At 37.0% G+C, this 57,671-nt stretch carries 51 protein-coding genes and 2 riboswitches (2 of these 53 running past the window's edge); of the genes, 35 read left to right on the top strand and 16 right to left on the bottom strand.

Annotated features, from left to right (window positions below):
- From mobB to JFU50_RS07070, 3 genes are all read right to left on the bottom strand, one after another.
- Window positions 1–208, bottom strand: the 5' end (the start) of a protein-coding gene (gene mobB / locus JFU50_RS07080) for a molybdopterin-guanine dinucleotide biosynthesis protein B (protein ID WP_201183024.1). 308 nt of this gene lie to the left of the window's left edge; 208 of the gene's 516 nt are visible here — the first part of the coding sequence; it begins with the start codon at window positions 206–208; the stop codon falls past the left edge of the window.
- Window positions 196–1,461 carry a molybdopterin molybdotransferase MoeA gene (locus JFU50_RS07075; protein WP_201222256.1) on the bottom strand — a complete coding sequence of 422 codons (1,266 nt, stop codon included), beginning with the start codon at window positions 1,459–1,461 and terminating at the stop codon, window positions 196–198. Before JFU50_RS07075 ends, mobB begins: the two co-directional genes overlap by 13 nt.
- Before the next feature lie 103 nt (window positions 1,462–1,564).
- A complete protein-coding gene (locus tag JFU50_RS07070) occupies window positions 1,565–1,789 on the bottom strand; it encodes a DUF1128 domain-containing protein (protein ID WP_053344366.1) in 225 nt (74 codons plus the stop codon).
- A 230-nt stretch (window positions 1,790–2,019) separates the two neighbouring features.
- On the opposite strand from JFU50_RS07070, the gene JFU50_RS07065 reads away from it, so the two are divergent.
- Together JFU50_RS07065 and JFU50_RS07060 are read left to right on the top strand one after the other, a co-directional pair.
- Window positions 2,020–2,421 carry a YtxH domain-containing protein gene (locus JFU50_RS07065; protein WP_201222254.1) on the top strand — a complete coding sequence of 134 codons (402 nt, stop codon included), beginning with the start codon at window positions 2,020–2,022 and terminating at the stop codon, window positions 2,419–2,421.
- Window positions 2,422–2,437: 16 nt separating this feature from the next.
- Window positions 2,438–3,277 carry a YihY/virulence factor BrkB family protein gene (locus tag JFU50_RS07060; RefSeq protein WP_201222252.1) on the top strand — a complete coding sequence of 280 codons (840 nt, stop codon included), beginning with the start codon at window positions 2,438–2,440 and terminating at the stop codon, window positions 3,275–3,277.
- Between the two features lie 223 nt (window positions 3,278–3,500).
- Here JFU50_RS07060 and JFU50_RS07055 read toward each other — a convergent pair whose 3' ends face one another.
- A complete protein-coding gene (locus tag JFU50_RS07055; RefSeq protein ID WP_201222250.1) occupies window positions 3,501–5,420 on the bottom strand; it encodes a heavy metal translocating P-type ATPase in 1,920 nt (639 codons plus the stop codon).
- Between the two features lie 335 nt (window positions 5,421–5,755).
- Complete coding sequence (locus JFU50_RS07050; RefSeq protein WP_056522482.1) at window positions 5,756–6,922, bottom strand: MFS transporter; 1,167 nt, start codon at window positions 6,920–6,922, stop codon at window positions 5,756–5,758.
- A 190-nt stretch (window positions 6,923–7,112) separates the two neighbouring features.
- Here JFU50_RS07050 and cax point away from each other — a divergent pair, with 190 nt between their 5' ends.
- Window positions 7,113–8,180: a calcium/proton exchanger gene (cax, locus tag JFU50_RS07045; protein ID WP_053347939.1), complete on the top strand. Its 1,068-nt coding sequence runs from the start codon at window positions 7,113–7,115 to the stop codon at window positions 8,178–8,180.
- A 468-nt stretch (window positions 8,181–8,648) separates the two neighbouring features.
- Window positions 8,649–9,464, top strand: coding sequence for a YfkD famly protein (locus tag JFU50_RS07040; protein WP_053344371.1), 816 nt, complete (start codon window positions 8,649–8,651; stop codon window positions 9,462–9,464).
- Window positions 9,465–9,508: 44 nt separating this feature from the next.
- On the opposite strand, the gene yfkAB is transcribed toward JFU50_RS07040, so the two are convergent.
- The gene (gene yfkAB / locus JFU50_RS07035; RefSeq protein ID WP_201225032.1) at window positions 9,509–10,630 is read right to left on the bottom strand and encodes a radical SAM/CxCxxxxC motif protein YfkAB; all 1,122 of its coding nucleotides are present in this window, start codon (window positions 10,628–10,630) and stop codon (window positions 9,509–9,511) included.
- Between the two features lie 155 nt (window positions 10,631–10,785).
- Here yfkAB and JFU50_RS07030 point away from each other — a divergent pair, with 155 nt between their 5' ends.
- Both JFU50_RS07030 and JFU50_RS07025 read left to right on the top strand, forming a co-directional pair.
- Window positions 10,786–10,974: an SE1561 family protein gene (locus JFU50_RS07030; RefSeq protein WP_053344373.1), complete on the top strand. Its 189-nt coding sequence runs from the start codon at window positions 10,786–10,788 to the stop codon at window positions 10,972–10,974.
- A gap of 318 nt (window positions 10,975–11,292) precedes the next feature.
- A complete protein-coding gene (locus tag JFU50_RS07025) occupies window positions 11,293–12,861 on the top strand; it encodes a fumarate hydratase (protein WP_274606919.1) in 1,569 nt (522 codons plus the stop codon).
- A 47-nt stretch (window positions 12,862–12,908) separates the two neighbouring features.
- On the opposite strand, the gene JFU50_RS07020 is transcribed toward JFU50_RS07025, so the two are convergent.
- Window positions 12,909–13,046, bottom strand: a complete 138-nt coding sequence (locus JFU50_RS07020) for a hypothetical protein (RefSeq protein WP_162878737.1) — start codon at window positions 13,044–13,046, stop codon at window positions 12,909–12,911.
- Window positions 13,047–13,157: 111 nt separating this feature from the next.
- On the opposite strand from JFU50_RS07020, the gene JFU50_RS07015 reads away from it, so the two are divergent.
- The 8 genes from JFU50_RS07015 to JFU50_RS06980 all read left to right on the top strand — a co-directional run bounded on the left by JFU50_RS07015 (window position 13,158) and on the right by JFU50_RS06980 (window position 20,361).
- Window positions 13,158–13,343 (top strand): hypothetical protein, encoded by a 186-nt coding sequence (locus tag JFU50_RS07015; protein WP_201183013.1) that lies wholly within the window; start codon window positions 13,158–13,160, stop codon window positions 13,341–13,343.
- 373 nt (window positions 13,344–13,716) lie between these two features.
- Window positions 13,717–14,502: a delta-lactam-biosynthetic de-N-acetylase gene (pdaA, locus tag JFU50_RS07010; protein WP_201222249.1), complete on the top strand. Its 786-nt coding sequence runs from the start codon at window positions 13,717–13,719 to the stop codon at window positions 14,500–14,502.
- A gap of 122 nt (window positions 14,503–14,624) precedes the next feature.
- Window positions 14,625–15,509 (top strand): DNA-3-methyladenine glycosylase, encoded by an 885-nt coding sequence (locus tag JFU50_RS07005; protein ID WP_201222247.1) that lies wholly within the window; start codon window positions 14,625–14,627, stop codon window positions 15,507–15,509.
- Entirely contained in the window at window positions 15,506–16,888 is a 1,383-nt protein-coding gene (gene rlmD / locus JFU50_RS07000) for a 23S rRNA (uracil(1939)-C(5))-methyltransferase RlmD (RefSeq protein ID WP_201183007.1), read from the top strand. Before JFU50_RS07005 ends, rlmD begins: the two co-directional genes overlap by 4 nt.
- A 117-nt stretch (window positions 16,889–17,005) precedes the next feature.
- Window positions 17,006–17,524 carry a DUF1456 family protein gene (locus JFU50_RS06995; RefSeq protein ID WP_053344379.1) on the top strand — a complete coding sequence of 173 codons (519 nt, stop codon included), beginning with the start codon at window positions 17,006–17,008 and terminating at the stop codon, window positions 17,522–17,524.
- Between the two features lie 627 nt (window positions 17,525–18,151).
- Window positions 18,152–18,928 (top strand): transporter substrate-binding domain-containing protein, encoded by a 777-nt coding sequence (locus JFU50_RS06990; RefSeq protein ID WP_053344380.1) that lies wholly within the window; start codon window positions 18,152–18,154, stop codon window positions 18,926–18,928.
- A 57-nt stretch (window positions 18,929–18,985) separates the two neighbouring features.
- Window positions 18,986–19,630, top strand: a complete 645-nt coding sequence (locus JFU50_RS06985; RefSeq protein ID WP_053344381.1) for an amino acid ABC transporter permease — start codon at window positions 18,986–18,988, stop codon at window positions 19,628–19,630.
- A complete protein-coding gene (locus JFU50_RS06980) occupies window positions 19,627–20,361 on the top strand; it encodes an amino acid ABC transporter ATP-binding protein (RefSeq protein WP_053344382.1) in 735 nt (244 codons plus the stop codon). Before JFU50_RS06985 ends, JFU50_RS06980 begins: the two co-directional genes overlap by 4 nt.
- Before the next feature lie 297 nt (window positions 20,362–20,658).
- On the opposite strand, the gene JFU50_RS06975 is transcribed toward JFU50_RS06980, so the two are convergent.
- Entirely contained in the window at window positions 20,659–23,166 is a 2,508-nt protein-coding gene (locus JFU50_RS06975; RefSeq protein ID WP_201222245.1) for an NEW3 domain-containing protein, read from the bottom strand.
- A 271-nt stretch (window positions 23,167–23,437) separates the two neighbouring features.
- Between JFU50_RS06975 and JFU50_RS06970 the strand changes: the two genes are divergently transcribed.
- From JFU50_RS06970 to tnpB, 7 genes are all read left to right on the top strand, one after another.
- On the top strand, window positions 23,438–24,664 hold the full coding sequence (locus tag JFU50_RS06970) for an ROK family transcriptional regulator (protein WP_201222243.1): 1,227 nt from the start codon (window positions 23,438–23,440) through the stop codon (window positions 24,662–24,664).
- On the top strand, window positions 24,664–25,755 hold the full coding sequence (locus JFU50_RS06965; protein WP_056522461.1) for an extracellular solute-binding protein: 1,092 nt from the start codon (window positions 24,664–24,666) through the stop codon (window positions 25,753–25,755). Before JFU50_RS06970 ends, JFU50_RS06965 begins: the two co-directional genes overlap by 1 nt.
- Before the next feature lie 15 nt (window positions 25,756–25,770).
- On the top strand, window positions 25,771–26,883 hold the full coding sequence (locus JFU50_RS06960; RefSeq protein ID WP_201183001.1) for an ABC transporter ATP-binding protein: 1,113 nt from the start codon (window positions 25,771–25,773) through the stop codon (window positions 26,881–26,883).
- On the top strand, window positions 26,880–28,568 hold the full coding sequence (locus tag JFU50_RS06955) for an ABC transporter permease (RefSeq protein ID WP_201222241.1): 1,689 nt from the start codon (window positions 26,880–26,882) through the stop codon (window positions 28,566–28,568). Before JFU50_RS06960 ends, JFU50_RS06955 begins: the two co-directional genes overlap by 4 nt.
- A gap of 15 nt (window positions 28,569–28,583) precedes the next feature.
- Window positions 28,584–30,068 (top strand): argininosuccinate lyase, encoded by a 1,485-nt coding sequence (gene argH, locus JFU50_RS06950; protein WP_201222239.1) that lies wholly within the window; start codon window positions 28,584–28,586, stop codon window positions 30,066–30,068.
- Window positions 30,069–30,357: 289 nt separating this feature from the next.
- On the top strand, window positions 30,358–30,951 hold the full coding sequence (locus tag JFU50_RS06945) for a MepB family protein (protein ID WP_201222237.1): 594 nt from the start codon (window positions 30,358–30,360) through the stop codon (window positions 30,949–30,951).
- A 257-nt stretch (window positions 30,952–31,208) separates the two neighbouring features.
- Window positions 31,209–32,414, top strand: a complete 1,206-nt coding sequence (tnpB, locus tag JFU50_RS06940; RefSeq protein ID WP_201222235.1) for an IS200/IS605 family element RNA-guided endonuclease TnpB — start codon at window positions 31,209–31,211, stop codon at window positions 32,412–32,414.
- Between the two features lie 476 nt (window positions 32,415–32,890).
- On the opposite strand, the gene JFU50_RS06935 is transcribed toward tnpB, so the two are convergent.
- The 3 genes from JFU50_RS06935 to JFU50_RS06925 form a co-directional block, all read right to left on the bottom strand.
- Entirely contained in the window at window positions 32,891–34,357 is a 1,467-nt protein-coding gene (locus JFU50_RS06935) for a sodium:solute symporter family protein (RefSeq protein WP_201222233.1), read from the bottom strand.
- The gene (locus tag JFU50_RS06930) at window positions 34,354–34,554 is read right to left on the bottom strand and encodes a DUF3311 domain-containing protein (protein WP_053344391.1); all 201 of its coding nucleotides are present in this window, start codon (window positions 34,552–34,554) and stop codon (window positions 34,354–34,356) included. Before JFU50_RS06930 ends, JFU50_RS06935 begins: the two co-directional genes overlap by 4 nt.
- Before the next feature lie 188 nt (window positions 34,555–34,742).
- A complete protein-coding gene (locus JFU50_RS06925; protein WP_201222231.1) occupies window positions 34,743–36,083 on the bottom strand; it encodes an amino acid permease in 1,341 nt (446 codons plus the stop codon).
- A gap of 179 nt (window positions 36,084–36,262) precedes the next feature.
- Window positions 36,263–36,341: riboswitch (glycine riboswitch) on the bottom strand.
- A gap of 555 nt (window positions 36,342–36,896) precedes the next feature.
- Here JFU50_RS06925 and JFU50_RS06920 point away from each other — a divergent pair.
- The 3 genes from JFU50_RS06920 to JFU50_RS06910 all read left to right on the top strand — a co-directional run bounded on the left by JFU50_RS06920 (window position 36,897) and on the right by JFU50_RS06910 (window position 42,068).
- Window positions 36,897–37,823: a ketopantoate reductase family protein gene (locus JFU50_RS06920; RefSeq protein WP_201182990.1), complete on the top strand. Its 927-nt coding sequence runs from the start codon at window positions 36,897–36,899 to the stop codon at window positions 37,821–37,823.
- Window positions 37,824–38,260: 437 nt separating this feature from the next.
- Window positions 38,261–39,649: an amino acid permease gene (locus JFU50_RS06915; protein WP_116821393.1), complete on the top strand. Its 1,389-nt coding sequence runs from the start codon at window positions 38,261–38,263 to the stop codon at window positions 39,647–39,649.
- Between the two features lie 693 nt (window positions 39,650–40,342).
- A riboswitch (ZMP/ZTP riboswitch) is annotated at window positions 40,343–40,421 on the top strand.
- Between the two features lie 54 nt (window positions 40,422–40,475).
- Complete coding sequence (locus JFU50_RS06910; RefSeq protein ID WP_201222229.1) at window positions 40,476–42,068, top strand: APC family permease; 1,593 nt, start codon at window positions 40,476–40,478, stop codon at window positions 42,066–42,068.
- A 354-nt stretch (window positions 42,069–42,422) separates the two neighbouring features.
- On the opposite strand, the gene JFU50_RS06905 is transcribed toward JFU50_RS06910, so the two are convergent.
- Complete coding sequence (locus JFU50_RS06905; RefSeq protein WP_201222227.1) at window positions 42,423–43,106, bottom strand: Dph6-related ATP pyrophosphatase; 684 nt, start codon at window positions 43,104–43,106, stop codon at window positions 42,423–42,425.
- Window positions 43,075–43,272, bottom strand: a complete 198-nt coding sequence (locus JFU50_RS30410) for a hypothetical protein (protein ID WP_207198784.1) — start codon at window positions 43,270–43,272, stop codon at window positions 43,075–43,077. The genes JFU50_RS06905 and JFU50_RS30410 overlap by 32 nt, the downstream gene beginning before the upstream one ends.
- Window positions 43,273–43,476: 204 nt before the next feature.
- Between JFU50_RS30410 and JFU50_RS06900 the strand changes: the two genes are divergently transcribed.
- Entirely contained in the window at window positions 43,477–44,853 is a 1,377-nt protein-coding gene (locus tag JFU50_RS06900) for an FAD-binding oxidoreductase (RefSeq protein WP_201222225.1), read from the top strand.
- A gap of 94 nt (window positions 44,854–44,947) precedes the next feature.
- Here JFU50_RS06900 and JFU50_RS06895 read toward each other — a convergent pair whose 3' ends face one another.
- Both JFU50_RS06895 and JFU50_RS06890 read right to left on the bottom strand, forming a co-directional pair.
- A complete protein-coding gene (locus JFU50_RS06895; RefSeq protein ID WP_053344397.1) occupies window positions 44,948–45,160 on the bottom strand; it encodes a hypothetical protein in 213 nt (70 codons plus the stop codon).
- A 448-nt stretch (window positions 45,161–45,608) separates the two neighbouring features.
- Complete coding sequence (locus JFU50_RS06890; RefSeq protein ID WP_201222223.1) at window positions 45,609–46,667, bottom strand: GH25 family lysozyme; 1,059 nt, start codon at window positions 46,665–46,667, stop codon at window positions 45,609–45,611.
- Window positions 46,668–46,937: 270 nt separating this feature from the next.
- Between JFU50_RS06890 and JFU50_RS06885 the strand changes: the two genes are divergently transcribed.
- Window positions 46,938–47,498 (top strand): thioredoxin family protein, encoded by a 561-nt coding sequence (locus tag JFU50_RS06885; protein WP_201182955.1) that lies wholly within the window; start codon window positions 46,938–46,940, stop codon window positions 47,496–47,498.
- A gap of 229 nt (window positions 47,499–47,727) precedes the next feature.
- Here JFU50_RS06885 and JFU50_RS06880 read toward each other — a convergent pair whose 3' ends face one another.
- Window positions 47,728–48,273 (bottom strand): helix-turn-helix domain-containing protein, encoded by a 546-nt coding sequence (locus tag JFU50_RS06880; protein ID WP_201182953.1) that lies wholly within the window; start codon window positions 48,271–48,273, stop codon window positions 47,728–47,730.
- A 489-nt stretch (window positions 48,274–48,762) separates the two neighbouring features.
- Here JFU50_RS06880 and JFU50_RS06875 point away from each other — a divergent pair, with 489 nt between their 5' ends.
- From JFU50_RS06875 to JFU50_RS06835, 9 genes are all read left to right on the top strand, one after another.
- A complete protein-coding gene (locus JFU50_RS06875) occupies window positions 48,763–49,002 on the top strand; it encodes a PLD nuclease N-terminal domain-containing protein (protein WP_201182951.1) in 240 nt (79 codons plus the stop codon).
- Window positions 48,999–49,904, top strand: coding sequence for an ABC transporter ATP-binding protein (locus JFU50_RS06870; RefSeq protein WP_201182949.1), 906 nt, complete (start codon window positions 48,999–49,001; stop codon window positions 49,902–49,904). The genes JFU50_RS06875 and JFU50_RS06870 overlap by 4 nt, the downstream gene beginning before the upstream one ends.
- The gene (locus JFU50_RS06865) at window positions 49,901–50,689 is read left to right on the top strand and encodes an ABC transporter permease (protein WP_201182947.1); all 789 of its coding nucleotides are present in this window, start codon (window positions 49,901–49,903) and stop codon (window positions 50,687–50,689) included. The genes JFU50_RS06870 and JFU50_RS06865 overlap by 4 nt, the downstream gene beginning before the upstream one ends.
- Before the next feature lie 49 nt (window positions 50,690–50,738).
- Entirely contained in the window at window positions 50,739–51,455 is a 717-nt protein-coding gene (locus JFU50_RS06860) for an ABC transporter ATP-binding protein (protein ID WP_201182945.1), read from the top strand.
- Window positions 51,430–53,022 (top strand): hypothetical protein, encoded by a 1,593-nt coding sequence (locus tag JFU50_RS06855; protein WP_201222221.1) that lies wholly within the window; start codon window positions 51,430–51,432, stop codon window positions 53,020–53,022. The genes JFU50_RS06860 and JFU50_RS06855 overlap by 26 nt, the downstream gene beginning before the upstream one ends.
- Before the next feature lie 93 nt (window positions 53,023–53,115).
- Complete coding sequence (locus JFU50_RS06850) at window positions 53,116–53,403, top strand: transposase (RefSeq protein WP_201222219.1); 288 nt, start codon at window positions 53,116–53,118, stop codon at window positions 53,401–53,403.
- 481 nt (window positions 53,404–53,884) lie between these two features.
- Entirely contained in the window at window positions 53,885–54,574 is a 690-nt protein-coding gene (locus JFU50_RS06845; RefSeq protein WP_201182939.1) for a 4'-phosphopantetheinyl transferase family protein, read from the top strand.
- 14 nt (window positions 54,575–54,588) lie between these two features.
- Complete coding sequence (locus tag JFU50_RS06840) at window positions 54,589–55,248, top strand: hypothetical protein (RefSeq protein WP_201182930.1); 660 nt, start codon at window positions 54,589–54,591, stop codon at window positions 55,246–55,248.
- Between the two features lie 18 nt (window positions 55,249–55,266).
- Window positions 55,267–57,671: the start of a non-ribosomal peptide synthetase gene (locus JFU50_RS06835; protein ID WP_242489123.1), read on the top strand. Its footprint extends 5,134 nt past the window's final position; the window shows 2,405 of its 7,539 coding nt (coding positions 1–2,405); its start codon is at window positions 55,267–55,269; its stop codon lies beyond the right edge, outside the window.

Below are 57,671 nucleotides of genomic sequence, written 5' to 3'. Positions count from 1 at the left end.
CAAGTGATGCAGCTGCCCCAGCCTGAAAGTGTTTGGTCGAATCCTTTATACTTGTATGATCGGGTTTTCCGCCATGCCCATGATGCTTTAATACGGCTGTTTCCAAGTTTACTGCGCGAAGCTTCTCAATTATATTCGTAATGAAAGTCGTTTTTCCTCTATTTTGGTAGCCGACCACTTGAAATATAAATGGTTTCACCAAGGCCATACGCATCCTTCTTGGTCATCAAGAAGAAGGACGTCCACGATATCGCCAGTTTTGAATCCACGAGTGCCTCCAGGTAATACGGTTAGTGAATTTGCTCCTGCAAGGCTTGTTGTTATATTGGATTTATCTACACCACTAGGGATAACCTTCAGTTGGCCAGATTCGAAAAATAAACGAGTTCGCAAAAGCCGTGAGAAGGGATTGGGCTTTAAGAAATCCTTAGCCAATTGCGCTTTTTCTTTTCGTAAATGAGGCTGCTCAGAAAACAGCATGGTTCGAATAATCGGTCTTGCAAATAACTCAAAGCCGACATAACTGGCAGATGGATTACCAGATAAGCCGAATAGAAATTTATTATTAAATACAGCAACTGTTGTTACACTGCCAGGGCGCATGGCTACTTTATTGAATAAAACATTAGCTCCTATTTTCTGGTAAATGTCAGGGAGAAGGTCGAAATCACCGACGGAGACGCCCCCCGTTGTAATGAGAAGGTCGACTTCCTCCAAGGCTGAGGAAATCGCCTCATAGCTTAAGTCAAATTCATCCTTAAGTTTTCCATAAAAACGAACTTCTCCTCCTGCTCTCTGAATTTGGGCGGAGATGGCATGAGAGTTGCTATTGCGAATTTTTCCCGGTTGCAATGGTTCACTGACATCTAGAAGTTCTGACCCTGTAGCAAATAAGCCGACGACAGGCTTTTTGGCAACTGGAACTTCAGCGTAACCGAATGTAGCAAGCAAGCCGATGATGCCTGGATTAATCATTGTGCCTTTTTTGACAAGAATATCACCTTTTTTTGCATCCTCTCCTTTGAAAGACACATTTTCGCCTGCGTTAAGAGAGCGTTTAAAGGATATGTATTTCTTCCCGTCCTTTTCAAATTCCTTGGTGAGCTCGAGCATAATAACTGCATCACATTCATCTGGCATCTGGGCTCCAGTCATGATTCTTGCTACCTGGCTTTGTTGCACAGGAAGAGTAGAAACCATCCCTGCAGCCAACTCTTCTATCACTTCGAATTCGAGCGGATTATTAAGGGAACCTTCAGCCGTATCTTCAGACCTGAGGGCAAAACCATCATACGGTGAACGGTTGAAATGTGGAACATCATTTGTGGCTATAATATCTTGAGCTAAAAAACGATAATGACTTTCCTCAAGAGCAACTATTTCCACCTGTCCTTCTAATTTATGTTTCATCACTTTTTCTACTGCATCTGCGAGACTAATGGGCGTTCTTCTTTCTACCATACCTACAACTCCTGTCTGATTGTCCAATAATATTCACTATAACAAATTTAGCAGAATTCTTTAATAAATAAAAAACCCTCACCATTATGGGAGGATTTGGATGTTATTTATTACGGAGTCTTCCAAGTTCTTCAGCGATTGCTTCCATTTCACGGACACTAAAGTTTGTTTTTTTCATCACCATTTTATAAATATCATGAAGTTCTTCATACATTTCGATATCGAAATGGGTGGATTTGATTGCTCCGAAGTTCATTACTTTTAGTTTATCCTTGATTGCTTCTACCATAAACTCGACACTTTCGGCTGTATTTTGTGTTAAATCCATTTCCCTCATCCTTTCACACGTTTCTAAATTATTTTCATCTTTGCATGATTACCCCTATAAGTCAATGAATATTCAGTAGGAAAACGACGCATTATCTCCGATTTACTTGATTGTCTCGCGTTTTAATGTGAGCATGTTTGGGAAAAGATAGGAAAAAACTTTTTTAAACACTGTATAATGGAGATAACCACCATTACCCATCAACTAATATATGACGAGGAGGAGAATATATGAGCAACATTCGTGAAGAATATAAGTGTGCAAAGAAAAGTAAATTTATGCAAGCGGTTTTTATAGGGGCTCTAGCTGGGGCTGCTGTTAGTCTTTTTGATAAAAACACGCGAAGTTCCGTATTGGCAAACAGCAAAAGTTGCATGAATAATATGAAAGAACTAGTGAAAAACCCCAATGGAATCCTAACTCAAGTACGTGAAACATCTTCAAAAGTTCGTGCCACAGTTGAAAAAATTTCCGATGATGTATCCTTCATTTCCCAAAGAGTAGAGGAGATGAAAGATATTCCATCGCAAGTTGCGCATGTTGTGATGGAGACGAAAGAGGTCTTCTCTGCGGAAGGACAGCAAGAATCGTCTTCAAACCATGATTTAGAAGAGCGTATTCCCTTAAATTAGATAATGAGGTGGAGGTATGGCCGATAAAAAAGAATGGTTGAAATGGTCATTCTTCAAAACTTTCATAAAACGGTTACAAGTGGATGATGTGTCGGGACTTGCCGCCCAGCTGTCCTATTTCTTTTTACTTTCCCTGTTTCCGTTACTTATTTTCCTATTTACTTTATTGGCCTACCTGCCATTTTCACAGGAAGATATTTTACGTATAGTCCGTTCATATGCACCAGATGGTTCTATGGCAATCATTGAGGGAAATCTAGCAGAAGTTATGGAAGGGAATAGTACCTTATTGTCGTTTGGTGTCATCGGAACAATATGGTCAGCATCTAATGGAATGAATGCAATTATTAAAGCCTTTAATCACGCATATGGTGTAAAAGAAAGTCGAACTTACTTTATTTCCCGGGGAATGTCGATTATTCTCACATTAGCGATGATTTTTGTTTTTATTGTCGCTTTGTTGCTTCCTGTATTCGGAAAGCAGATAGGTATATTTTTATTTGCCGAATTTGGGCTATCTGACGAATTTTTGTCGATTTGGAATCATATGCGCTGGGTGATTAGCACAATTGTATTATTTATCGTGTTTACGATCCTCTATTTGATAGCGCCCAACAAAAAGTTGAAATGCCTGACAGTGCTTCCGGGTGCTATTTTTGCCACGGCTGGCTGGAGTCTCGTTTCCTTTTTATTTTCTTTTTATGTAGCGTACTTCGCAAATTATTCTGCAACTTATGGGAGCCTTGGTGGGATAATCGTGTTAATGGTCTGGTTTTACTTATCAGGGCTAATCATAATTCTAGGCGGGGAAATTAATGCACTCATAAGTAATAAAGAACAACCAAAATGTGAATGAGCTTCCTAAAGTTCCCGTAATAGCTATAAGTCCTGCAGCTAATGCTAATCAAGAAATGACGACTTAGTAGTAGGGAGGAATTCTTTCATGGGTAAAAGCAACAAAAAGCAAAAAGGAAAAAAAGGTTCGAACCATAAAACGTCAGGTTCTGCTAATGGGAAAAACGGCTATCACTAAGTAGAATGAACACAAAAAAAGGGGCCTTATAGGCTCCCTTTTTTGTTTAGTTTTTCAATAATCTTAAACTGTTCAGAATAACTAGAATGGTGCTTCCTTCATGGCCAATTACGCCATATGGAAGGTCGAGGAATTGAAGGAAGTTGGATGCAATCAGAACCATAATGACAGAAATCGAGAAAACGACGTTTTGTTTAATGATTCGGTTCATTTTCTTAGATAACCTTACTGCTTCGGCAATACGCGGTAGGTCATTCTTCATTAGGACAACATCCGCTGTTTCCAACGCAACATCTGTGCCTTCGCCCATTGCAATCCCGACAGAAGCAGTTGCAAGTGCAGGTGCATCATTAATTCCATCTCCAACCATTGCTACAGTACCGTATTGTTCTTTCAACTTTTTCACTTCAGTAACCTTAGTTTCAGGTAAGCATTCAGCAATATATGCATCGATATGGCTCTCAGATGCAATCGCTTTAGCGGTCTTTTCACCATCGCCTGTCAGCATAACGGTATGAATGCCTTCATTTTTCAATGCTTCGATAGCAGTAACCGTTTCTTCACGCACCACGTCTTTCAATGTAAGAATGCCGGCAATACCTTGATTGTCTCTTGCATAAACTATCGTCTTTCCTTGTTCAGCTAGTGTTAGTGCAATACCGTTTTGAAATTGTTCGGCTTCACTTCTTCCGACGAAATCAGCTTTTCCTACTTGCCAAAGCACTCCGTTGAAATATGCTTGAACCCCATTACCTGAGATATCTTCCATATTATCCGGTTTAATGATGTCTTTAACTAATTTAGTTTTAGCGTAGCGCACAATTGATGTTGCCAAAGGATGGTTCGAATAATTTTCAACAGATGCAATATGGAATAGGAAATCTTCTTCGTTTAAATCTTCACGGATAATTACATCCGTTACCTCTGGTTTTCCTTTTGTTAATGTTCCGGTTTTATCTAAGGCAATTGCTCTCAAGTTGCCAAGATTCTCAAGATGGATACCGCCTTTAAATAGAATTCCATGACGAGCACCATTAGAGATGGCAGATAGCGTAGCTGGCATAATAGAAGCTACGAGGGCACAAGGTGAAGCAACAACAAGCAAAATCATTGCCCGGTAAAATGTTTCGGTCCAACTCCACCCTAATACAAAATGCGGTACGAACAACATCAAAGCGACAACGGTTAAAACAATTTTTACATAGGTTCCTTCAAAACGTTCAATGAACAGTTGAGAAGGAGACTTTTCACTTTGTGCAGATTGAACGAGAGTAATTATTTTTTGAAATAATGTTTCATTTGCTGGTTTTGTAATTTCTACGGTAATCGTTCCACGCAGATTCACTGTTCCCGCAAATACTTCATCATCCAATGACTTACTAACTGGAATAGATTCGCCAGTGATCGCCGCTTCATCAATATTGGTACGTCCGTCCGTGATTTTTCCATCAGAGGGTATTCTTTCACCTGGTTTTACCAAAATTAGGTCCCCGACTTGTAGCAGGGAAACGGATACGGTTTCTTCATATCCATTTGTGATTCGCAGCGCTTCTTCCGGCTGTAAATCCATAAGTGCTGAAATTTCTTTATGACTTTTATTCATTGTGTATGTTTCAAGCGCCCCGCTCAAAGCAAAGATGAAAATTAAAATCGCGCCTTCCGTCCAGTATCCGATAATCGCAGAACCGATGGCCGCGAAAATCATTAGCATCTCAACATTCAATTCCTTATCGGCAAACGTATCTTCAATTCCCTCTTTTGCTTTAGCATAACCGCCGATTAGGAAGGAAGCTAAATATATAACGATAGAAGGAGTTTCAAGTCCATTCTTAGAAAGCACCCAGCCTAATAATATTAATACACCGCTAAACAATGCGGCAATAAGTTCTAGATGGGGTTTTACTTTTTCCAACCAAGAGGTTTCGCATGCAGTCGGTTGTGTTAATTGTTTAGTATCAGTGGTCATAAGATTCCCTCCCATATTCTTTTCTATTTTTGTGTAAATGATATAGATTATCATTTGTATAATATCTAATTGAGAAAGATAATCAACGTCATTTCTCTGAGTAAAATATGAAAGCTGTCACCAAAATTGCGATGACAGCAACGATTTCAAAGGTTTATTAACGTGATGTTCTTTTTATTAATATTATATTAACACATATCCTATTCAAAAATAAAGAAGAATGATTCTAATGTAGGAAAAAATATAAAGAACCATAAATTATATCATTTGACCACTATATGATAAAAACAATACAAATTGAATAATAAATGGAGTAGTTCAGATAATAAACTATACTACAAGCTTGGAGCAGGCATTTTTTCCTTAAATAGCACCAGTGAAATAAAGACAAGAAGAAGCATTATACTAATTAGATAGAAAAAATTACCTCCTTGTAAGTATTCGATGACTAAACCACCGAAAAACGGACCACCAATGCTGCCGAGACTGTAGAAGATGCTGCATAACAGATTTCCTGCAGGTAATAGGTTGCGAGGCAAAAGGTCTGCCATATAACTGATTCCTAAAGAGAAAGTCGAACCCACCATCATCCCGCCAAGCAGGAAGCAAATGAACAGACCGATTACGGAATATGAAACAATTCCAGCTAGAGTAAATACGGTAAAGCCTGAAAAAAGAATGATCAGCAAGATTTTTCGTCGGCCAAATCGGTCACTGAGCATTCCAAGCGGAATCTGTGAAAGCAAAGTACCACCTGAAAATGCTGGAATGATAAGCGATACTGCGGTTAAATCAATTCCAGAGCGCAATGCGAATACTGGAAAGTTACTATTCAATGAGGATTCAAGTACACCAAAGGTGAATGGAAGTAAAAAGGCGACCCATGCGATGCGACTCACTTTCGTAAACCGTTTAAGTGTACCGAAGAATGATGTGCTTTCTGATTCATCTTGTTCAGGAAGCTCGTTTTTAATCAGGAATACAGTCATCCACGTAAGCAGGCTTAGTATGGATGTAATGATGAATGGCAAAGACTGATTAATCTCCAGAAGCTTCGTCATTAGCGGACCAACCATGAAACCAAGACTGAAAAATAGTCCATAAATAGCGATATTCCTTCCGCGCTTTGCTGAAGGGGAAATAGCGGTAATCCATGTCTGGGTAGCAAAGTGAAGGGTATGATCACCGATTCCGATGAAAAAACGCAGAGCAAACCAAAACCAGAATGATTTCCAGACCGGAAATAAGGCAAGTGAAAGAATTACAGTTATTCCGCCAAACAATATTAATGGCTTATAGCCATATTTGCGGAGAGGTGCTTCCATAAAAGGAGAAATTAAAAGAATCCCAATATAAAGTGACGCAGCATGAAATCCATTTAAGGAAGAGCTAATTCCGTCATTTTCGAAAATAATTGCGATAATTGGCAGAAGCATTCCTTGAGAAAATCCAGATATGCCGACCATACAAATTAGAACACTAATAAGCAGCTTTTGATTCATAAGTTTTCGTCTCCTAAGATATGTATACCTTGTTGATGTTACATCCAGGGGAGAGGGTTAAGCAATAAAAATTTGGGTAAATGTTGACAAGAAGAGAATATCGTTAATAAATCCCTTTTTCATTTCGGGAAAATTATGTATGATAATTTTTGTTACATATTAAATTGCATATAGGATTGTGAGGAGAAATATCGTGGATAAAATATTTTTGGGGCTCGTTCTCTTAGGTGTCCCTTTATCAGTTATAGGTTCTTTGATGCATTGGCCGAGTGTAATCATGTTTATCGTGTATTGTTTAACAATTATAGCGCTCGCAGGTTTTATGGGCCGGGCAACGGAAAGTCTAGCGATTGTGATGGGCCCAAGGATTGGTGGACTGTTGAACGCAACCTTTGGTAATGCAGTGGAACTGATTATTTCCATTTTTTCATTAAAGGCAGGGCTAGTGGGTGTCGTATTAGCCTCCTTAACTGGATCGGTATTAGGAAACTTATTGTTGGTGGCAGGACTTTCCTTTTTTATTGGGGGGACGAGGTACAAACGGCAGAAATTTAATGTGTTCGATGCAAGGCATAACGCTGGTCTGCTAATCTTCGCCGTTATTGTTGCTTTCGTGATACCGGAAGTGTTCACTCAAAACATGAGCGAATCAAGTACAATGTCGTTAAGTGTCGGAATTTCCATTATTTTAATCTTATTATACTTAGCGGCATTATTCTTTAAATTAGTTACTCATCGCGGGGTTTATCAGCATGCGGAAAAAAGAGAAGCCCATGAGGAACATGAAGAGGAAATACCGGAATGGAGCAAGAAAAAGGCCATTACAATTCTTGCAGTTGCTACATTGGCTGTTGCTTACGTATCGGAAAAACTTGTTCATACTTTCAGTGAAGTCGGGGAGACGTTCGGGTGGACAGAGTTATTTATCGGGGTCATTATCGTTGCCATCGTAGGTAACGCGGCTGAACATGCATCAGCCGTTATTATGGCATATAAAAATAAAATGGATGTCGCTGTTGAGATTGCAGTCGGTTCTACGCTGCAAGTAGCGATGTTCGTTGCTCCTGTCCTAGTGTTGATATCATTAATGTATCCAACACATATGCCGCTTGTTTTCACATTGCCTGAGTTGATTTCTATGGTTACGGCTGTCTTTCTGATGATTATGATTTCGAATGACGGGGAAACGAACTGGTTTGAAGGGCTTACCCTGTTGGCTGCTTACTTTATTATGGGGATTGGATTTTACTTATTATAAGAGTGTCAGGCCTTCCAAATCGGGAGGTCTTTCTTTATGAGAAATGCGGATACATAAAAATGACTCTGCCCAGGTTATTTAGCAGAGTCATTTCTATATTAGTAAATTACCATTCATAAATTAATCCAAAATTTTTCATCATGCTTCTGTTAAAGTTGAGAAATAATTCTAGAGTGTTACACCATCCTTTTACATCAAATTTAAGTAAGTGGCGAATTCGTTTTTCTGTCATCCTTGAAAAGGGTGTTTTAGATCGATAAGCATACCTCCTGAACGTTTATTAGGTATGAACGATTTCGCCTCCTTTTTATAATGTAAGTTAAGTATAACCGATTTATATAAAAAAGTAAATATTCTGAACTTTACAAATTTATTACAAAATCAACATGTTATTGAAATGTATAGAATGTTGAGGAAAAACAAAATCTATAAACAAAATGATTGAACCTTTTAAAGGAGTGCTACAGCATGAGACGACTTATTCTTATTACAGTGTTTGCCCTAACTGCCTTTATTCAGGCGAATGTAAGTTTTGCAGCCCCTATATCAGCCGGAGATAAAACAACTCCGAACAAGGTGAATATCCCACCTTCCGTATTAAATATTGCGAAGGAGAATACGTATCCGAACTCGACTCAGGATCTTCCAATGCTGCAGCCGAGTGAGTTTGCTAAACAGTTGATTGATTCATCGGATATTAAGATTGAAAATCCAGAACTCATTCATATGTTGAATGAATCAGCAATTGCAAAAGCACCGCTTGCTTTTGGTTACAGGGCGACCATTTACCTTGGCCATTGGGCGTTGAATTACGAGTCTTCCGAGACGGCCCCCAATTGGGAATATCAAAAGATCAATATGAATTACTATGATAATCGCGGCGGTGATGTTCCATACAGAATCCGTTATGTCCAAGAAAACCAAAAGGCAGTGAGTGGTGGACTAACAGCGAAAATTCCTAAGGCCGAGGATGTTAAAAAGATGATGCTATTAAAAGCTACGGAAAAGACCCATTTGCCACTCGCTTTTGAAACGATTGTTGGAGCTGGTACGAAAAAAGATGAAGTATACAATGTTGCTTCAAATCGGATTGGTTATTTATCTAGCTATGCTTCTGCCGTCAATGAAAAAGGTAAGGTCACCTATGGAGAAGTATATTTGAACCTTAAAGGAAATAAACGCTCGATTACGATTAAAAATATTACCTCGCAAGGCATAGGAGCTTGGATACCAGTTCAGGACCATGTTTCCTTCAGCTTTACTGTTTCGCAACAGCCACGGTAATGAAGGTGAAGTAAAAAAACTCGCCTGATTGGCGAGTTTTTTTCTCATATATTAGACTTTCTTACGCTGAAGTCTTCTTTAGGGTAATATGCATTTTTGACAAGAACATTCGGACCGAGACATTTAACCGACGAACAGTGGCAGTTTAATTCATTGGCCAGCTTCGAATTCATCCATGTTTCATAGGATTCGGCTAACGGCTGATCAATGATATTTCCCAAAGTGGGTGCATCCCCAAAATCGGTAACAATGACTTCTCCGGTAAAAATATTGACATTCAAACGAGAGCGTCCATCAGGGTCATTCCGAACTGTCACTTTTTTAGCACTGTAAAGCCGCTGAAGCAGCTCTAATTCTTCTTTGTTGTTGTTACATGGATAGAATGGGAGCGTTCCGAAAAGCATCCATACATTTTCATCCCGAATATCAAGTAGATGATGAATCGCCTCGCGCATGTTCTCCAATGATAACGTTTCAAGTGCTGAGGCGAAATCACTTGGGTACATCGGATGTATTTCATGGCGCTGACATCCCATTTCATCGACAATCTGTCTGTGGATATGCTCAAGATGCGGCAAGGTGCGTTTATTAAGCATCGTTTCTGCAGAAACTAGTACACCTGCTTTTGTCAGGGCACGGGAATTTTTAATCATTTTATCAAATAATTTTTTTCGTTGCTCGCGCGAAGGTTTGCGGTCCATCATGGCAAAACCGATATCGATGAATTCATCGATCGTTCCCCAGTTATGGGAAATATGAAGAACATCCAAATAGGGTATGATTTCCTCATACCGTTCCAAGTCAAGGGTCAAGTTAGAATTGATTTGGGTACGAACTCCACGGTTACGAGCATATTTTAATAAAGGTAAAACATAATTTTTCACTTGTTTTTTAGAAAGCATTGGTTCACCGCCAGTTATACTTAGCGAGCGAAGCAATGGTATCTCATCGAGGCGCTGAATTATTAATTCTAAAGGAAGAGCATCCGGGTCTTTTGGCTGAAGTGTGTAACCGACAGCACAATGTTCGCAACGCATATTGCAAAGGGTAGTGGTTGTGAATTCGACATTGGTAAGACTGAGCTTTCCGTATTGTTCAACGTCCATATATGCTTCCCAAGGATCATACTTGGGTGTGATTGGTGTTAAAAGATCTTGCTTGATCATAGACATGTTTAAAACTCCTTACGTAATAATGCACTAACCCATTATGAACAATGGGCACAAAAATTGTCAAATGGCGGAGAGCTTCATTTTAGCTTGCCATTGCACTTTCAAGAGGATTTCGTTACGATGGAAGAAGAACGGAAGGAGAGTGCCTCATGGGAAAAACCATTACAGGTAAAAACGAACAATTAACATACTTAAAAGAACGCCTCACGATGTTCATGGAGGTTCTTGACCATATTGAACCAGAAAATACAGAATTAGAAGATATTGATCGCTTAATCGGTATGCTTGATGATTTGGAAGTTAAAGTAGAACAATTTAAAACGCGCAAAGAAGGATAATATCTGTACGATAGTATGATTTTTTTATAATTAATATTCGTAAAGGGATGACGCTATTTACTCGTCATCCCTTTATATATGTAATGAAGAAAAATGGTTATTCAGTATTAGGTAATGATTGGGAATATTTTTTTTGCTTTATGCTAATCTTAGCGCCCCTGATTATTTCTCTTTACACCGATTTCCATTAAGAAAATTAATTACTTGTTTTCGAAAGATTATGTTAGATGTATAATAAAACGGGTGTTGTATCATTCGCTCTTAATAGAGAAGCGGTGAATGATTAAATCTAGGGGAAATAAGAGGGGGAAGAGAAATTTGGATATTCAAAAATTCCAAGAAAGTATGTACAGTCTTATCGTTGAAACTTCAACGAATCTTCCAAAGGATGTTCGTCGTGCGGTCAAAAGTGCGAAACAACGTGAAAATGCAGGTACGCGTTCAGCGTTGAGCCTAACAACAATCACGAATAATATTACAATGGCTGACGACAATGTATCACCGATTTGTCAGGATACAGGTCTGCCGACATTTAAAATTAAAACTCCAGTTGGTGTGAACCAACTTGAAATAAAAGAAGCAATTCGAAATGCAATCATTTTAGCAACAAAAGGCGGAAAGCTTCGTCCAAACGCAGTTGACTCTTTGTCAGGTGAAAACAGTGGGGATAACCTTGGGGAAGGTCTTCCTGTCATGAAATTCGATCAATGGGAAAAAGATTACATTGATGTGCGTCTTATATTAAAAGGCGGCGGCTGTGAAAATAAAAATATTCAATACAGTCTTCCGATGGAGATTGAAGGATTAGGTAAAGCCGGCCGTGATTTAGACGGAATCCGTAAATGTGTTCTTCATTCCGTATACCAAGCGCAAGGACAAGGCTGTAGCGCAGGGTTCATCGGCGTTGGTATCGGGGGAGACCGTTCATCCGGATATGATTTGGCTAAGGCTCAACTTTTCCGCAGTAACGAAGATGTAAATCCGAATGAGGATCTTCGTAAACTAGAAGAGTATATCATGGAGACGGCAAATGAATTGGGAATTGGCACAATGGGCTTTGGCGGCGAAACAACACTGCTTGGCTGTAAAATTGGTGTCATGCACCGTATTCCGGCAAGCTTTTTCGTATCGGTTGCTTATAACTGTTGGGCTTTCCGTCGCTTAGGTGTGAAAGTGAGCCCAGAAACAGGAGAAATCAATGAATGGCTATATCAAGATGGCGAGAAAATTGACTTTGCTCTAGAAGCAGAAAAAGCAGCGAAAGAAGAAGTAGCCGCAGCAATAGAAGCTGAAGTTGAAGCACCGCGTGAAATCATCCTTCAGGCACCAATTACGGAAGAACAAATCCGTGAGCTGAAAGTTGGTGACGTAGTCCGGATTAACGGAAGAATGTATACTGGCCGTGACGCGATACACAAGCACTTGTCTGAAAACCCTGCACCAATTGACCTTGATGGACAGATTATCTATCATTGTGGGCCGGTTATGCTTAAGGACGAAGAAGGTAAATGGCACGTGAAAGCTGCAGGTCCGACAACTAGTATTCGTGAAGAACCATACCAAGGCGATATCATGAAAAGATTTGGCATTCGCGCTGTTATCGGTAAAGGCGGAATGGGTCCAAAAACACTAGAAGCACTAAGCGAACACGGTGGTGTTTATTTAAACGCGATCGGTGGCGCAGCTCAATATTATGCAGACTGCATTAAATCAGTCGAAGGTGTGAACTTCACTGAATTTGGTATTCCTGAAGCAATGTGGCACCTGAAAGTTGAAGGATTTACCGCAGTTGTTACCATGGATTCACATGGAAACAGCCTGCATAAAGACGTACAGCAATCTTCATTAGAAAAACTGTCACAATTCAAAGAACCTGTATTTAAATAAGATGTATGCAAAAGACGCTCACCAATTCGGTTGAGCGTCTTTTTACCTTACTCTTCTATTTTCGGCAATGGATCAATCCTTTTTGAATCCCCTAAATTCAATCCACTTTTCACAAAATAAACAAACAGCCCCGCACCTAATCCCAGACAACCAATAAAGCCTAACGTAATCACCCATTCCAGCATTGTATACGCCCCCTTGCTAATGTATATGAAAAAAAAGGCTATTATTGCCTTAAAAAAGTACAATCTTTTTGCACCTTTGCTCATACATTAGAAGAGAAAGGGGGGAGTAAAATGCAAAATAGCATCTTATTGTTCTTTGTCGCAATGTTAACAGGTTTTGCTTTCATCCATCTTCCTGTGGCAGGCACGATTTTCTCCGGACTTGAACCAACTTTAGACGTAATTGGAATTGTAACCGTTATCGTTTTTGCCATCGTCATCATTTGGAAGGCGGTACAGGCGTTATTTAAAGGGTAAATAGATAGGGGGCCAATCCTTTTAGGAGGATAGGCCTTTTTTGCGTGGAATTCGTCCGTAACCGGGGACAATTTGGCCTATAGAACAAAAATTCGGCCGTCATCGGCAAAAATTCGTCCTACAGTAAGAGAAATCGTCCGTAACCGTCAATAATTCGACCTACAGAAAGATAATTCGACCGTCACCGGCAAAAATTCGACCTACAGAACAATAATTCGACCTACAGAAAGATAATTCGTCCGTCACCGCAAAAATTCGACCTACAGAACAAAAATTCGACCGTCACCACGAAAAATTCGACCTACGACAATATCATGCATATAAATCTTCATGTTCCAAACACTAAGAAAAAAAGAACATGGGGGATAATCCAATGAAAAAAATGGCGATTCTATCCGTTTTTATATGCTTAATCTGCTCTTTAGCAAGTCCGGCTTTTGCGGAGTCCTATAATTGGGGCTTCAATAAAGGGAAAAACGGAACTCCTGCCGATGCAGGAAAAAACTTCAATGAAATGCTGCCTAAATATGAAGCAATTTATAAAGGTGACACAACGAAAAAAAACATATATTTAACGTTTGATAATGGTTATGAAAATGGATATACGGCACATATCTTAGATGTGTTAAAAAAACATAAGGCCCCAGGAACTTTTTTCGTCACTGGTCATTATTTAAAAACCGCACCGGAGCTTGTTGTCCGTATGGCGAATGAAGGTCATATCGTCGGAAACCATTCCTGGAATCACCCTGATATGACCAGTGTGACGGATGAAGTCATTCGCACGGAACTGCAACGGGTTAAAAAAGCAACTGAAAAATTAACGGGCCAACAGGGGATGAACTACCTAAGGCCGCCGCGTGGTGTATTCAATGAGAGAACAATGAAAGTCGCACAAAAAGAAGGATATTACCACATTTTCTGGTCGCTTGCTTATAAAGACTGGGTCGTTGACCAACAAAAGGGTGCAGCTTACGCTCATGATGAAGTGCTTAAACAGATTCATCCAGGGGCGATTTTATTACTGCATACTGTTTCAAAAGATAATGCAGAGGCGCTTGACTCGATTTTGACTGATCTTGAAAAACAAGGATACAAATTCAGCAGTCTGGATGAATTAATGATTGAAAAACACCTGCCAAATCGAATGCTTTATTAAAATAAAAAGCGGAACCTGAAGTGAGATTACAGGTCCCGCTTTTTTCCATTCTCCTCATTTTTAAGTAATATTTCAGGAAACATGCTATAATACGTGGAAAACTGCTAAAGGATGGATCGCTTGTGTGGACGGAAAAATTACAGGTCCAGGGACCATATAATTTCGACCTTGTTCTCGAACGATTATCGTTAGACCCACTTCAAGTAGTTGATTTTACTAACAGAACGGTAAAAGTTCCGCTTTATATAGAAAAAGAACCAGTCGTTTTGCATGTTCAGGCAATAGGAAACATCGAAGAACCGACCTTTATCATTAAAGGTCAATCAGAGGAATACAAGTCTAAAGCAATCGAACTGTTAAAAAAGGTTTTTCATTGGCATCAGCCATTAGAAGGCGTTTCCCAGCATTTCCGAGAATCTGATTTGAGGGGAATCTTTGAAGAGCACCGCGGTACAGCCATAGTCTTGGACTTCGATTATTACAGTTGCCTCGTCAAATGCATCATACATCAGCAATTAAACTTGTCTTTTGCGCATATACTCACGGAGCGGTTCGTGAAAACATTTGGCTACCAGATAGATGGTGTGTGGTTTTATCCAACACCAGAAACGACCTCACAACTTCAGGTGGAACAGTTAAGAGCCATTCAATTCAGTGGCCGAAAAGCTGAATACGTCATCGGACTATCCCAGCAAATCACTCATGGCCATCTTAATCTTGATCTGTTGTCAGAGCTATCCGATCAAGAGGTTATGGATATACTAATAAAAATACGCGGAATCGGTAGATGGACGGCTGAAAACTTCCTGCTTTTTGGACTCGGAAGGCCGAACCTTTTTCCAAAAGCCGATATTGGCATTCAAAACGCCATAAAACTTTTATACGGCTTACCGCAGAAGCCAACCCAAGAAGAAATGGAATCCTACAGTGCAAAATGGTCTCCATATCTAAGCTACGCTTCCCTCTATTTGTGGAGAAGCATCGAAAAACGGAGTGAAAAGAAATGACAAACATGCAAGATACAACACTAGAAGTAAATCAAACCCTTCCATTAACCATTAAACGGCTTGGCATAAACGGAGAGGGAGTCGGCTACTTTAAAAAGAAAGTCGTATTCGTCCCAGGAGCATTACCAGGTGAAGAAATTGTAGCTTTAATAACAAAAGTGCAGCCAAACTTTTCTGAAGCAAAAATAAAAACCATCCGGAAAGAATCGCCACACCGCATTGCCGCACCATGCCCAATCTACGCAGAATGCGGTGGCTGTCAACTACAGCATTTAAGCTATAGTCAACAGCTTATTGAAAAACGCGATATCGTCATTCAAGCGATGGAACGTCATACGAAATTCCCGATTTCTTCATTAAATATACAAGAAACAATCGGCATGGAAGATCCATGGAACTATCGCAACAAAAGTCAGTACCAAGTCGGTCAGAAAGATGGCAAATTGATTGCCGGTCTTTACGGTTTGAACTCCCATAACTTGATCGATATTCCCAACTGTCTTGTCCAACACAAGGCTACTAATAAAGTAACCCGTACGGTGAAGAAGATACTAAAGAACCTGAATATCTCGATCTATAATGAAAGAAAGAGAAAAGGTGTGATCCGAACAGTCATTACAAGAGTTGGCTTTGAAACAGGCGAAGTACAGGTGGTCTTAGTTACAGGAGCGGAAGAAATTCCACAAAAAGATCAATTGCTTAAGCAAATTCGTGACCAACTGCCGGAAGTGAAATCGGTCGTTCAAAATATTAATAACCAAAACACATCACTTATTTTTGGCGAAAAGACGATCCATCTGGCTGGCGAAAAAGTCATCAACGAAACATTGGGTGATCTATCGTACGAACTATCGGCCCGTACTTTTTTCCAACTTAATCCAGTTCAAACAGTCCGCATGTATGACGAAGTGAAAAAAGCGGCAGCCCTAACCGGTACCGAAAAAGTCGTTGACGCGTATTGCGGCGTAGGAACCATCGGACTTTGGTTATCGGAAGATGCAAAAGAGGTTCGCGGAATGGACGTCATCAAAGAATCCATTGAAGACGCCAAGAAAAACGCCATAAAACACAAACGTACCAACATGCACTACGAAACAGGAAAAGCCGAAAACATCCTGCCGCGCTGGAACAAAGAAGGATGGAAACCGGACGTATTAGTCGCCGACCCACCAAGAACTGGCCTGGACCAATCCTTACTGCAAACTATCCTAAAGGTCAAACCAAAAACCATTGTGTATGTATCATGTAACCCATCCACATTGGCAAAAGACCTACAAGAATTGAGCGCTTTATATAACGTAGAATCCATGCAGCCTGTGGACATGTTCCCGCAGACGAGTCATGTTGAAGTTGTGACGAAGTTGAAAAGGAAAGAATAAGCAGAAGGATCCGAGAATCTGTAAAAGGTTCTCGGATTTTCATCTGCGTTTATTTCAATCCATTTGTGAAATAATGAAGGTACTGTAAAAAATAAGAAATATACAGGAGGTTTATGGATGCATAATCATGATATTTTAATTCGATTAAGATATGCGCTGGATATAAAAAATAAAGATATGGTAGAGATATTTAAACTTGGGGATATTGAAGTAACAAGAGAAGAAGTCATGCAGATGCTCACAAAACCAAAAGACGGTTTCTATGATGAATACGACGACGATGATATGGATGATGAAGGTATAAAATGTAACAATACGATGTTGGAATCTTTTTTAAATGGCTTGATCATTTTTAAAAGAGGGAAACAAGAACCAAAACCCGGCCAGCCAGAAAACCCGGCACCTACTGCAAAGAATAAGGAAAGCATGAATAATATTCTGCTAAAGAAATTGAAAATTGCGCTGACATTAACAAGCGAGGATATGATTGATATCCTGGATGAAGCAGGAGTCATGATAACTAAAGGAGAATTAAGCGCCATCTTAAGAAAAGTTGGTCATAGAAATTATAAAGAGTGCGGGGATAAATTCGCCAGGAATTTCTTAAAAGGGTTAGCTTATAAATATAGGGGATAAGGGAGCAGTAAAGTAGTTGAACTAAAACTACTATATGAATGAGATGCTCATACCAATGCTCAATTTTTTTGGAAAGTTACTTAACCGTTAATAAGAAATAAAAGAATCCTAATTTCTCATTTATGACCCTGAGAAAATTAGGATTTTTTGCAAACTTCACCAAAATCCAATGTTCCGCCACATACGCTCTACACATGTTGAAGTAGTAACAAAATTAGTTTTAAAATAAAATAGTAGACACTAATTAAAGTTGTGCATAAAGTGTGGACAAAGGAAGGAGAGAAGAAGGAGAAATCCCAATCCCTCAAGCCTTTCTCCTATCCTTGTGCATAACTTTTTTTAGAGGGGAGAAAGAACGACCTTATATATTATGGAGAAAAATGAAGAACAGCAATGAGGGTGTTTCATTGTAAAAAGCCCATTCTATTGAAACTTTTTTTAGTATACGTTTCAATACCAGTTTCTAATTACCATCAGATAGACAAGATTAGGAAAAACATCCATTAATATTATTTAAAGAAAATAATATATATTCAAAAAATTCATATTATAATACTTTATACTTATGCTATATTATAGGGAGAATTATTAATTATCACGTATAATTTAAGAATTGGAGTGATTTGAATGAAGAAACTTGGTTTATTTAGTATGTTTTTGATTCTTACTATCATTATCTCAGCTTGTGGAAGCAATGATGAAAAAAATGCAGGTGAGAAAGAGAAAAGTCAAAAGGTATATAAAGTTGGTGTGGATACGACATATCCTCCCTTTGAATTTAAAGAGGGAAACGACTATAAAGGTATTGATATTGAATTAATCAATGCAATAGCAAAAGACCAGGATTTTAAAATCAAATTTTCTCCAATGGATTTCGGTGGAATTATTCCAGCGATGCAAGCCAATCAGCTTGATGTCGCTATTGCAGGAATGAGCATTACAGAGGAAAGAAAAAAGGTAGTAGATTTCTCAACGCCGTATTTTGATGCAGGATTAACAGTGGTTGTTAAAAAAGATAATACAAGTACTAAATCAGTCGATGACCTTAAAGGAAAGACCATAGCAGTGAAAAAAGGGACAACCGGTGCTAAATATGCACAGGATAATTCCAAGAAACTAGGAATTAAAGTTGTTCAATTTAATGATAGTCCAGCTATGTTCCAGGAAGTAGCAAACGGTAATGCCGAAGCACTTATAGAAGATTATCCTGTTATCTCCTATGCAATTGCTCAAAAAGACCTTGGGTTAAAAATCGTAGGTGATCGTTTGAATGGAGATCAGTATGGAATTGCTGTATTGAAAGGGCAAAACCAGGATTTATTGAAAAAAATAAATGACGGTCTTGCTAATCTTAAAAAAGATGGAACATACGATGAAATATTAAAAACTTATCTTGGTGAATAGATTTATGCTTATTAGGCGCGCTTAAAGCGCGCTTTCTTTTTCTAAGGGGTGAATAGAATGGATATAATTGTTGCGGCATTGCCTATTTTATTAAAAGGACTTCAGGTGACACTTTATATCTTTGTAATTGCCATTATCCTAGGTTTTTTGATTGGTTTAGTGGTGGCCTTGCTGCGACTTGCTCCTATCAAGATCTTGAACTGGATTGCAAAGGTTTATGTAGATGCGATACGAGGAACGCCGTTTATTGTGCAATTGTTTTTTATATATTTCGGTGTGAATTCACTGAATTTGATTTCTTTAAACAGTACTACAGCTGGAATAATTACCGTTGCCATCAATGCAGGGGCCTATTTTGCTGAGATAATAAGAGCGGGAATTCAATCCATCGATAAAGGACAAACAGAAGCGGCAAGATCAATCGGATTCACTGGTACTCAAACAATGCGATATGTAGTACTGCCACAAGCCTTTAGAAGGATGCTTCCTACCATTACGAACCAATCGATCATTAGTCTAAAAGATACATCTCTATTATCCGTTATCGGTATAGCGGATTTAACACAGCAAGGGCAGATTCAGGCTTCGGCAACCTTTGAAGCGTTCAAGATTTGGCTTGTTGTTGGTGTAATTTACTTTATCATCATCTATTTGTTAACCCTTATTGCTAACTTCATAGAAAGGAGGGTACAAGTTCGATGAGCATCATTACTGTAAAAAACCTGAGAAAATCATTTGGAACTGTCGAGGTTTTAAAAGATATTAATGCAGAAATAAAAGAAAAGGAAGTAATTTGTGTAATAGGACCTTCTGGATCTGGAAAGAGTACATTTCTGCGCTGCCTGAATCTTCTTGAGGAAGTTACGGGCGGTGAGGTGGTCATTAACGGACATGATATTACTGACCCTAAAGCGAAAATCAATATCAACAAAGTTAGACAAGAGGTTGGAATGGTTTTTCAACATTTCAATCTATTCCCTCATAAAACCGTGTTGGAAAACATAACGTTGGGGCCTATTAAAATTCGTGCCACCGATAAAGCTGAAGCGGGAAGATTAGCGCTTGAGTTACTGGATAAGGTTGGGTTAAGGGAAAAAGCAAATAGCTATCCAGGAGAACTATCCGGAGGACAAAAACAACGGGTTGCCATCGCAAGGGCATTGGCCATGAATCCGAAGATTATGCTATTTGACGAGCCGACTTCTGCACTTGACCCTGAAATGGTCGGAGATGTTTTAGAGGTAATGAAACAACTTGCTAAAGAAGGTATGACAATGGTCGTTGTTACCCATGAAATGGGCTTTGCCCGGGAAGTTGGAGATCGTGTCATATTCATGGACGGAGGGTATATTGTAGAAGAAAATGAACCGAATGAATTATTCGGTAACCCTCAGCATGTTCGAACCAAAGCCTTCTTAAGTAAGGTGCTTTAGGAAGGTAGAGTGTGGGAATGAATGGCTAAAAGAGTGAATGCTTATCACTTAAGAGGCTTATAAAACTCACCGACGTAGAAGTTAAAATAAATTAAAGTTGTGCATAACGTGTGGACAAAGGAAAGAGAGAAAAAGGAGAAATCCTAATCCCTCAAGCCTATCTCCTATCCTTGTGCATAACTTTTTTTGTTTTAGAGGTAAAGGTTAATCGTGTTCCGCACCAAGCTTCAATCAGGCTAAACATTCATACAAAAAAGTAACCTATGCATTCAACACCTGCACAGGTTACTTCTCTAGTTACTGGGCCCCGTAACTAATCAAGTTCGTCATGATTCGATATCCTCCTGGTACCTGGCTTTGAATTTGCCGGTAGAGGACAAGGTTGGTGTAGAGATAGGTTCCTTTACCGTAATTGGCCATTAGGATTCCACCATCAAATGGTTCTTCATTTGGATCAGCCATGGAAATGAAAGTTTCAAATCGTTCGTCCCATTTCATTGGGAAGTACAATCCTCTTTCTTGAACCCAATTGTTCCAATCGTCCGTTGTTATTTTGTTTGGATAGTTGAAAAGCGCTGATTCTGGTTTCAATACGTTTACTGTGGCTTTTTCATCGGTTACTCTCCAGCGAATGGAGGGATTTCCGATTGTAAGTGGATATGGAGCAGTCGTCAGGGCATCCCATCCATCACCAGGTTTGTGGTATTGAACGACAAGGTGACCGCCGTTTTCTACGTATTGAAGTAAGCGCGCGTTATTTGTCTTTAGATCTTCTCGAGATAGATAAGCGCGTATACCTGTAACAATCGTGTCGTATTGGCTCAAATCACCTAATGCTAAATCATCAGCTGTTAGCTTTGTAATATTAAGACCTGCGTTGCTTAAGTAATCGGCTACTTTGTCAAATCCACTCTCAATGTAACCTACTTTTAGTGAAGCTGGCATTAAAAGCTCAAATGCAACGGTGTTGATTGCTGCTGGGTACTGGTAATAGAATGTTCCGATATGGTCATAGGTAATTTCTTGAATAGTAGAATCAAAGGTTTTTCCATTGACAGTAGCTTCTGCTTTTAGCTGATATTCACCATTTTGAATCGTCTTCGGTGGTATAAGGGTGAATTTTACTTGTTTTTCTTCTGATTTTTCATTAAATGATACGGTTGCTTTTGTAGGTAACACTTTCCAATTTTTAGGTATTTTTAAAGCGACGTTTGCTGATGTTTTTCCTTCTGTATAATTTTTTACAGTTACGGTTACTGGTATTTCTTCCTGTACATCTGCTGTGTTTACCACGATGTCTTCAGGTGAAAGGGTAAGACCCACATCAGGTAGGACAGCGATTGTTCCTTCCAATTCTTCTGTGATGGTAGTCTTGGTTTTACCGGATTCATATGAAATGTTGGTTGTAATGGCTGATTTGTCATAAGCATGGTAATAGGAAGCATCTTTTGGAACGTTAACCTGGTAGGTGATGGTCTCTGATTTATTTGGTGCTAGATTGATTGCTTTAGATTTTGTTTTAGCTTTCCATCCTTTAGGCACGTTCAATTTGGCAGAGAATTTTTTCAATGTTTGTTTTCCGGTATTCTTCACTGTTACGGTTACGTTCGTATTTTGACCTTTTGTAAGGATCGGAGAGGCTGATTTTGCTTGAACATATAGTCCTGAAGAGACATAACTAACGTTTTGTAATTGCTCTTCTTTTAATGAGAGCTTATGAAGCAAGTCGTTCTTCAACTCAGAGTTTAGCTTTGCCTTTTTAATTTGCGAAGTAAGTGAACGTACATGAGAAAGAGCTGTTTGGGATGTTGTGAAAACACGTTGATCATTCGGATAGGCCGCAACAACTGTGTTCAAATCCCGTTGTACATTTTTAAAATCAGATTTTAACTTTGAAGCTGAAACTGGGAGTTTATCAGCCCATTCGGTAAAATTATAAGGTACTCCTGCAAAAAGGTCTGACTGGCCTTTCGTATCAACGGCGCTTTGTTTCAAATCTAGATGAACCAGGCGAGGCGCTGCAGGGATATCAGAGCCCATTCCTTGGCTTTTATGCAGATAGCGGGATTGTTCTCCAAGCTGTGGATAAGTCATACCGTATATTGGATCATAGGTACCGATTTCAATGGATGTGGTGGCTTTATCTGCGGAGGAAACAGGTAAATATAATTTTTTCACTTGCCATACTGATAGACCTTGTTTCAATTGTTGTGGAAAAACAGATGGATCAGCCGCATCCTTAAAAGCACGTTCACTTAAGATTGTCATTGTACGATGATGTCCATGCTGGGTATCATCATTTTGGAAGGATGGCATCAATATATCAGGCTGATATGTTCGGATAAACCGGATAAGCCGTTCATACGTGAGTTCCTCGCCCCATTTTTCTAATGTTTCTTCTGGTGTTTTCGAGAAGCCAAAATCATAGATAGGATCAGAGGTTGTTTCACTGAGATGATAGGCTTTAACCCCGGTAATTTTTGCAGCTTCTATCATTTCTCTTGAACGGATAATTCCAAGAGCATTGTCCAGTTCATCCCCAATTTCATTTTGTCCGCCTTCACCACGGTTCGCAATTAGGCTGGAGGTCTTCACACCTAACCCTCTCGATAAATAGGCGAGAAAGTCGCTGCGCTCATCATCTGGATGGGCACCGCTGTTTAAGAATGTAACGGTTGTCTCGAGTGGCTTGACCGCATTCCATAACTCAACATTAGGTTTTTCCTTTTTTGCTGCGTTACCTGCGAGCGGCAATAGTGAAAAAACTAACAAAAGTGAAAGCAAAGGTACCAAAATTTTTTTCATGCCTTCCTTTAACCCCTTTCAAATTTAATAAAAATCCTAAGCTTTTTTGAAGACTATGAAAAGTATGTTAGTAATATTACCTAACTAACTTGATGAAAAAGCTTATCTAATAAATAACATAATAGGTTATAATTGTAAATGAACCGAAATAACTATTAAAAACAGAGTATTTGAAATAATCAAAAAATAACTTGTGCACTTTCTTGATTTAAGTTATATTTTTACTTAATTAGTAAGATTTACTAACTAAATAATGTAAGGCCGTGATGTGATGAGTTTTAAGCGAACACCCAATCATCAAAAATACGTAAATAAAAAAAGAATCATTCAATGCATCCAAGAATGTTCATCTATTTCAAGGGCTGAAATCGCTGTTAAGCTTCAGCTTAGTAAACCGACAGTTTCTCTTGTTGTAGATGAACTTATACAGGAGAAATGGGTATTTGAGAAAGGAATAGGAGAGTCCTCTTCTCAAGGAGGGAGGCGGCCAATCCAGCTCTTTTTCAATGAGCGAGCGGCATATATCATAGGAACCGATATTGGCGGAACAAAAGTGAAAATCGTTTTATGTGATTTAAGTGGCAACATCCTTGCTGATACTAGTTTTTCAACAAATATTTATCTACAATCAGGTCTTCTTAAACAAATGGCTATTGAAACAGATCGGTTAATTGCAAAGAATCAGATCGCGAAAGATAGGATTTTAGGGATGGGAGTTGGGATTCCTGGTATTACGCAAACAGCAAGTGGACTAGTAATTGAGGCACCGAGTTTAGGGTGGATTCAGTATCCATTTATAGCCGAAGCGAAACGGTATTTCGATTTCCCTATCTTTGTCGACAATGATGTGAATGCTGCTGCTCTAGGTGAACAGTGGCTAGGGAACGCACAGAATAAGCGAAATGTACTGTTTATTGCAGTTGGCACAGGGATAGGAAGCGGCATTATCTTGAATAACCAGTTATACAGAGGGGCATCGAGTGCAGCTGGAGAGATGGGATATATGGTAACTAATAAAGAGGATATGAAGCGTGAATTTAAGCCGATTTTCCACAGATATGGCTATTTAGAAAGTGTTGCAGGAGGAAAGTCCATTGGTGCTCATTTTACTAGAGCAGTTCTCAAGGATCCTCATCATTCTTTTTTTGAACGGGCCCAGTCTTCTGAACTATCAGGTGAAGATGCTTTTTTGTTCGCAAAAAAAGGAGATTCGACAGCTATAGCTGTCATTAATGACGCCATCGAACATTTAGCCTACGGAATTGTCAATGCAGCTAGCTTGCTAAATCCAGAGGTCATTATTTTAGGAGGTGGTGTATTAAATTCATCTGAATACATTTTACCTAGAATTCGGGAGATTGTTGATCGATATCTTCCAAGTTTAGTAGAAATGAATACTTCACAACTGGGAGAAAACGCAGGAGTTTTGGGAGCGGTTTCCCTATTTTTAAGAGAACATGATAGCATTTTGAATTTTCATAATGAGGGGGATTATTAATGAAAAATAAGAAAAAGTCGTTTGTTTCAGTGCTAACTTTATCGGCAGCTTTATTGATTTCTGGATGTAGCAGTACAGATACAAAAACGAATTCGAATGCAGGCGGTGCCAAAGAAGAAAAAAGTGAATTAGAAGATAAGATTGTTGTTTATTCGCCGCATGGAAAAGATATTTTATCAAAATTCGAGACTCAGTTTGAAGAAAAATATAGCATTGATGTTGAGTGGCTTGACATGGGGTCCCAGGAAATCCTTGATCGTGTTCGATCAGAGAAAACTAATCCGCAGGCAGATGTTTGGTGGGGAGCACCTTCCACGAACTTTAACCAAGCAAAGGATGATGGACTGCTAGCTGCTTACCAACCTACCTATTCTGATAGTCTTGATGAAGGGTTCCACGATCCAGAATGGTATTGGACGGGAACGAGCCAGACTCCAGAAGTCATCATGTATAACAGCAAGGAACTATCAAAAGACGAAGTCCCAAAAGATTGGGATGAGCTGCTTGACCCGAAATGGAAAGATGAAATTATCATTCGCTATCCGCTAGCATCTGGAACGATGAGGACGATTTTTTCTTCGATGATTTATCGCACGTATAAGGATACAAATGATCCTCAAGAGGGCTATGATTGGTTAACGAAGCTCGACCAAAATACAAAAGAATATTCAGCCAACCCGGAAATGATGTATAACAAAGTAGCCAAAGGAGAGGGTTCACTATCTGTTTGGGCAATGCCGGACGTTGTCATGCTGAAAGAAAATAAAAACTATCCGTTTGAGTTTGTTATTCCAGAAAGCGGAACACCGGTGTTGACAGAAGGAATTGCCATTGTTGAAGGTGCCAAGCATCCAAAAGCAGCTGAAGCGTTTTATGAGTTTGTGAACTCACCAGAAGCTGCGAAAATTTTAGCTGAAGAATTTTACCGGATTCCGACAAGAAGTGATGTGACAGATTTACCTGAATGGATCACGGAAACAGATATTAAAACGATGGATATTGATTGGGATGTTTTCCAAGAAAAAGGTGACGAGTGGATGAAATATTGGGACGAAAATATTAAAAGTGGAGATAAAGAAATTAAAGAATAAGGAAGTGTCGTTGGGATGGCGTCAATAAAAATAGAGAATGTCCAAAAAGCCTTCGGAAAAACGATAGCTATCGATCATTTAAATCTGGAAATCAAAGACGGTGAGTTTTTTACCTTTTTAGGTCCAAGTGGCTGCGGTAAAACGACAACCCTTCGGATGATTGCTGGGTTTTATTATCCAACAAAGGGTGTCGTCCGATTTGGCGACAAAGATATGACGCGAGTACCTCCGGAGAAAAGAAATACTGGCATGGTTTTTCAAAACTATGCCCTTTTTCCTCACATGACGGTTTTTGAAAATGTAGCCTTTGGATTGCGCGTGAGAAAAGTTTCTTCAAGCGATTTAAAGGGGAAAGTGCTGGATGCACTTCGCAAAGTCAGGCTGGAGAACTACTCGGATCGTCAAGTGAGCCAGTTAAGCGGAGGACAGCAGCAGCGTGTAGCCCTTGCGAGAGCACTTGTTATTGAACCGGAAATATTACTGTTGGATGAACCATTAAGCAATTTGGATGCCAAGCTTCGTGATGAAATGAGAGCAGAAATCTTAAGACTGCAGCGTGATTATAAGATTACCACCATTTATGTCACACATGATCAGGCAGAGGCATTATCGATGAGTGATCGGATCGCCGTGTTCAATTTTGGGGTATGTCACCAGGTCGGGACTCCAGCAGAAATTTATAATCAGCCCGCTAATGATTTCGTGGCGAGTTTTATTGGTGAGATTAATCTATTGTCCGTTCAAGTGAAGAACGTTCAACAAGAGAATATAGTGGTTACCCTAGAAAACGGTGAAGAACCGGTAAAATTACTTGTACATAATCACACTAATGAAGGAGAGTTAATTCAACAGAATGAAAAGAACCTTGCAGTTTCGATTCGTCCTGAAGCAATCCGTATTCTTGATAAGGTCAAAGAAGGAACAAATATCTTAAAAGGAAAAATAGAATCTGTCCAATTCTTTGGATCTGTTGTGAATGTAATGGTGGGTGTTCATAACGTGTTACTGAGGGTGGACGTGTTAAACACGCATGAATTCGGATACTTTTATCAAGGGAAGGAAGTGTATGTACAACTTCCGGAGAAACAGCTGCGCCTCATCCCGGTCATAAGCGGTGATGCTCCATGATTAAAAATCGTGATACAAGGTTGACGATTTGGCTTCTTATACCAGTTGTATTAGTGCTCGTAGCGTATGTTCTCTATCCATCATTGAGAACCTTTTTTGAAAGTTTGCAAAAAGACGGATCGATAACTTTCGGAAATTATCAGGATTTTTTCGTGCAGGAATCGAAAACGAACTTAGAGGCTCTATGGAACTCTGTTTATATATCAATTTTAAGTGTATTGGCTAGTGCCTTGATTGGTATTCCGCTTGCCATTATTTTTAACCGTTACGATTTTCCAGGCAGAAGCTTCTTTTCAACTGCAGCGATTTTGCCGATTGTTCTTCCATCATTAGTAGGGGTTATGGCCTTTATGTTTTTATATGGAGAATCAGGATTAATTCCAAATGCTATTAAGGATTTGTTTGGTCTTGATAAAGTTCCTTTTAAAATTGGCGGGGTTTCGGGAATCCTGATCGTGCATGCCTATACGATGTATGTATATTTTTATATGACCGTATCCGCTGCGATCAATAAAATTGATCCGTCTCTAGAAGAAGCTGCTTATAACTTAGGAGCGAATAAATTCAAGGTATTTTGGAATGTGACATTTCCATTATTAACACCTGCCATCGTTGCCGCTTCTTTACTTGTATTCATGATTTCAATGGCTTCATTCAGTGCCCCGTTTTTATTAGCTGGTGGGTACCGAGTGTTGAGCTTGCAAATATATTTTTCGAAAATTAATGGTGATATGGAAATTGCTGCTACTCAATCTGTAATTCTTTCCATTGTTTCGATTTCATTTCTATTATTCATGCGTTGGTATCAGAATAGGAAAGATTACCGCATGGCTTCAAAAGGAATCGGGGCACACAGGAGTGAAGTGAAAAATCCGCTTATGAAGTGGGTGATGGTGGTAACGGGTATCATCGGCGTACTTATTCTGCTTTTACCGCACTTTACGATTCTATTGCTTTCACTTGTACCGGATGGAACCTGGACGTTTCAAACGTATCCAACAGTATTTAATGTGGAAAATTACCGGCTTTTGTTTGAAGACCCTAATATTTTTAAACCGTTACGAAATAGTTTACTAATGGCTGTTATTGCCACACTAGCAAATTTGGTGTTTGGGGTCATAGCGTCCTATGTTCTTGTCAAACGGAAATTCATTGGGAAAAGCTTTATTGATATTCTAGTCATGATTCCATGGGCCTTGCCTGCAACGGTTATTGGGATGAACTTGATATTTGCATTTAATGAACCTAGCGTTTTTTCTTTCGGTCAGATATTAGTAGGAACATTTTGGATTCTGCCCCTTGCCTATTTCGTTAGACATATTCCGCTTGTTGTCCGCTCAACTAACGCCGTTCTAGAGCAGCTTGATGACTCGATTGAGGAAGCAGCAAGAAACTTGGGGGCAAAGTGGTTTTATACCTTCAGAAAGGTCATTTTACCGATTATTATGCCTGGCGTTTTATCAGGGACATTATTAGCCTTTATCGAGTCTGTAGGAGAATTCCCAACCTCAGTCCTATTGTATACGATTTCTAACAGACCTATATCTATTGAAATTATGAATCAGCTTCGGATGTTCAATATGGGGCAGGCAGCTGCTTATGGGATGATTCAAATCACGCTGATTGTTATTGTTCTTTTTATTTCGAATAAGTTTTTTGGAATCAAAGCAGAAAAAGCCTTATAAATCGGGGGTAAAAAGATGAGTAAGCTGGATGAATTTATCAAAAATGAAGGTAGTGTTTTTCCAGGAAAAACATATGTAGAAGAGCTTCTAATGCCAGTTTTTAATGATCAAAGAGATTACTTATTTCATGTGATGTTCGATATTCATCGAGCACATGTGATCATGCTTTCAGAACAAAAGATTATTAAAGAAGAAGAAGCAAAAATTATGCTGGATGGGATTCGGAAAGTGGCTCAAACAGATCTCACCCTCCTGACCTATCAACCTCAATTCGAAGACTTATTTTTCATGATGGAGGCAAAGATTGGCGAAGAAATCGGTCATGAGCTTGCAGGAAAGATTCATATCGGTCGCAGTCGTAATGATATGGGAGTTGCAATGTATCGGCTTGTTTTGAGGGGCCATCTTCTTCAATTAATTGGCTATGCAGACCAATTGAGTGAGTCATTCTTGGTGCAAGCTGAAAAGCATATAGAAACCTATATTACGGGTTACACGCATACTCAGCCAGCTCAGCCGACTACATTGGGCCACTACTTTCTAGCCATTTATGATGTTCTTCAAAGAGATATTGGACGGTTATGGGCAGCCTATGAAACGGTGAACCTATCCCCTCTGGGAGCGGCCGCATTAACCACAACTGGTTTTCCAATCAGCCGGAATCGTACCGCTGAATTGCTTGGCTTTGAGGCGGTTGTTGAAAATTCCTATGACTCGATTGGCGGGGCCGATTATTTATTAGAAACTGCAACTGCAATTATGACGTGCATGGTCAATACTGGAAGATGGATTCAAGATTTTTTGCAGCATGTGACAAGGGAGTTTGGTACATTTTATGTGGCAGATCCTTATGTTCAAGTAAGCAGTATCATGCCGCAAAAAAGAAATCCAGTATCAATTGAACATTCCCGATCAATTGCCAGCAGTGCGTATGGTGATGCGCTTGCTGCAATGAATATGATCCACAATACTCCATTTGGTGATATCGTCGATACGGAAGATGATTTACAGCCGCATTTATATCGAGCATTTTCGAATGCAGGCCGTGTCATGAAACTAATGTATGCAGTCATATCAACCTTGAAAGTAAATGAAGAACATACAAAAAAAATGGCCGCAAAATCTAGTATCACGGTTACTGAATTAGCAGATACTCTATCAAGAGATTACGAGATATCATTTAGGAAAGCTCATTCCATAGCTAGTCATATTGCAAAACGGTCGATAAGTGAAGGTAAAGAGTTATATGACTGGGACACACAAGACATTAACAAGATTATTAATGAATTCGTTTCAGTGAATATAGCAGAAGACGAATGGAAAAAAATCATCTCTCCCGAATATTTTGTGGAGATTAGAAGCATTCAAGGTGGGCCTAGCCCGAAAGAAGTTTCGAGGATGATTGTGAATAGAAAACAAAAACTAGAACAACAGGTGCAGGAATATAAGGAAATTGTTAAGGATTTGAATGATAGAAGGAAAGCTTTAGTAGAATATTGAGGTTGCAGCTTTGGAAAGTCCCGTAAGCAGAACAAGTGGAAAAGTCAGCATAATGATTAAAGACCCGGGAGGAAGTTGCCTGGGTTTTTTTAGGTTCATTCCATTTTATTTAAATGTCATCTAACTATTTACAGGGCTAGGGATCTGATAAATAATGCTGTTGATAATTGAATATAACGAACAAATGTTCTAAAATGAAGGGGCAGAACGGGAGTGATGTGTATCGAATGGCTTTGTAAGAGAATATAGTAAAATGACTAGAAAGCTTTAAAATGGAGGATTAGAACAGATGGATGAGAAAAATCAAGACTTATTAGAATCAGATCTCAGCGTTCAAAATTCCGGGGCTTCCTCTGACACAATTCATAGTGACCTTCTTGCAACAAAGGAACTTGTTTATAGCCCGTGCAGGTTTGAGTTCTCACAACCACTAATAGAAGCACAAAACGCTGAATATGGAGCCTATATATTCAAGTTGAATACCCTTTCCATTAGATTTCGTGTGGCTAAAATCACACCTACAAAGGTTGGACAATTTGTGACTTTGTGGGAGAGAATTGGGGATGGAGCGATTCAACCATATGACATATCAGATCCAGCTGATTTGTTTGTTATTAGTACTCGCAAAGGTAATAACTTTGGTCAGTTTGTATTTCCAAAAGCTGTTTTATGTGATCAGAATATAATATCTAATAAAGGTAAAGGTGGTAAACGAGCAATACGCGTTTACCCACCTTGGGACAAGCCTACTAGCCGTCAGGCACAAAAGACTCAGATATGGCAGCTGAAATATTTCATAGAGATACCTATAAATAAACCAATAGACTGTGCTCGTGTTCAGATGCTCTACAGTCCAGATCAGGCAAGTCAATTAGAAATATAATTATGATCTCTATGAATTTAGAAATATGGTACAAAAGAGTTGTTAGCATTTGATGAATTATTATCAGTATCGTTAAACATAGGCATGAATAAAAGAATCTTTTTATCATTTCCCGCCAGAAGACTCCCTCTTCAAGCGTGTGAAGGGCGAGAGCCCTACGATAAAGGGGAGATGAATGGCCGGTTGGCATAAGCCAAAGTAATCTTTTGACAAACATACGTTCGATGATTAATAATAACTATAAGGGGGTGAAACCAATGGTCGTAAACAAAGCTTATAAATTTCGAATCTATCCAACTAAAGAACAACTAGTTCTAATCAATAAAACGATCGGCTGCTCCCGTTTTGTCTATAACTTCTTTTTAGGCAAACAAAAGGAGAAAGATGCCTACTGGTATATCTGTGAAGAAATGAAGCAGAACGGCCAATTACCCTCTAATGAATGGAAAGGTTCTTTTCTGAATAAATACGCAACAATCAAAGAACTTCCAGCTTTAAAGAAAGAGTATTCTTTCCTGAAAGAAGTAGACAGTATTGCCTTACAGAAATCGGTGGAAAATTTAGCAGATTCCTATAGTCGATATTATAAAAAGCAAAACAAGTCACCACGCTTCAAATCGAAAAAGAATCCTATCCAGTCCTACACGACTAAACATACGAATGGAAATATCGGAATAATTGGAAACAAAATCAAATTACCAAAACTCGGTCTAGTTCGTTTTGCTAAAAGCCGCGAAGTCGAAGGGCGAATCATCAATGCCACAATCAGGCGGAACCCTTCGGGTAAATATTTCATTTCCGTTTTAGCGGAAACCAATGTACAAGTACTTCCTAAAACGAATCGTTCGTGCGGTGTAGATGTTGGTTTGAAGAATTTTGCTATTCTTTCAGATGGTACGATCTATCAAAACCCAAAATTCTTCCGGACGGTCGAAAAGAAATTGGCCAAAGCACAACGGATTCTTTCAAGGCGACAAGAAATAGCCTTGAATCAAAATAAACCATTGGCTGAAGCAAAAAACTATCAAAAACAAAAACGAAAAGTGGCTATTCTACACGAAAAAATTTCAAATGCCCGAATGGATTACTTACATAAAGTTTCTACCGAAATCATCAAAAACCACGATGTTATTGGAATGGAAGACTTGCAAGTGTCGAGTATGATGAAAAATCACAAACTAGCTAAAGCTATTAGTGAAGTATCTTGGTACCAATTCAAAAAAATGTTGGAATACAAAGCAAAATGGTATGCTAAACAAATCGTGACCGTATCTAAAACGTTTGCTTCTAGCCAATTGTGTTCTAGCTGCGGTTACCAAAATAAAGACGTTAAACATCTGAATCTTCGTGAATGGGATTGTCCTTTTTGTTCTACTCACCACGATCGAGATATTAACGCAGGACTCAATCTAATGAATGAAGCCATAAGGCTTCTAACCGTAGGAACTACGGGAGTAGCCTAATTAAAAATTGGCCGATAGGCTAATGTTCTTAGGAATCCCCCACTTCAATCAGACCGTAAGGTCGATAAGTGGTGGGTAGTTCAACGTATACTTACACGAATTCCTGGAGTTTTATTTTTCAGGGATTTTGATTTCTTGAATCTGAAAGAAGTGTACTGCTGACTGACCCGTAAATTATATCTTGTACTTTTCATCAGTATGATCTTTTGAAAAACATTTTATCTGCTGATTGCCAAGGCTCTTGCTGTCTTTCATTACTCATGTATTAAGAGAAAAATCAATGGAATTTTTCGTGCGAATTTTTTTGTTTTAGAGGGAGAAAAAGAAGTGTGTATCCTTTATGGGGTATGGGATACATAACATGATAAAGGCTCAGTCTTTTGACTGAGCCTTTCGATTATATAATTTACGGTGCACTTTTAATCCCCAAAAACCACAGTCAAAGAAGTACTTCATATATCTTTAAGAGATTTAGATTATTTTGCGGGATCTAACTGAACCGAGAGCTTTCTAAAAGCGAGACTTACAGTAATCATAACAAAGAAATTGACCGCCAAGGCAATGATTCCAACATTCAAATCTTTCGCTGCCTGTGGTAAGGATGGAAACATGGTACCTATGGTTGAATGACTAAGCGTAATGTAGGTTACGATGGCCAATCCGCAGATGATCCCGGCGATTGCTCCAAATTTGTTGATAGGATTAGTTTTTTTCAGGCTAAAGAGAAGAGACGGAAATAATTGTGTGATAAGACTGTATCCCATGAGAATTAATGCTGACATCGTTTCGCCGCCGTTTAAGGTAAAGTAGACTGCTATTAATGCAATAACAGGAACGAGGAACTTTGCTAATCTTACAACGTTCCGATCGGGTACTGTAGGTGCAAATTCCTTATAGACGTTTTTCGCGAGCAGTGTAGCCACACTCATTAAAAGCATGGATCCTGGTACTAATGCGGTCAGCATTCCAGCTCCGCCGATTATGCCTATAAACCATGGATCAAAGGTCTCGATAGAAAGGCGCAGCAATGAGAGGTCTGCATCTGCCCCAACGAGTCCAGGCACTTTCAATATAGCAGTAAATCCTACAAAAAAGACAAATAACAACATGAGCGTATATAACGGACTGATTATAGCATTTTTACGAAATACTTTCCCGCTGCGCGCCGAATAGACAGCGCTGAAAACTTGGGGCCACATGTAAAAACCAAATACAAGCAATATTACCGTGGAGATAAACCATGAAACACTAAGCCCCTGTTCAGGAAGCTTTAGAAAACCAGGCTTGGCTGCATTTACGGCCTCAAACATCGGTTGAAAACCACCAAAGTAATGAATAGGAAGATAAATTCCTAAGAATCCTATAATCACGATCATCATGATATCTTTAATGACTGCTGTCCAAACTGAGCCGTGTATTCCAGAAATCATAACATAAATGGTAAGGCTGATTGCTCCCATCCAGACCGCGGTAGACATTGAAATTGCTCCATAAGATGCTTCTGAAACAATAATCCCTAATCCTTTAAGTTGCACGACAATCACTGGAATCATAGATACCACACCGACAAGTGCTGCCAGAATTCCTAAGCTTGGGCTCTTATACTTGCTTACAAAGAAATCAGATTGAGACATTAGACTATTTTCTTTGGCATATTTCCATATTTCCGGAAGAAGCCAATATGACAATACATAAGACAAAGTAATGTAAATAAGGACGTATAAAGCGGGTGCACCCTTACCATAAGCCCAGCCGCTGCCGCCAAGGAAGGAAAACGTCGTATAAATTTCTCCAGCCATCAATAGAAAGACGAATATAGCACCAAAACCACGGCCTCCAACCGTCCATTGTTCCAAATTCATGTCTTTTCCTTTTGAAGATCGAATACCTAAAAAGATTGATAAAAGTAAAAATCCTAAAATAATTAAGAGGGAAATATTCATTCCTGGTCACCTTCCCGATTTCTGGGGTCCAACTTATACATGATGCCCAAAATAACGGATGTAAGGACCACCCACATAGCCATCCAAAACATATTAAAAGGCATCCCTAATACATAAGGTTCTATTCTGTTAACAAACGGAAGAAATCCTAATATGCCTATAAAAGGAACTAGAGTAAGTATATATATAATCTTCATTAATCCAACCCCTCCATTCTAAGTGAAAAGTCATTCATATCGACTTACAGTACCTTACACTATTTTAATATAAAATTTACTGTGGCTGCATTATATATTTTAGTAGCACTTCTCTGTGTTAGCAAAATAAATTGAAAAAAAGGAAGGGAGTGTCCCTTCCTTTTAATTCCTGCGACCATGAAAAATAGCTACTTTTTTTTCTGATAATTATAGAGTACGAGTAGAAGAATGAACCAGATTGGCGTCATTAACAGTGAAAGTCGTGTAGCTTCAGCGAATAGCATAACGATTAGGATGAACAGAAATAATCCTAAAATAACGTAATTGATAAAGGGTGTAAAAGGAGCTTTGAATGTAGAGTGGGCTCTCAAGTCCGGACGTTTTTTCGCATATTTGATATGTGAAATCAAGATGATGCTCCAAACCCAAATAAAACAGATGGCACTGATTGTAGTTACTATTGTAAAGGCCTGTTCAGGTATCATTTTGCTTAGCAATGCCCCTAGGGAGACGACGATTGCCGATGTAACCAAGGCATTACTTGGAACAGCATGTTTATTTAATTTTGCTAATTTTGCAGGAGCATCGTTATTATTGCTTAATGTATAAAGCATACGGCTTGTTGAAAATAAACCGCTGTTGCCGGCAGATGCAGCGGATGTCAGGACAACAAAATTGATAATCCCTGCAGCGATTGGAATGCCGATTAGTGTAAAGACTTCTACGAATGGACTGCTTGATGCATCCAGCTGTGTCCAAGGATTGACGCATAGAATGACGAGTATGGCACCTACATAGAAAAGTAAAATTCGGACTGGGATTTTATTGATGGCTGATGGTATATTTTTTTTCGGGTTAGCTGTTTCTGCTGCAGAAACACCAATTAATTCGACCCCTACAAAGGAGAAGACAACCAATTGTAAAGATAGCAGGAAGCCGGATACGCCGTTCGGAAACATGCCTCCGTGGCTCCAAAGGTTGGTGAGTGAAACGGTTCCTGTATTGGTTTTAAAGCCAATGACTAACAGGATGATGCCTACAATAATCAAGGCAATAATCGTGATGACTTTAATGAGCGCGAACCAGAATTCAAGTTCTCCAAACAATTTAACCGTCAATAGATTCAATCCTAACAGAATGACTAGGCATGCAAGAGCTGGTATCCATTGAGGGATATCGAACCAATATTGCATATAGACACCAACCGCAATGATATCGGCCATGGCTGTCATGATCCAACAGAACCAATAGGTCCATCCGGTTACGAATCCAGCCCACGGCCCGATATATTCGGTAGCGAATTCGGTGAATGACGTATAACCGGCGTTGGATAAAAGTAATTCCCCTAAAGCCCTCATAACAAAAAATAAGGCAATCCCTATAATAAGATAGGAAAAGATAATGGATGGGCCTGCTAATTGGATGGCTTTACCGGATCCAAGAAATAAACCGGTGCCAATGGTTCCTCCTATTGCAATTAATTGTATATGGCGATTTTTTAAATCTCTTTTCAATTCCTGTTTAGCCAATTTGAGCATCTCCCGTTGTATATGATCTTAGTCGTGTGGAGCGTGATTCCACATTCCGTGTAGCTCGTTGTTTTCACCTCGCTTATGCCATTGAATGGCAATATCTTGGATTTTGGACAATAAAAAAAGAGATTGGATACTACCAATCTCGTCAGGTTTAAGAATAACAATTCATCATTCGTTACTCTTCTGTCCTTTTGCCTGAGATTGTGAATCCTTCGGCGCTGTACTATGTACAGTCTCTCCAGAAGCTGCTCCTGCTATAGTGTGATCCATAGCATTCAACGCTTGCTAGTATGCGGTTGTAATAAATGTCCGTTTGTAGAAGAATTGAATCTTCCTTCGGTCATTTGTCATTATACTTAAATAACGTCAATATAATATTGGAATTCTATCATTGTTTATTCTATAGGTCAATATGAAAATTGGAAAGTTAGCGGGTAATGTAGTTGGTATATATCAACTCTTTAAAAATAGTGATTGGAAAAGCCATAATGACTGTAGCTGATAGTTAACGGGTACACTTTAAAATCAATACAAAAAACAACAACAAATTTTGTGGTTATCGTTCCTCAGAAAAGTAGACTTCGTTTAAGCCTTAATTTTCCTTTTGGTGATATATATGAACCAAAAGGAAGCTGTAAGGGATGTTACAAGCCCCTCGTGTCATTATTGGTATTTCACAATATTGTAGCTTTTCTAGGTGGTTTTTTTCTAAACAATTCATACCATAGAACTGGCATTTTAATCGCGACCGTTTTCTGAATAGTGTGATAATATTTAGGTAAAAAGGTGAAGGGAATTAGAGATGCTATGGCGATAAAGACAGTATCAATTGTTGGATTAGGAGCACTGGGCATTTTATATGGACATCATTTATCAAAGGAAATGCCGAAGAAGAATGTGAGGATTATTGCGGATACAGCTAGAATAAAGAGATATGTCCAGGATGGGGTTTATTGCAATGGTGAGCTTTGTGACTTTCATTATGTAACGCCTGAAGAAATATGCGAGCCTGCAGATTTGATGATTTTTACTGTTAAATTTAGTGGATTGGAAGATGCTATTGAAGCGGTGAAGAATCAAATTGGAAAACAGACGATTATTATTTCTGCTTTGAATGGGATCACAAGTGAAGCGATTATTGGTGAGGCGTATGGAAAGGATAAAGTCTTATATTGTGTTGCGCAAGGTATGGATGCTGTTAAAGAAGAAAATAAGTTGACATACGACCATATGGGCATACTCTGCCTTGGTGAACGGGAACCTGGATTGGTTTCAGAAAAGGTTCAGCAGGTGGCAGATTTTTTTGAAAAAATGAAGGTCCCATATGAGATAGATACGGATATGTATAAGCGGCAATGGGGGAAATTTATGCTGAATGTTGGTGTTAATCAAACTGTTGCTGTCTATAAAAGTAATTATGGTGAAATTCAACGAAAGGGTCATGCAAGAGAAATGATGATTTCTGCCATGAGAGAGGTTATCGTTCTGTCAGAGAAAGAAGGAATTCATTTAACGGAAAGAGATCTGGATTATTGGTTAAGTGTATTGGATACATTAAGCCCAGAAGGAAAGCCATCCATGGCTCAAGATATCGAAGCTCGACGTTACAGTGAGGTTGAGTTATTTGCAGGTACGGTATTAAAATTAGGTGAGAAATACGGAGTGCCTACACTTGTAAACAAAGAGTTATATGAACGAATTGAATTTCTCGAAAGTCAATATAATTTCAACTAAAGTTTGACTTTTTTCTATGATAACTCCCTCACCTTGCTCTAGAACAAGGCCATTTGAACTGAGCTCAGTCTTTAAAGACTGGGTTTCCTTTGGTTGTGTTAAATTCCCTACTTTATCTTATTAGGGTCATGTTATTTTATTGATTTCTTAAAATACTAATATATCTAATATCACTTTTAGTGATTGAATTTTTTTATACTGGTTAGTGTTTCCTCTAGAAATACATTTGTTTTTTTACAGAATATTTATTATTATAAGATAAGATTATAAATTATGCGATATGAAAAAGAATTGGAACTTTTTAAATCTAATCTAAGTATGGAAAATGAATCAACAGTTGTTTTGATCTAAATTGAGAGTTAATTAGGGGCTAGAAAAAAACTTTAATAACCTTGTACGAAGTATAGTCGCTAATATTACATCTGGAGGAATTAATCATGTCAAACAAAGAATTAAAGAGAGGGCTAGAGGCACGTCATATTCAGATGATCGCTTTGGGCGGTACCATTGGTGTTGGGTTATTTATGGGATCAGCAAGTACGATTAAATGGACTGGACCATCTGTAATGCTAGCTTATGCTATCGCTGGTCTTTTTATATTTTTCATCATGCGTTCTATGGGAGAAATGCTTTATTTAGAGCCTACTACGGGTTCGTTTGCAACATTTGCGAGTAACTATATTCATCCTTTAGCAGGTTATATGACTGCATGGAGTAATTGGTTTCAGTGGGTAATCGTCGGAATGTCCGAGATAATTGCCGTTGGAATGTATATGAAGTATTGGTTCCCAGATTTACCCGCATGGATACCAGGTGTGATTGCCATGGTTATCCTAGGGGCTGCAAACCTCATTTCTGTAAAATCTTTCGGGGAATTTGAATTTTGGTTTGCGCTTATTAAAATTATAACGATTGTACTGATGATTATTGCTGGACTAGGTCTTATCTTTTTCGGGTTTGGAAATGGCGGTGATGCAATTGGATTATCAAATCTTTGGGCAAATGGCGGCTTCTTCACCGGGGGCTGGACAGGGTTCTTCTTTGCGCTTTCCCTTGTTGTAGCATCCTATCAGGGCGTTGAACTTATCGGTATCACTGCGGGTGAAGCGAAAAATCCAACGAAGACTGTAACAAAAGCTATCCAAAGCATCATTTGGCGTATTTTAATATTCTATATTGGCGCTATTTTTGTCATCGTGACAGTCTTTCCTTGGAACCAACTAGATGACATCGGTAGTCCGTTTGTTTCAACCTTTGCTAAAATAGGTATTACTGCAGCAGCAGGTATTATTAACTTTGTCGTAATCACAGCGGCGATGTCTGGATGTAATAGTGGGATTTTCAGTGCAGGTCGTATGCTTTACACTCTAGCAATGAACGGTCAAGCTCCTAAAATCTTTGCGAAAGTATCTAAAAATGGAGTGCCAGCTTATTGTACGATTGCTGTCCTTTTAGGTTTAGCAATTGGTGTTGTCTTGAACTACCTTGCACCGCCACAACTATTCCTTTATGTTTACAGTGCTAGTGTTCTACCTGGAATGATTCCATGGTTTGTCTTACTTATTAGTGAGCTTAAATTCAGAAAGGTAAGAGCTGCGGAAATGGAAAACCACCCGTTCAAAATGCCTTTTGCCCCTTACAGCAACTATGCAACAATTGCATTTTTACTGATGGTGCTGGTTGGTATGTGGATTAACCCTAGTACTCGTATTTCCCTGATTGTTGGGGTCGTTTTCCTAGCTATAGTCGTAGCAAGTTATTACATTTTAAAAATGGAGAAGCGAGTACCATTAGAGGCTAAGACCGATGATGATATTTCCAGCTAAGAAGCAAGTAAGGATTTAGGGACATCATCTTGTTCAAGGAAACATTAAAATACTATTAATCTACGTTCATCATTCTAGCTATGCTGAGTGTGTTTCACTGTTAGTTTAAATATAATAGATACTAATTAAAGTTGTGCATAAATTGTGGACAAAGCAAAGAGAGGTCTTCATCCCTCAGGCTTTTTCCCCAACTTGTGCATGACTTTTTTTGCGGAAGAAAAGAACACTGGGAGTAAAGGGGGAATAATCCAGTGAAATTGAAAACCGATAAGGTATTTTAGAAATATGGGGGATTTATATCCCATTGTGGTCATGGAACCTCCCCACCGTTATGGTTGATTCTAGCAAATCGGTTATTTTGAACAAAGTTGCTTTGATATTATTGCAATAAACCCGAACCTTAAAAGGAATAAAGAAAATCGGGAAACCCATTAATTTGGAACGGTTTATTTTGCACATATAAGCTATTAAAGATTTTTAAGTATAATGTTAAAGGGAAATGATTATATTGTTGAAGCATATAGTTCTAGAAATCGAATGTTTGTTTTTTGGGGCTTAATCCACCTAATTTTTTCAAATTAAAAAGAATATTAATAGTGAATTCCGAAAAAACAATGGGATTATTTATAAAATATAAATGTTTTTCAAGTATTGTGAAATTTAATATAATCCTATATACTAAAAAAAAACTATTTTTCTATATGTAACTGGCGCAACATGGAGTACCATGGGGGAGCATATAGAGTATAAGCCGCGCGCCTGGGCAAACACTTGATTTTTTTAGATCAAGTGTTTTTTATTTTCCTAGGAAGAGGTGTAGGTAGGGATGAGTAATATGCATAGAAAGATGGGGACTTTTGCTTTAACTATGACAGGTATTGGTTCTATTATCGGCTCAGGTTGGTTGTTCGGAGCGTGGAAAGCTGCCCAGATTGCAGGACCAGCAGCTATTTTTTCTTGGATTATCGGTATGGTTGTAATTTTATTTATCGCATTATCTTACGCAGAGCTTGGGGCAATGTTTCCTGAAGCTGGAGGAATGGTTAAGTATCCTCAATACTCGCATGGCTCTTTTATTGGATTTTTAGCTGCGTGGGCAAACTGGATATCTATCGCTTCGACTATTACCGTTGAGGCCATTGCTTCAGTACAATATATGAGTACGTGGCCTTGGGAATGGGCCAGATGGACTCATTCTTTAGTTGATAACAATATCTTAACGATCAAAGGATTATTCATAGCTTCTTTACTACTATTGTTCTATTTCTTCGTCAACTATTGGACAGTTAACCTTTTTGCTAAGGCAAATTCATTTATTACTATTTTTAAATTAATTGTTCCAGGTGTAATGGCAGGATCGTTATTTTTTGCTGGATTTCATGGTGAAAACTTTACAAGTTCTCAAGGGATCGCACCATATGGTTGGGCAAGCGTTTTAACAGCAGTAGCTACTTCTGGTATCGTGTTTGCGTTTAATGGATTTCAAAGTCCCGTTAATATGGCAGGAGAAGCTAAGTCTCCGAATAAGTCTATACCTATTGCTGTTATTGGGTCTATTCTAATTGCAGGTTTTATATACGTTATATTACAAGTTGTGTTTATCGGTGCAGTTGATCCGTCTATGATCGTGAACGGATGGAGTCATCTGAATTTCAATTCACCTTTTGCTGATTTGGCAATTGCTCTTAGTCTTAACTGGTTAGCGATTGTATTGTATGTAGATGCATTTGTATCACCGTCTGGTACAGGTGCTACTTATACAGCGACAACTTCGCGTATGCTTTATGGAATGCAGAAAAATGGGTACTTACCGAATATCTTTGGTACATTACATCCACTTTATGGTGTTCCTCGTCCAGCGATGTTATTAAACTTAGGAGTATGTTTTATCTTTTTATTTTTATTCCGCGGATGGGGCGTACTTGCTGAAGTGATTTCAGTTGCTACACTTATTTCGTATATCATGGGGCCAGTTGCATTGGCAACATTAAGACGTACAGCTTCTCATTTTAATCGTCCATTTTACTTAAAAGGTGCTTCTATTATTGCACCATGTGGATTTGTTTTTGCATCGCTTACTTTATATTGGGCGCGTTGGCCATTAACAGGAGAAGTGGTTTTCATCATTGCCATTGGACTTCCTATTTACTTTTATTATCAAGCGAAAAATAAATGGAATGGATTCAAAAAACAATTTTTATCAGGTGTTTGGATGCTTCTTTACTTAGGTTGTATGATATTGATTTCTTATATTGGAAGTGAGAAGTTCGGCGGAAAAAATATTCTTACATTTGGCTGGGATATGGTGGTCATCGCATGTCTTGCACTTGGCTTTTATTGTTGGGGAGTTAAAAGCGGGATTAAAACAGAATACATGGCTGAGGCTGAAAAAATTAACAAAGAATTTTTCAATAAATAACTTTTAGTGTAGACATCGCTATATGAGTAGAATGAAAACATGGTTACTTTATGACCATGTTTTTTTTGTGTGCTGGCGATTGGAAGGGTATTCCCATTAATGGGCATGGGAAATTTTATAGTTAAAAAAATAGCGTATTTTGCCAGATATAAAATCAATCCATAATCAGTTAATAGTGAGCTATACAAAATCTTCATCGTAATTATAATGGAAAATGGAGATTTACTCAGTTTGTATCTTGATAAGATTAAATCCGCAATTAATGTAAAAGCTGAATTGAGATCATAAAAAAAGGTGTCAGGCATCCTTTTGGGTTTTTGTCCCTTAAGATACCTGACAATAGTAATGAAGAATTTACACTTTTACCACACGTTTATAGCCAACCTCGCTGAAAAATTGATTAGCAGGAAGTACAAACATTTCATCTTCCAAGTCTAGTTGTATCGGATTAGAGAAAATGTCTCCGTTATATACGAATGAGTGATATTCACCAAACTCACCACATGGATCTACATCACCTGGTAAATCTTCAATAAATTTTTGGTCCAAATCTCTTCCTAAAAAAGAAGGATCGAGCTTATCTAAACGAATGCTGACAATTTTCGCTTTATACCCTAAATCAATAAACTCCTGGACTAACTGTTTCGTGTTGATTCCCGCTAAAGGAAGGATTAGTTCATAACCATTAGACTCAACTAAGTTCTTTTTGTATTCGATACAATCCTCCAGAAAAAGATCTCCAAATGCAATTTTTGAGATACCTTGATTGCCAAAAAAATTCATGGCGTCAATAAGGCCTTTTTCAAAACCTTTTCCATCATATAAAGGATATTGAATTTTGTATAATGGAATTCCAATGGATTCTCCTTGAGCTTGAATCAATTTAAAATCAACCATGTGTCCGGATGTTTCATCATCAGTTGTTACGGTTGTAAGCAATGATACGACTTCATATTTGTTTTCTTTTAACAGCTTATGAAGCATATACGTGGAATCTTTGCCACCACTAAAGCAAGCAATGATCTTTTCTTTCAACATCAATCCATCTCCCTTTTGTTCCGTTTATTTCTATCGTACGGACTTTAGCTGCGTGAATCAACAAAGAAGGGGGGCGAGTAGAGTGCATACAGTCATCACTTGTTAAGTTTATTGAAATTGTTACGATTAAATTGGTGGCATTCACGAGTAAAACTGCAAAATTCACGAGTAAAACATGAAAATTTACGAGTTAAGTGTGCTCAATCATATAGAAAACTATATATCCTACTTTTTTAAGGTACGGATGTTGAGTAAAAAGTATGAATTAGATTAAATGAAATCCTTTCCTGCCTATAGAATGTGTCTTCTCCTGAAGATTTTCATAGTATATAGCATCCTCTCTACATCATCTGAGAAAGGGGGCTATATTTTGGAAAAGACAAAGCTTACCGGGCGGGTCGTTACACCTGGTGATTCTGAGTATGAGCAGGCAAGAATAAATAATAATTTAAGCTTCCCAAAATTCCCAAAGATAATTGTATTTTGTCAGAATACAAAGGATGTACAAAATGCATTGAAGTGGGCGAGGGAGAATCATATACCTTTTCGGGTGAGGAGCGGCCGACATAGCTATGAGAACTTTTCATTAGTAAATGGCGGTCTTATTATTGATGTCAGCGAAATGGATAGAATCAAGGTCAATCGTGAAAAAATGATTGCAAAAATAGAAGCCGGAGCTAATTTAGGGAAGGTATATAATAAATTATGGGAATACGGAACGACTATCCCTGCAGGTACCGAAAGCAGTGTAGGCCTTGTAGGCCTTACGCTCGGCGGGGGAATTGGCATGTTAACGCGGTTGTTTGGACTTACTTGTGACAATCTAATTGAAATAGAAATGGTAAGAGCAAGTGGGAGTAAAGGGGCCGAACTCATTAAAGCAAACAAGAATCATAATAGTGATTTATTTTGGGCTTGCTGCGGCGGGGGAGGAGGATACTTTGGCATTGTCACGTCCTTTACATTCAAGGTGCACCCGATTTCTAGGGTTTCAGTCTTCTCCATTACATGGGGATGGGAAGATTTCGAAGCAGTATTTAATGCATGGCAAAATTGGGCACCTCACACGGATGACCGACTAACATCAGAAATAGAGTTTAAGTCAAAGGAAGTAAATCAAATTATCGCTCAAGGTGAATTTGTAGGTACGTCATCTAGGTTAAAGCAACTTCTTCAGCCTTTAACGACAACCGGTTCACCAACTAGTGTATTGATAAAGGAAGTTCCATATATTGAAGCTGTACGGTTCTTTGACGACCCGAGTGGAAACCAATCAGCCCATCGAAAGAGATCAGGATCTTTTCTTAATAAACCTTTTCCAAAGAAAGCGATATTGACGATGAAACAATTTTTAGAAAAAGCACCAAATGAAAACTCAGGCATTTGGCACCAATCTCTTGGAGGAGCAGCAGGCAAGGTCGAACCAAAGAAAACGGCTTTCTATTACCGGGACGCCATTATTGCACAGGAATACCTAGCTACTTGGAACAATCCTGAAGAAGAAAGGGAAAACATACGTTGGATCAAAGAATTAAGGAGTGCCTTATCACCGTATACGACTGGTGACTATGTGAATTGGCCTGATAGGCAAATCAAAGATTGGCCAACAGCGTATTATGGAGAAAATTTTAAACGGCTTCGAGAAGTAAAAACTGCATATGATCCATTTAATACGTTTAAATTTCCTCAAAGCATTCCACCTTATAATAGTGGTTTTAAGAAAAACAGGGGCGCTCCCTTTTTATAAGGTTTGCTAAACTATGTGAATAACTAAAAAGGCCTAATCCACTTATGGGTATAGGCCTCTTATCATCTAGCTTTTGTGACATTATATTCTTAATTTACTCCGTTTTTTGAGTTTGCATTACACTGTAAACTTGACTTACATATGATTGGGCTTGTGCGATTTCCGAAGCAGCTTGTTTAATTGCTTCTTGTGCCAATGTTGGGTCCGATGAGGATTTTTCAATTGCTTGACTAAGTAAAGTTTGTGTAAGAGTAACATTTGCTTTTGCTTGATTTAATTGATTGACATCGATTTGTTGTTGAGGCATTTATTTTCTCTCCTTATTTCCTATTTTGAATTACTCCTTTAGGATGACCTTTCTTTTCTTTTTTATAAGGAGAAAAAATATAAAAATGTAAACACGATGATCCTGAATTTGAATCATTGAAACATACAAAACGGATATATGGAAATTTTCACTTAAATGAAGTTGGGTGTGTAACGAATAGATAAACTAGTAGTAGCGAAAATAAAGAATGTAGCGAAATTTAGCGTATAACTTGTGGACAATGCAAAGAGGATATGGAGTAATTCTTATCCTTCAAGCCTCGTAGCAAAAATTGTGTATAACTTTTAATTGTTTTTAGATGGAGAAATACGATGTTAAATAAAAATGTGTATGCGCTGTGCGGTATGGGAATAAAGAGAATTTATTAGTTCAAATAAGGCAAGAAAAACATGAAACAAGCATGACTTTATTTGTTATAATTCTATATTTATTTACTTCGAATTCTCAATTTTTCACCTGCATAAATACGATTAGGGTTTTGAATATCATTCCATTTAACAAGTTCCTTTACTGTTGTATGATATCGCAATGCCAATTCATGTAATGTATCTCCTTGTTTCACTACATAAACAAATGCATGTGGATGGCGTGTTTGATGTTTATCATGAATAGTAATATGAAGTTTTTCATTTTTATTAAGGAGATTAGGGTTTTTGATGTGGTTTTCTGCAACAATCGCATCAACGGTTGTGTGATACAGCTTTGCTATTTTTGACAAAGTATCACCGGATTTCACGCGATAGATAATAGTGGTTGATTTGGAGGTAGGTTTTGTTGTGGGTTTCTTTATTTTAGATGAGTCTTTCAGGAACATTCCTTTGTTAAAATAATCTAAGTCGACAGTACCGGATATTCCAGGAATCCTTCCATTATCAGAGTATTGCCATCCAGACCATGTTGACCATTTTACTTGATTGGAAGGTTGTCCAACACCATAATCAGCAATCCAGAGCGGGTATTTGGTCAATGATTTATCTAGTACATAGGTTGCGTTATAGGCATTACTATAAATTACTGCCTCCTTACCGCTTAGTTCTTCTACCCTTTTTATAAAAGCTTTTGAGATCATGTTAATTTCAATGTTTGTCAATCCTGCCAAGTCTTCAAAATCCATCGCAATTTTACCGTTAAATTCTTTATTACTTATTAATGATACAAAAAAGTGTGCCTGATATTCCGCTTGGGATACACTTCTAGCTGTCACGTAATGATAGAAGCCTATTCGTAGTCCGGCTTTCATGGCTTTCTCATAGTTTTTATGAAAATAAGGGTCGACATAGTTATTTCCTTCACTTGAACGTATATAAACAACTTCAATTCCAGAAGATTTTACTTTTTCAAAGTCAATCTCCCCTTGCCATTCACTGACATCGATTCCATGAATCAGAGTGGGACTAGCTGGCTTTAATGCATAACTAATGCTAAATGGAATAAGACATCCTAGTAAAAAAAAGGATAGTAAAGTTATTAATATTTTTTTAGCCAATGTATATCATCCTTTCCGGGATTAAAAGTCCATTGTTTATGTCTTGAGCTTGTACAACATCTTATTCTTATATAATAAATGTGTGTATGGGACGCTCACGATTTTCGCAAGACGAAAAACAAGGTTTGTTAAACAGAAAACATGTTTTTACTTATCAGGCTGCTGTTAGTGATCCACAACTCGGAAAATCTTGTTGATTATTAGAGTGGAAACAATGAAATCATAAGTTGTTTATGGTACTTTTAAATAAATAAAGATAGGAGAATTATGATGACGACTTTGAATGAATGGTTTGAAAAGGGGATTCCTGCTAAAGACTTTGTTGCTTCGATGAATGTTCATAAAGAAAGCTTACAATCGATTTATGATCGGTTTTCTGTTTCGGAGGTAGACCAAGATTTTTTTAATGATTTAAAAGCGAAAGACCTTCGAGTTATTATCATTACTGAAGACTGGTGCGGAGACGCGATGATGAATATACCTATTCTTTTAAACATTGCAGAAGCCGCAAATATTGAAACTCACATGGTTTTACGTGATCAAAACCTTGAGTTGATAGATCAATACTTAACAAATGGAACAGCGCGTTCAATTCCTATTTTTATATTTATTGATAAGAATGGTGAAGAAAAAGCGGTTTGGGGGCCTCGTGCACCAAAGGTACAAGAGAAAGTAATGGAGTTGCGATCAGTTCTGCCAGCTAAGGATGACGAAAGCTTCGAGGCTGAGCAAAAAGAAGTATTTAAAAAAATGACTAAAGCTTTTTCTGAAGATAAACAGCTTTGGAACGAAGTATACAGCAGTATAAAAGAAGCCTTAGTAAAGATATAAAATCTGAATTACTTCCTCGTTTAAAACGCGGATATTTTATTGTTCTATAAACCCGACTACCTTACTGAAAGCCTCTCCGATAAGAAGAGAAGCGTGGGTGTAACTCAAAAAAAAACGAGTGTAAAACGTAAGCTGTTTTACACTCGTTTTGTTATTTGTAGTGTTTTTTTCTATATGTTAAGGATATGGTTCATGGCGCCTTGTTTTGGGGCAGCCTTTTTTCATTTGTTTATGATTCTGGAATAATGGTAACGCCAATGGTTCGAATTGGAGAATCCTGTTTAGCACTTTGGTTCGTGGCTTTGTAGTATTTTAACATTAGATCGTTTAATTCATTTTGAAAGTTAATAAAACTTTCATCATCAAGCTTTAGTTCTAAAAGTGAAAAGGTTGAACCATCTTCTGAGCAATCTCGTTCTTCTAATTTAGTAAGGTAATTTTGATATTGAGTCATAAGTGATAATTGATAATACGAATAATAGTTCAACTTTTTCTCATTAGAAGATTTTTTCCACTCTTCTCCACTAAGCCGTGCCTCTTCTTCATTTAAAACGTAGTATTTTTCGGAAACTGATCTCACTTTTTTCTCTTTCACAATGCGAATAACTCCAGAATCTAACAAAACTTGTATATGTCGATACAATGTTGCCTGAGGTACATCTTTAATGATTTTTAACATTTCTAGTGGTGTTAATCCATTTTCTCTGTTTCTCATTAAAGCTTGGGAGATCTTTATTCTTACGGGGTGCATTAAAATTTCAGCTTTATTAACCATTTTATTCTCCTTACATTAGAAATTTGATACTACATAATGATAATCAATTCGATAATCCCAATATTGTTCTTTTCTTATCATATAGATCACGAATAATAACTTCATTTTGTCATATAGTGTATGGTTAAATCATTTTCATTTAAGTAAGATAATAGTAGAAGAATACATTTAATCAAATTAGAAAATTTTTATCGTAATGTATTTTGAAGAAAGTAATATGCATTTTTTAAAAATATATGTAATTATTTTTTAAAAAGATGAAATGAGTTCATACAATAGGATTAAAAAATCCTAGCTTTTAGCTTACATAAATCCCACTATATTTTTATTGTTATTTATAATGATAATATTATCATTATAAATAACAATAAAAACTAAAACAATATTTTTAAAAGAAAATAAATAGGTGCAATATTCCAATTATCATGTTATCATTATCAATAATGATAACATTTTATTTTGAGTTATTAAATTATAGGAGTGGTAGTTATGCAATTGCATTACGGATGGGACGAATTTAAGAATATTGATTTCATGTCTTTTCTGCCGATTATTTTACCGGTAATTGCTATTGGATTTATTTTAGTCCTTATAGCTTTAATTGATTTATACAGACATCGAAAAACGAGGAAAAATATTTTATTGTGGACACTCATTATTATTTTTGTAAACACTCTTGGTCCAATACTGTACTTTGTTATTGGTAGAAAGGACAGTGACAGAATATGAAATTAGAAATCAAAAATGTTACTAAAAAATTTAAAGAAAAAACAGCGGTTAATAATTTTTCAATGGAACTACAATCAGGGGAATGTGTTGGATTGATAGGGCCTAATGGGGCAGGTAAATCGACACTAATAAAAGTTATTGCAGATATTATAGATCCAAGCATGGGAGAAGTCTTACTTGGTGGTAAGAAAATTTCTAAAATGAAAAGGGAAATAGGCTACTTACCACAATACCCAAACTTTTTTCAATGGATGACTGCCAAAGAAACCCTTACTTTTATGGGACAGCTATCAGGAATAAAGAAGGAAGAATTAACACGGAGTATTCCAGAAATAATGTCGAAAGTAGGGTTAAGTGGGGAAGAGAATTCAAAGGTAAGAACCTTTTCAGGTGGAATGAAACAGAGACTTGGAATTGCACAAGCATTGTTACATAAACCATCTTTGATTGTAATGGATGAACCGGTTTCGGCATTAGATCCAATTGGTCGAAGAGAAGTTCTAAATATAATAGAAGAAATAAAGAAAGAGACGACCATTTTATTATCAACACATATATTAAGTGATGCAGAAGAAATATGTGAGAGATTTGTCATTATAAAGAATGGTGAAAAAATTGAAGATACTACAATGACAGAATTATTAAACAGGAATAGTGAAAATAAAATTAATGTTGATTTAACAGTTAAAAATCAAGAATGGATTGAAATCGTTAAAAGCTTAAACTTTGTAAAAGGTGTAGAGGTAATTGGAAATAAATTAAAAATAGAAGTGGAAAATATAGAATTAAATAAGAATTTATTACTGGCGAGTGCTCTGGAACACAATGTTGATCTTGTACGGTTTGAAATAGATAACGATACATTGGAAGAGATATTCTTAAAATTGGTGGTGGGAAAATGAATAATTTTACCGTTTTAGCGAAAAAGGAATTTGTGCAGATGGTACGTGAATTCAAAGTTATTTGGCTACCTCTTGTATTTATATTTTTAGGATTAACTCAACCAGTTGTTAGTTATTACTTACCTTCAATATTAAAGGCACTAGGTGGAGGCCAAGGGATCACTATTGATCCAAGTATGGCTGCTCAAAAAGGCGGCGAAGTACTTGCTAGTACATTAGGGTCTCAATTTGATCAATTAGGGGTCATGATTATAATCGTTTCCATGATGGGGGTCGTACAGTCTGATAAAGCAAATGGTATGTTAGCCTTTATTCTTACAAGACCTGTTACGGTTGTTTCTTATATAAGTGGAAAAGTTATTTCCAATTATTTGTTTGTTGCTTGCAGTGTAGTGCTAGGATACTTGGTCTCATATCTGTATGTTATTTTATTGTTTACGAGAGTTGATTTTGTGGACTTATTAGTAGCTTTGTTGTTCTATCTGATGTGGATTCTATTTATAGTTTCATTCACGACAATGATCAGTACTATTTTTAATAGTCAGGGTATTATTGCATTAATATCAATAGTATTTTTACTGGGCTGTAGAATCGTAGTGGGTTTAAGTCCTGTTATAGACAATGTGAACCCGGCAAGTATGAGTAAACATGCTATGGAAGTACTTATTTTAGGAACAGTCAATACAGATGTAATCTGGAGTGTAATATCGACAATTGTATTGTCAGCACTAACAATCTTAGTAACAAACATATGGATTTCTAAAAAGAAATTTAATAATGAATAAGTAGAAGGCAGAAATGTGTTAATCATGAAGTGATGGGGGGATGATAACATTGTTAAGCATCACAGATTTAGAAAAAAGTTACTCAACCAAGAAAATTTTAAACGGTGTAAATTTACAAATAAAAAAAGGGGAAATTTTAGGTTTTATAGGAGCAAATGGTGCAGGGAAAACAACGACATTAAATATTATTACGGGCATATTAGATTATGAAAATGGAATGGTTGAAATAAATGGGCTGACCAAAGAAGACGGCATAGAATATAAAAAACAATTTTTCTTCATCCCTGATACTATTAATGTATTTAAAAACGTTTCGGGGTTGGACTGGATTCGTTTTTTGATGAACCTATATGATAATGAGGACAACGAAAGTTTGGATGAATATATCAGTCGGTTTGGTATGCAAGAGTCCATTAATAAGCCAATGGGAAGCTATTCCTATGGAATGATGCATAAAGTATCATTGATAGCAGCTTTTACAATAAATCCACCGATCATCATTATGGATGAACCATTAAATGGATTAGATCCAAACGCAGTGTTAGTTTATAAGGGTTTAATCAAACAATACGTTGAAAAGGGTGGTACAGTATTTTTCTCAACACATTTGTTAGATGTAGCAGAGAAAGTTTGTAATACAGTGGCTATTTTAAAAGAGGGAAAAATCATCTTGCATGATGAGATAAAAAATATTATAGGTGAAAGTTCATTAGAATCTATCTTTATGGAGGCGCAAGTATATGAAGGAAAAACTTCAATTAACTAGATTTATTGTTTCCTCCTTCTATAAAAAGCCCAAGCAGACAATGCTACAGGTTGTATTAATAATAGCCGTTTTTTATATGTTTTTACAATTAACTGTTGTAAACGCCTTTGTTTATTTTCTTGGAAACACTCAAGTTTTTATGTTTTACAATCTAACAATTTCTAGTGTTCTCGTCTTTGCATTGGTTTGCTATTTATCTACTTCACAAGTTTTTGCTTATTATGAATTTAACGTACTAGCACCTCTCCCACTCTCATATAAGAAGATTTCAACAGCAAAAGTGATCAGTAGCTTATGGGTGCCTATCGTCTTATCAATGGCAGTCCAAGTACCGACCTTAGGGTTCTTGATAATCGATCTAAAGTTTGTGGAAGCGATTAAATTGTTGTTATTTATACCAGTTGTCAATGGATTAATAGCATTGCTCCTTTTATTTATTCTATCTTGTATAAATAGATATTATTATAAATTTAAAAATAAAGTAGCATATTTAATGGTGAACATTGCTGTCATTATACTGCTTTCGATTATTTCAATTATTTATTTTGCTAGCAAATCAACAATTAAAATGTCAAAGGTTTTTTCGGAAATTGATATAACTTCTATTGAAGGGCTAAAAAACTCGATAGAATTTATACTAAAACACATTTATGAAACCGCAAACATGATTCCAGTGATAAAGTGGATCATCAATGCTTTTGCTTCAAATCAAATAACTGTTCAATTTTTTATAATTTATATTTCTATAGTAATACTTAGTCTCTTATTATTTTCTTTTATTATAGAAAATATTTCTGTGAATTATTTTAAAAATGGGTTATTAGAAAATAACAAAACGAGCTTGAAAAACTCAAGGGTTCATATCACTAAAAATCAATGGAATAACTATTTACAAAGAGAGATATGGATTATTAAGTCTGAAGCTTATTTTAAAATGCAAGTAGCTTTAGGTCTTTTATTACCGCCAATATTTTCAATTGTAATGCTATTGTTAATACAGAATGAAGTGCTTCCGAATTATTTAAACATAACAAAAGAAGGAGTTTTTGATAAATACTTTTCATATTCGGTCCTTTTCTTGTGTTGTATAAATAATATAAGTGGAACCCCTTATTCAAGAGAAGGGAAATACCATTATTTATTGAAGAGTGCACCGTTTAATAAAGGATATGTGTATTTTTCTAAAGTAATATTTTCATCAATAATGAGTATTATAGCCGTAGTAGTTAGCTTTTTGTTCTTTGCACTGTTTGGTCATTGGAAATTAGAAAATGTAGTCATGTTAATAATTATTTCTTGTTTAGTAGTTTGCTACAATCTTCTAACACCAATATTTGATATGAAAAACCCAAGTATAGAATGGGAGAATCCATCTGAGGCAATTAAATCAAACCCAAATGTATTAATAAGTCTATTATATGGATTGCCAATTTTAATCATTATTGCGACCATTCATTTTTGCTTGATTTGGTTCAGTGTCCAACCTCTCTTAGCGACTCTGATAATATTAATGATCGTAATAATAACAATTTCTATTTTGATAAATAGGTTGAAAGTGGCTTTATAAAAATCTTTATATTAGAAAAATATTCTTACTATGTTAAAGGGAGATATAGAAAATTGGCAGCACTAAATAAATTTAAAAAAGGAGTGTCTATTTATGGGGAAGCACCATGATAAAGATTTTAAAATTTACGCTGCTCGATTAGTATTGGAAGAAGGCAGGAAGCCTAGAGAATTGGCTGATGAGCTTGATATTTCTGTACCAACTTTACGAAATTGGGTCAATACCTATAAAGAAAATAACGAACAGGGCTTTGAAGACGCAAATAATGTTTCTTCGGAGCTTAGATTGACAGAAGAAAAGGACAAAATAATCAAAGATCTAAAAGAAGAGAACGAGATTTTAAAAAAGGCAATGTATATTTTTACGAAACAACCAAAATGATTCTTAACCATAAAGGATCGGATATTGAATATATACGACATTACGAAAAACCATATTTTATTTTTTTCACAAAATTAAAGTGGAAAAAAATAAAATATGGTTTTTTGTTGTTTAGTAAGAAAGCAATCAATTTGATTTTTGATGTTTTTTGATCTGTTGACTATCCATAAATTATTAAACGAACTTATGAAAAAGAAATTTTTAATCACAAAATTCGCACAAAAAATGTTATGAAAATACTCTTTTAGAGAAAAAAAGTTCGAAAAATTGGTAAAGTTGCTATTTATTGTAGAAAATTTACAAATTTTTAATAGACTCTGTAAAATTGTTGTGATAAAGTGTTATCGATAATGATAATAGGTAACAATTCATCCATAAAAACCATTTATTGTATAAAAAGTATAACCTTTATGTAAGAAAGTGGATGAAAAGTGAGGACTTTTTCAGTGATTCTAACAGTTGAAGAGGAGGAATATAGTAATTGATTGAATATTTTATGAATAGAAGCAATATTTACAAATCTTTCATCAAGTTTTATGAATCAACTTCAGTTAATTTGGAATATGCTGATGAAATATTCAACGAACAAGAATGGAAATATTTAAATTTGCAAAAGGGAATCAAAAGAATCATAGAAGCAAAGAAAAGTTTATACTGTGGAAAATTAGCAATTATGGAATTTCTAGATATCGGTTTGAGTGAAATAAAGAATATATCCCTGTTGAAAGGTGTCTTTGGACAACCGGTTATTGTTAATAACCTATTACCGTCAATTAATTTAGGGATTTCCATCACACATACAGATAAAACTTTCGGAATATTAATTTTTGATCAATTACATCCAATGGGAATTGATATTGAAACTAAAACGAAAACTGATTCTGAATTTTTAGAGACATATTTAACGGAATGTGAGAAAAAGCTGATTAAGGAAAGCAATGGTGTTTTAAGTAAAGAAATTTTCTTTAGTGCAAAAGAAAGTTTATCAAAAATACTAAAAACAGGATTAACATCTCCACTTCAAATCTATGAAATTTCGAAGTTTGATATTAAAAATAATAGTATTTCACTTTTTTATGAAAACTTTACTCAATACAAATCAACTGTTGAGCTCGTGAAAGATGAAATAAGAAGCGTTACATTTCCAGTAAATTCTAAAAAAATAAATTAATAGGGGAAATATCAATGGAATTAAAAATGGAATCAAATGCGCAAGGTAAAAGTAATAACAAACTAGCACAATTTCTTTTTAAAAAAGAGGGGAAAGTTTACAAATTAATAATATCTCTATTAATGCTTAGTTTAATTGCTGGTATCGAAACAACACTTTTATTATATTCTGCAGATCAAAAAGGGATGAGTGTTTTAAATGGCATGTCCATTTCTGAGATAGGGGCTATGAATTTTGTCATTAATACAATTGTAATGGGGTCTTTAGGATTATTGGTCACATTTATTATTCAAATATTAATTGTATGTCTATTATTTTTAGTTCTAAAGGTAAGACCTGTAAACATAAAAGGGATATGTCAAGCTGTTATAAATGCAGGGATATTCATTGTAGTTGGATCTGGTGTTAATGCAATCATCGCTCTCTTAGTGAAGAGCAAAGAAACAACATTTACTAGTTTAGCTTTACTAGTGCATGATGAAAATTCTTTACTTCACACATTCATGGCAGAGTTTGAACTGTTTTATATTATTAGTTTAATTGTATTTAGTTATAGCTTAGAAAAATTAGCACTTATTAAAAGGAAAAATGCATTAATCATAACGATTATCATAGCCTTAATTTCTTTAGTTTTTCATATGTTGACGGTCGCATCAGGCACATATTTAAAATAATGGGGGAAAACAGTGAATATGAATTCTTTAGTATATTTGTTTGAAGAAAGTGTAAGAAGACATGAGGATAATATTGCGATAAGAAATAAGGATAAGCACTTTACATATAAAGAAACGAATATCTTAGCAAATAAAATGGCAATGTACTTAAAGAATAAAGGGATAAAAAAAGGAGACAATGTTGGGATTTATATTGAAAAATCCGAGTATGTTTTATTTTTAATAGTAGCATTACTTAAATTGGGTGTAACCTATGTACCAATTGACCCTAAAAGTCCGAATAAAAGAGTAAAACATATTATAAAAAATTCAGAATTAAAGTTATTAATAGGGGACATAGGTAAGATAAACGACAATGATTGTGATTATTTAACAATTGATGAAGTGATAGAGAAATCAAAAGATATGACAGGTGATAATTCAAACACATTAGTTGACCCTAAGGATCCAGCCTATATTATTTTTACCTCTGGCTCTACAGGTGATCCTAAAGGAGTATGTGTGTCACATGAAAATGTTATGAACTTGTTTTTAGGATGCGAGGATTTGTTCGACCTTAATAATAAAGATAAATGGACATTTTTCCATTCCTACGCATTTGATTTTTCTGTATGGGAGATGTGGGGTGCTTGGATTTATGGCGGAGAAGTTGTAGTGGTTTCATTTGAAGAAAGCCGAAATCCAATATCATTTGTTGATTTAATGGTACGTACACAAACGACAATTTTTAATTGTACTCCAAGCGCTTTCTTCGAGGTGAGTGAAGAAATCATAAATCGTCAAAATGAATTGAATTTAAAATACATAATTTTTGGTGGAGAAGCATTAAACTTCAAAAAGTTGACCCATTGGTTTTCACTAGAAAATAGTAAGTTACCAAAACTAATAAATATGTATGGAATAACTGAAACTACCGTTCATGTAACATACAAAGAGATTGAAAAAAGTGATGTTGAAAAAGGGATTACAAATATCGGAAAAGTCTTGCCACACCTTGGGTTTAAAGTAATAAATCAACTTGGAGAAGAAGTAACTTCAGATGAAGAAGGCGAGTTGTATATTTCAGGAAAAGGTGTTTCGTTAGGTTACTATAAAAATATCATAATGAATGAGAAGAAATTTACATATATTGATAACGTTCGTTACTATAAGTCCGGGGATGTAGTGAAAGTTTTAAATGATGATGAACTTCAATATGTTTCCAGGAATGATGAGCAGGTCCAGTTAAGAGGTTTTAGAATTGAATTAGGAGAGATAGAGAGCGCGTACAACAATGTGAAACACATCAAAAATGCTGTTGTTACATCGGATACAGCATTTAACGATGATATGCATTTATTTTTATACTATGTTGCGGATGAAGAATTAGCTGCTGACTATTTGAGGGAAAGTGTAAGAAGCTCGTTGCCAGCTTATATGATCCCAAGTTTTTTTATCAAGATAGAAAAAATTCCTTTAACTGTAAATGGAAAACTAGATAAATTATTATTACCCAAAGTAGATAGTAAAAAAGATTGTGAAACTACCTCTACTACTGAGAGTCTGGTAGTAGATGAAAAAATAAGTGAGAAAGTAAGAGAAATGGTTGTAAGTATTATAGGTAATGAGGCTATAAGAAACAATCAGTCACTACTTGAAAGTGGAATGAACTCATTATCGATAATGAGATTAATTGTCAATATAAAAAATCTATTTAATATCGAGTTTGCTCCATCAGAGATGTTGGAAAACGACACGATTACAAAATTATCCAAAGATATAGAAACTCGGAAAAATGAAGAGGAAAAGCAAGAGTATATACCTATAAAAATAAATGATACGAGAACATACCCTTTATCATATGAGCAAGAAAACTTGTGGTTTATTCACCAAACAAATGTAGACAAATCCTTATATAACATAGTTTTTTCTTATGAAATATCAGGAGGAGTGAATAAAGGAAATCTGGAAATATCGTTAGATAAGATGAGCAGGAAACATCATATTTTAAAAAGTGTGATTCAAGAACAATCTGGAAAAGGTATCTTAGCTTTTGATGAGTCGACTTATCATTTTATTAACTACTTTGATATTTCGAATATTCCTTTAGACAAAAAGGAAGAAAAAATAAATCAATGGGTGAAAGAAGAAACGGAACGACAATTTGATATAGAAAATGGTCCTCTCTTGTCGGTTACATTAGTGAAGACAAACGAATGTGAATATCAATTGATATGTAATATCCATCATATTATTTTTGATGGTTGGTCGATTCCATTAATGATCAACGACTGGTTTGCTATTTATGAGGAAATCGAGAATGGAAAAAAGAATGATTTAGATAACAGATCTATTCAATATGGAGATTATGCTTTATGGCAAAAAACCTCACCAAATTATATAAGTAGCAAGGACAACGAGTTCTGGAGTAATGAAATAGCTAC

The sequence above is a fragment of the Peribacillus sp. TH14 genome (assembly GCF_016651145.1).
GTDB classification, from domain to species: domain Bacteria; phylum Bacillota; class Bacilli; order Bacillales; family DSM-1321; genus Peribacillus; species Peribacillus butanolivorans.
The sequence above is the reverse complement of the archived record's forward strand: the minus strand, read 5'-3'. Positions and strand labels throughout refer to the sequence as shown.

Bases quoted from the DNA above. Each gene is read 5' to 3' on its own strand.
- JFU50_RS06855 (WP_201222221.1), top strand. From the start codon at position 51,430: ATGAAGGAAAAACTTCAATTAACTAGATTTATTGTTTCCTCCTTCTAT.
- JFU50_RS06990 (WP_053344380.1), top strand. From the start codon at position 18,152: ATGAAGAAACTTGGTTTATTTAGTATGTTTTTGATTCTTACTATCATT.
- JFU50_RS06895 (WP_053344397.1), bottom strand. From the start codon at position 45,160: ATGCCTCAACAACAAATCGATGTCAATCAATTAAATCAAGCAAAAGCA.
- JFU50_RS06970 (WP_201222243.1), top strand. From the start codon at position 23,438: ATGAGTTTTAAGCGAACACCCAATCATCAAAAATACGTAAATAAAAAA.
- JFU50_RS06995 (WP_053344379.1), top strand. From the start codon at position 17,006: ATGCATAATCATGATATTTTAATTCGATTAAGATATGCGCTGGATATA.
- JFU50_RS06905 (WP_201222227.1), bottom strand. From the start codon at position 43,106: ATGTTGAAAGAAAAGATCATTGCTTGCTTTAGTGGTGGCAAAGATTCC.
- JFU50_RS06915 (WP_116821393.1), top strand. From the start codon at position 38,261: ATGTCAAACAAAGAATTAAAGAGAGGGCTAGAGGCACGTCATATTCAG.
- JFU50_RS06980 (WP_053344382.1), top strand. From the start codon at position 19,627: ATGAGCATCATTACTGTAAAAAACCTGAGAAAATCATTTGGAACTGTC.
- JFU50_RS06870 (WP_201182949.1), top strand. From the start codon at position 48,999: ATGAAATTAGAAATCAAAAATGTTACTAAAAAATTTAAAGAAAAAACA.
- JFU50_RS06935 (WP_201222233.1), bottom strand. From the start codon at position 34,357: ATGAATATTTCCCTCTTAATTATTTTAGGATTTTTACTTTTATCAATC.
- JFU50_RS06965 (WP_056522461.1), top strand. From the start codon at position 24,664: ATGAAAAATAAGAAAAAGTCGTTTGTTTCAGTGCTAACTTTATCGGCA.
- JFU50_RS07015 (WP_201183013.1), top strand. From the start codon at position 13,158: ATGCAAAATAGCATCTTATTGTTCTTTGTCGCAATGTTAACAGGTTTT.
- JFU50_RS06975 (WP_201222245.1), bottom strand. From the start codon at position 23,166: ATGAAAAAAATTTTGGTACCTTTGCTTTCACTTTTGTTAGTTTTTTCA.
- JFU50_RS07030 (WP_053344373.1), top strand. From the start codon at position 10,786: ATGGGAAAAACCATTACAGGTAAAAACGAACAATTAACATACTTAAAA.
- JFU50_RS06875 (WP_201182951.1), top strand. From the start codon at position 48,763: ATGCAATTGCATTACGGATGGGACGAATTTAAGAATATTGATTTCATG.
- tnpB (WP_201222235.1), top strand. From the start codon at position 31,209: ATGGTCGTAAACAAAGCTTATAAATTTCGAATCTATCCAACTAAAGAA.
- pdaA (WP_201222249.1), top strand. From the start codon at position 13,717: ATGAAAAAAATGGCGATTCTATCCGTTTTTATATGCTTAATCTGCTCT.
- JFU50_RS06945 (WP_201222237.1), top strand. From the start codon at position 30,358: ATGGATGAGAAAAATCAAGACTTATTAGAATCAGATCTCAGCGTTCAA.
- rlmD (WP_201183007.1), top strand. From the start codon at position 15,506: ATGACAAACATGCAAGATACAACACTAGAAGTAAATCAAACCCTTCCA.
- JFU50_RS07075 (WP_201222256.1), bottom strand. From the start codon at position 1,461: ATGGTAGAAAGAAGAACGCCCATTAGTCTCGCAGATGCAGTAGAAAAA.
- JFU50_RS06920 (WP_201182990.1), top strand. From the start codon at position 36,897: ATGGCGATAAAGACAGTATCAATTGTTGGATTAGGAGCACTGGGCATT.
- JFU50_RS07055 (WP_201222250.1), bottom strand. From the start codon at position 5,420: ATGACCACTGATACTAAACAATTAACACAACCGACTGCATGCGAAACC.
- JFU50_RS06955 (WP_201222241.1), top strand. From the start codon at position 26,880: ATGATTAAAAATCGTGATACAAGGTTGACGATTTGGCTTCTTATACCA.
- JFU50_RS07040 (WP_053344371.1), top strand. From the start codon at position 8,649: ATGAGACGACTTATTCTTATTACAGTGTTTGCCCTAACTGCCTTTATT.
- JFU50_RS07065 (WP_201222254.1), top strand. From the start codon at position 2,020: ATGAGCAACATTCGTGAAGAATATAAGTGTGCAAAGAAAAGTAAATTT.
- yfkAB (WP_201225032.1), bottom strand. From the start codon at position 10,630: ATGATCAAGCAAGATCTTTTAACACCAATCACACCCAAGTATGATCCT.
- argH (WP_201222239.1), top strand. From the start codon at position 28,584: ATGAGTAAGCTGGATGAATTTATCAAAAATGAAGGTAGTGTTTTTCCA.
- JFU50_RS06880 (WP_201182953.1), bottom strand. From the start codon at position 48,273: ATGGTTAATAAAGCTGAAATTTTAATGCACCCCGTAAGAATAAAGATC.
- JFU50_RS07050 (WP_056522482.1), bottom strand. From the start codon at position 6,922: ATGAATCAAAAGCTGCTTATTAGTGTTCTAATTTGTATGGTCGGCATA.
- JFU50_RS06850 (WP_201222219.1), top strand. From the start codon at position 53,116: ATGGGGAAGCACCATGATAAAGATTTTAAAATTTACGCTGCTCGATTA.
- JFU50_RS07020 (WP_162878737.1), bottom strand. From the start codon at position 13,046: ATGCTGGAATGGGTGATTACGTTAGGCTTTATTGGTTGTCTGGGATTA.
- JFU50_RS06865 (WP_201182947.1), top strand. From the start codon at position 49,901: ATGAATAATTTTACCGTTTTAGCGAAAAAGGAATTTGTGCAGATGGTA.
- JFU50_RS06930 (WP_053344391.1), bottom strand. From the start codon at position 34,554: ATGAAGATTATATATATACTTACTCTAGTTCCTTTTATAGGCATATTA.
- JFU50_RS07060 (WP_201222252.1), top strand. From the start codon at position 2,438: ATGGCCGATAAAAAAGAATGGTTGAAATGGTCATTCTTCAAAACTTTC.
- JFU50_RS06885 (WP_201182955.1), top strand. From the start codon at position 46,938: ATGACGACTTTGAATGAATGGTTTGAAAAGGGGATTCCTGCTAAAGAC.
- JFU50_RS07070 (WP_053344366.1), bottom strand. From the start codon at position 1,789: ATGGATTTAACACAAAATACAGCCGAAAGTGTCGAGTTTATGGTAGAA.
- JFU50_RS06840 (WP_201182930.1), top strand. From the start codon at position 54,589: ATGGAATTAAAAATGGAATCAAATGCGCAAGGTAAAAGTAATAACAAA.
- JFU50_RS06985 (WP_053344381.1), top strand. From the start codon at position 18,986: ATGGATATAATTGTTGCGGCATTGCCTATTTTATTAAAAGGACTTCAG.
- JFU50_RS06960 (WP_201183001.1), top strand. From the start codon at position 25,771: ATGGCGTCAATAAAAATAGAGAATGTCCAAAAAGCCTTCGGAAAAACG.
- JFU50_RS06910 (WP_201222229.1), top strand. From the start codon at position 40,476: ATGAGTAATATGCATAGAAAGATGGGGACTTTTGCTTTAACTATGACA.